Genomic DNA, 42,619 nt, shown 5'->3' on the forward strand with positions numbered 1-42,619 from the left:
AAAGCTGCCTGCGCCTGGTCAGGGCGCTGGCCGTCGAAACCAACGAAAACTGGATGGAGGCCAACCGCTATATCAACATGGATGATCTGCGCGAGCACAAGAAGCTCGCTCTACGCCAAGCCGCATGACCAGTTTCATGATCGCCCATTTTGCAGAACTTGACGCACACAACCAGATTTTGCGCGTCTATTGGCGGTTGACCAAGCCAGGGCGATGGCTATTTCCTCGGCGCGATGGCCGCGGCCCGATCCACCCACAGACCTTAGGGATCGCCTGTCGAGCAGCCTGCGAGTTCCTGGGCGTTGAGAAGCGGGTGACGGTGCACACCCTTCGCCACAGCTTCGCCACCCACCTTTTGGAAGCCGGCACGGACATAAGGATCATTCAGGTGCTGCTGGGCCATCGCAGCCTGGCGACGACGACACTATACGCCCAGGTCTCAACGGCTGTGATCGGCCGGACTGCCAGTCCTTTTGACCAACTCCGCATGGAGATCACGCCGCCCGGCTGAGCCGCGCGCCATGCGCCTGGATCTGGAAGTGGCGGATGTATTCCACCGTCACGGGGCTGATTATCGCCGCGACCATGCCGGCCATCTCGGGCGTGTCGAGCGCCGGGTTATGGCCGAGGTGGAGGCGTGCCGGACCGCGGCCTTGGGCGGTCACGCCGAACACTGCGCCGACTGCGATCTCGTGCGGCAAGCCTATAACTCCTGCCGCAACCGTCACTGCCCCAAGTGCCAGGGCCTAGCCCGCGCCCAGTGGCTGGCCGAGCGGCAGGCTGAGCTGCTGCCGGTCCCATACTTCCACGTGGTCTTCACCGTCCCAGCCCAGATCGCTGAGATCGCCTTCCAGAACAAGGCGGCGGTCTATACGATCCTGTTCAATGCCGCATCCGAAGCCTTGAGGGTGGCGGCGGCCGATCCCAGGCATCTGGGCGCCGAGATCGGCATGGTCGCCGTGCTTCATACTTGGGGTCAAAATCTCCACCATCATCCGCATGTCCACTGCGTCGTGCCGGGCGGCGGCCTGTCGCTCGATCCTGCCACGGAAGGCCGGGGACCAGCGATGGGTCGCCTGCCGGCCGGGATTTTTCCTGCCCGTGCGGGTTCTGTCGCGTCTGTTCAGGCGGCTATTCCTGGGGCGCCTGCAGGACGCCTTCGACGCCGGCCAGCTTCGCTTCTTCAGCGATCTCGCCAGCCTGGCCGACCCTGCCACTTTCTGCGCCCAACTGACTGGACTGAAGCGCATCGAATGGGTCGTCTACGCCAAGCCCCCGTTCGGCGGTCCCGACCAGGTCCTCGCCTATCTGGGCCGCACACCCATCGCGTCGCCATCGCCAACAGCCGCCTCGTGAGCCTGGACCAGGGAAAGGTCAGCTTCCGCTGGAAGGACTATCGCCACCACGACAAGTCCAAACACAAGCTCATGACCTTAAGCGCCGACGAGTTCATCCGGCGCTTCCTGCTGCACGCTCTTCCAGACGGATTCCATCGCATCCGCCATTACGGCCTCCTCGCCAACGGCCACCGCGTCGCCAAGCTCGCCCAGTGCCGTCTTCTTCTGGCGGCGCCCACGCCGACGCCGGACCCGACCGCCGACTATCGCCAGCGTTACCGCTGTCTCACAGGGCACCCCCTGGACATCTGTCCGGGCTGCGGCGGCGCCATGGCCTCGCTGGGCCCGATCCCGCGCAAGGCCCCGACCTGGCCAGACACCTCATGACACGCTGCGCACCGACACGCTCGCACCGTCCATCCCGGCGTCTGCTACAGTCGCCGAAGGGCCTTTGCGCGCCGCTAGTCAAAGTCGCAGCCTGGCTGTCGCCAGCAACGCTACACCTCAGCGTCAACGACCCAATGGCGCCGTCTCTCGCGTCGCAGATGGTCCTGCATCGCGACGACGGGCGACCGCCTAAGAGCGATCGGCGAGCCCGCTCCGGCGCCTCGGACACACTGTCGAGCCCTAAATCCCCATAGCCCCGCCCGCCATCCCGCGGTTCAGTTCAATCAGGCTTCAATGTAGTCGCGACCCGTGCATGCCCGCCCAATCGCGCCCGCGACTACACAGAACCCTCCAGATTCAAGGCTGTCTTTTGGAGACAGGCATGGGTGTTCTCGACCGTCTGATTCTTCGTGGCGACCAGTGGGAGCGCATGTCGGCGCACATCATCGGCGACCAGCGGACGCGCGAGGTTCGTCGGCCGCGACAACCGGATGTTCGTGGAAGCGGTGCTTTGGATCGTTCGCACTGGCTCTCCCTGGCGCGATCTGCCCGATGCATTCGGAGATTGGAACAGCGTCTTCCGCCGGTTCAGCCGGTGGAGCCGCAAAGGTGTCTGGTGGCGCATATTCGCGGCGATGTCGGATGATCCCGACTTTGAGTATCTGATCGTCGATTCCACCATCATCCGCGCCCACCAGCACGCCTTGGGGGGCCAAAAAAGATCCCATGAGGCGACGGGCGGCGGAACTCAGGTAAGTTTTCGGGGTCCGACATCCTAACCCTGGAGACGTCTCATGAATCTCTCATCCGTTGCTCTGCCGCCCGTCGACGAGAAGACTGCCACAATTTTCATGGCGCTGGAATTGAGCAAGTCGACCTGGCTTGTGGCCCTGCACTCGCCGGCGGTCGACAAGATCAGCCTGCATCGCCTGCAAGGAGGTGACACCGAAGGGCTTATGGCTCTCATTGAACACCGGCGCGAACAGGCGCAGGCCGCCTTGACGCGTCCGGTTCGAGTAATGTCGTGCTACGAGGCCGGCTACGACGGTTTCTGGCTGCATCGTTTCCTGTGCGACCGCGGCATCGACAATCAGGTTCTGGACGCGGCCAGCATCCTGGTCGACCGCCGGTCAGGCCGCGCCAAGACGGACCGCCTCGATGCGGCGGCGCTGCTGCGCACGCTGATGGCGATGGAACGTGGCGAGCCGAGGGTCTGCCGGGTTGTGCGAGTGCCGAGCCTCGAGCAGGAGAACGATCGCCGTCGCAGCCGGGAACGGGCTCGGCTCGTCAACGAACGCGGCCAGCATTCGAGCCGCGTCAAGGGGCTTTTGATGACCCAGGGCATCCGCGACTTCAAGCCAGCCAGACGGGACTGGCGTGAGCAGCTCGAAACGCTGCGCACGGCTGACGGGCGGGATCTGCCGCCCTGCCTGAAGAACGAGATCAAGCGCGAGTGCCGCCGCTTGTGGCAAGTAATCGAGATGATCATGGAGGTCGACGCTGAGCAGCGTCAGGCCGCCGAGACCACAGCTCCCGGAATCGCCCAACTGAGTCATCTGCGTGGCATCGGCCTGACTATCGCAAGCGTAATGACGAACGAGGTGTTCTTCTGCGATTTCCAGAACCGGCGTGAGGTCGCCGGTTATCTCGGTCTTGCATCCAGCCCTTGGAGCAGCGGCGCGGTCAGCCGCGACCAAGGCATCCAGAGATCGGGCAATCCGCGAGCGCGACGAACCGCCATTGAACTCGCCTGGCTGTGGCTGCGCTATCAGCCCGATAGCGGTCTCGCGCGCTGGTTTCACGAGCGCGTCGGCACCGGCAAAGGACGCATCCGCCGCAGCATGATCGTCGCCTTGGCGCGCAAGCTGATAATCGCCTTATGGCGGTATCTGACCCAGGGCCTGCTGCCGGAGGGCGCCATGACCAAGGCCTGACGAAAGAGTTCGACGCGAGGGCGGCCAACGTCACTTGCGACGAAGCGGGATGGATGTGGACCGGCGCCCCCCAGCCCCCCAGGGCTGTTAACGCCGTCAAAAAGATGGGTCCCATCCTTCCCGGCCTCGCCAAACTTGCCCGTGCATGCGGGATATGGGTGCAGGCTCCACCAGAGCCGACCGGATATGAGGTGATGTGGACTCGTTCCGCAATTCGCCGCGAGGCCGATCCCGACTACGTTCGAAAGTGACTAAGCCCTCACCACTACCATTGACACGATGTGCCTCATATGAGGGGGGTCTGAAGATCAGGCCCTTGGCCGTTCGCGCGGCGGTCTGAGCACCAAGATCCACATGGCCGTCCGAGGCCTTGGGTGCCCGGTGCGCTTCATTCTGACGGCTGGCCAACGCGGCGACTGCCCGCAGGCCTACACTTTGATCGAGGGATTGCCCGCAAAGGTCGTCATGGCCGACGCGGCCTAAGATGCCGATCCCTTGCGCCAGGAAATCGCAGACAAGGGCGCCATCGCCGTCGTTCCCAACAACCCGTCACGGGCACGCAAATATCCGATCGACAAGCACCTCTATGCCCAGCCTCATCTGATCGAATGTTGCTTCTCCAGGCTCAAGCAGTTCAGACGTGTCGCCACACGATTCGAGAAGACAGCCCGAAACTACCTTGCCATCGTCACCATCGCTGCAACCATCCTCTGGATCAGATAAGTGTCCACACGACCTAGTCCACTCCATTCATTTAGGGTTGCAATCGGTACAGAATCTTCGACCGTCGGCTTTGCGTTGTCATAACCATTTTGCCGTTAAGGCCGTAGTTAAGGAATGTCTTCTGCAAGCCGCTTACCCTTTCTTCGATGCAGGGGCCACGCTCGAAACTCGAATGGTATGCGTCCCTCAACGCGATCTGCACTTGGTTGGATGCCAAATCTCGCTCGATAGGCTCGGCTGAAATGCACCTGACTTCTAAAGCCGCAGGCAATTGCTATTTCGTAAAGCAACATGTCAGTTTGGGTTACAAAGCCCCGCGCGCGATCAAGTCGAACGTCCCGATAGTAAAGCGCAGGAGATTTGCCGACGTCACGTTCGAACAGCCTGTGGAGTTGACGAGGAGATATCCCCACTAGGGAGGAAATTTCAGGTATCGAAATGCAATCCTCTACATGGTTCTCCATAATTGAAATGGCTCGTCGGACCGTCTCTGGCGCCTTTCTCACCACGGCCTCTATATTGCCGGGATTTTGAGAGACTCCCGCCCGCCTAAGTCCCGGATGGAATATGTAATAGGCAGCAGCTTTCGCCAACGGACTTCCATAGGCTGCATCAATTATGTGGAGCGCCATGTCGCAACTGGCTATGCCACCACTGCATGTGAAGCGGTTGCCGTCTCTTACGAAGATGTCCTCACTCACTTCGACATCAGCATTCAGTTCCTGAAATGCGCTTAGGTGTTCGTAGTGGACCGTGGCGCGCTTGCCCACCAGCAGACCTGCTTCAGCAAGTATGAATGCTCCAGTATCGAGGCCAGCCATCAGACTGCCGGCCCTCGCCCATTTTCTGAGGGCCGCCAACAAGTCCGGTGTTGCCACGGTTTCCGGGGTCCAGCTTGATGACACCACGACGATGTCAAAGAACTCTTGCAGCACATTCTTGAGCGGAAGCGTTTCAAAGGAAGCCCCGTTGCTCGCCAGGCAAGCGCCGCCCTTCGACGAAGCGATCTTCCATTGGAACAGAGTTTCGCCCTCCAAATAGTTTGCGGCGCGAAAAGGGTCTACAAATGCCATGGTGGCTGCTAGATTGCAACTCTGCGTAACGACAACCAGTATTGTTAGCGCATCTCGAGATGACGGCATTGATCAACATACCCCTTCAGAGATCAGCTCCCACAGAATTCTGCCAAATTCCGTTGAGTGTCGCGCCATACTAAGCGGACTAACCATGAGCTTCGAATAGCACAGGATGAGAAAGGCGAGCCAACCCACCCCTCTTCTCAGCATGATAAGACATGGCGGCGGCTGATGGCAAATTGGCCTGCTGCCGGTTTCGTGGACAGTGATAGTAGGCGAGTAGACCTGCCCCTAGATTTGTAGACGCCTTCCCTAATTTTGAGGCAAGGAGGCCATGATGGAGGCAGGCAATTTGAGTGACGATTTCAAGCGCGATGCGGGTCGCGCAGATTACCAAGCGGGGTTATCCCTCTGCGGAGGTGTCGAAGCGGCTCGGGATAAGCCAGCACCCGCTCTACGCGTGGAAGAAGAAGTTCTCGAAGCCATATGGTTGGACCGATGGCGCCCAAGCTGCAGAGATACGTCGTCTATGGTAGGAGCTGGCTTCGTCACCGAAAGAGCGCGACATCCTAAAAGGCCACCACACATTTCGCCAAGGACGTAAAGTGAGATAGGCGTTTCGTTGCCGAGCATCGTCAGCAGTTCACTGTTCGGACGATGTGCCGTTGGTTGCGCATCCAACCCAGCAGTTTCTACGCCTGGCTGTGGAACCCTTGAGCAAGCGAGATGCATGTCACCCATTCGGCGATGGGTCTGCCTGCATGATCGAGGCCGCTTGACAGGCAAATCTAGCCCATGTTCGAGGATAATGGCCTCCTGTATGCGATGATCGGGATCCTTCGCCAGGAGATCGCCGGCCTTCACAAAGCCGCCGGGGCAGCGACGACGAGTTCGCCGCACCGGGCCTTCTCCATCACGGGCCGACAGGGAGCGGTGACGCAGCAGATCGAGCTCATATTCGTCCAGACTCCTTTCAATCCCAGCAGCAGCCGGTCATTGCCCTGGTGCGGTGCGTAGACCGTCTCCTGGTCGATCGGCACGTATCGACGACGCGGCAAATCTCGATGAGCTGCTGGCAGTCGCGGCTGTTGCGAGCGAAGCGCGATACCTCCCGTGTCGCAACCGCCCCAACTTTGCCGAGACACACTGCGGCGACCATCCGATCAAAGCCCGCTAGCGCGACACCGCTAGCATCCATGGACGGCGCTCTCCCTCATGCGATTGCGGCGGCCACTCTATGGCACTTCGATGCCGGAGCGGAGATCAGGTCAACAGCGTATGCATGCGATTTAAGATTGCCATGATAATCATTTTCTGCGAACCCCACGCCAGGCGCTTCCGAAAACATACGTTACATGGCAGAATAAGTGCAATGCTCTGCGAGGTTTAAGACCACTCCTTTTGGACACTGTTGGAACTCCAATCAGGTTCCAACGACTATAACGACTGGAGTCGTCTTAGATAGTATCGGATCTATCCAGTCATAAGCGTAGGCAAATGGCACACGCTGCCTTAAGGAGAGAAGGGCAGATTTTATTCAGGACAGATCCTGCCCGTCAGGCTCTCGTACGTCGAACGCGATGCTGAGCAGCGACGGTTCTGCTTGGCCGATGTTCACACACAAGGAATCGTCGACGCCGTGTATTTTCTTAGCTCGAGCCGGTCGCTACACGCGGGGACCAGCATCCGAGTGAATGGCGCCAACCCAGTCTATTGAGGATATCGCATGACTGACAGACTTGCAGGCAAAATCGCAATCGTGACCGGCGGCGGGCGTGGCATCGGAGAAGGTATAACACAGCGCTTTGCGGAAGAGGGGGCGAGAATTGCTATTGTGCAGCGGAACTCGCCGCCCGAGACGATCCTCAACGACCAGGTGATCTACGTCAAAACGGATCTTTCCAACTCTCAAGATATCGTTGCGGCCATCCAGACCGTTATAGAGCAGTTTGGCGGACTGGACATCCTCGTCAACAATGCCGGCATCATGTTCGAGAAGACTATCGAAGAGATGACCGAGACCGACTGGGACGAGATGATGGATATTAACTTAAAAGCTCCATTCCTGCTAACGAAGTCAGCAATCCCTCATCTTCGGAAACGGGGTGGTGGCAGCATTGTCAATATTAGCTCGGTTGAAGGGCTAGCATCAAATCCAAAGCACCCAGCCTATTCCGCTTCGAAAGCGGGCATTCATGGTTTTACCGCAGCGGTCGCCGTGGATCACGGGCACGAGGGTATCCGGTGCAATGCCATCGCGCCGGGCTGGATCAACTCTGATCTTACCAACATTTACCTAGACAGCATGGCCGACAGCGCACGCGTCCGCAGGGAACTGCTTACCATGCATCCGGTAGGACGTTTAGGCGACCCGCGGGATGTCGGCAATCTTGCCGTATGGCTTGGTTCTGACGAGAGCGCCTTCGTGACCGGGCAGGTACATGTCATTGACGGCGGCCGTACAAAGAAGCTTCCGAACCCCAACTTCGGGACCGTGACTGCAGCAGGTTAGAATTGATAGTATATAATCAGGCGTCGGAACCAAGAAGATAAAATTGAGCTGAGTGGTTTCCGGCGCATTTCGTTTGGATTTGATGTTCTTTGTTGTCGACCACATCGGCGACCAGCTGCTGCGCAAGACCTCGTGGTTACTTGAGGTAACCTCGCACTAGAGACGGTCTCGTGCTGCTGGCACGTCTCAGGAGCCTACATTCGCGGTGAACTCGATCGGCTGAAACTGCTACTCGACCTCATATCGTGATCGTTGAGCTTGAGCGTGATGTCTTGGCGGAAAGCGTTGAATGCGAAGCCGGAGCCACGGGCCCACAGCACGCTATGTGCGATCAAAGGCGTTGAGCCGCAGGTAGCTGCAGCTGGACACCTCGAACTACCGGCGTTTCGCGGGCCGGTAGGGCCGCGCCGACGTTCTGCGCGGACTGATGGACGGCGATCGCTTCGGATTTGGTTGTTTGAGATTGATCCGGCTGCCGATTTCGGCATCGCGGCGGCGTTTTGCGCCGCCTTCGCCGTCATGCGGGGCGCAGTTCGCCCCTCGTGCCAGACGAAGCGGGTGAGATTGTAGGCAAGGTTGGCCATGCCTGGCGCGGGCGATGCCGATGGTGCGCACGAACAGGCCCATGCGGGATTTCTGCTGCGCGAAGACGTGTTCGACGAATGCGCGGGTTTTTGATTCCCGCCCATTGGCTCGCGACGTCGCCTCGCTCATCGGCCGACCCTTCGGTTTCTTCTGGTGGATGTCAGAAACGTAGCCGTTCTTCTCCAACCACTCCTCGTTCTTTTTCGAGCGATAAGCCGTGTCGGCCCAGACAGTCGAACCGGTGTTGGCGCGGTTGAGGACATTGCGAAGCTGAGCACCGTCATAGGCTGACGCGCTCGTGACGTTCCAGCCCCTGATGAAGCCGTGCCTGCGATGGATCGAGGCATGGTTCTTGTAGCCGAAGGCGGGAATGGCGATGTCCCGTTGCTGCGCCTTTCCCTCTTCGGCGACCCTGGCTTTCGAGAACTTCACCGTCCAGCGTGCATCGCGGTCCTTCTGGCGCAGCTTCGCGGGCTTGTTCTTCCACTCGTCCGGAACCTTGCCCGCCTTAATGTCAGTCTCCTCGGCGTCGGTGTTGCGCTGCTTGGGCGCCGCCACGATGGTGGCATCGACAATCTGCCTGCCCATCTCCCAGGTAGCCGGCCTTGCCGAGGTGCTTGTCGAAACGGGCGAACAGGTTGTCCACCGCGCCGGCCTGTGTGAGATGCTCCCGGAACAGTCAGATCGTCTTGGCGTCCGGCACCCTGTCTCCGAGACCCAGCCCGAGGAAGCGCATGAAGGATAGTCGGTCCTGGATAGGAACTCAGCCTGGTCGTCAGACAGGTCGTAGAGCGCCTGCAGAACCATGATCCTGAACATCATCACCGGATCGTAAGGCGGCCGACCACCCTTCGCGCCATCGGAGCGCTTCAGCGCCTTGCCGAGCGGCTTGCGGAAAGGCTCCCACGGCACCACCGCATTCAGCTTCTCCAGCGGATCGCTGGCCTCGCTCAGCCGCAGATAGCGCTCGTCGATGTCCCAGAACCCCGCCTGTCCCCGCATTCGCAGCCTCCCGCATCACAATGACAGTGAATCACGAAGCGGTCGAAATGGGGAGGTCTTTCGAGTGTCCAGCTTATGGAACGAACGCTTGCGTCGGCAATTTCACAATCGCCGACAGGTCGAGGGGGGCGCTGCGTACTCCAGCCCGGGTGCAGGCGCCTCGGCAGGATCGAACCGTCTCGATGGATGATTTGCACACTACGTCGACTTGAATGGCAGCCGGCACAAGAAAAGCAAGAATGCTTGCGCTGGGCCAGAAAGCTCTGGCAGGTTTCCCTGACCACGGTCGCCGGGGCGAAGCTCGGGTGCGTAAGACCTGCTCGGCAGAGGCCAGGAATTCGGAACCTTTCATGGGACCGTCCAGCAGCATCGGTGCGGCCATGCCGCAAGCCGTAGGCGGCTGTGATGTGGGCGTCTTCCTGTGCCCGTGAGGAACTGCGAACCGGCGGCGCTCGCCGTGTGCCGCCCGGCCTCGCAAGCGCGCCACCTTCGTGGATGCCCGGTTTGATCGATGAAGATCAAACTCCCGGGGGACGACCAAACTGACCATCGAACTAGGCTCGGCGACCGTCAGAGGCAAACCGGTGGCGGAGCCCCTCGGCAGAAACTGTGCGGCGCCCAAGCAGGCAGCCTCACGGGAGGGCTTATCCCCAGAACACACCATTCGGCGCTGAATGCCGGGCGCACCCGCGTTGTGCTCCGACGCAGTCGTTGCTCGGCATTCCCTAACAAGACAGTGCCTATGAAAGAACTCTGCCCGGAGCGGTGAGAGCGCATCTGTACCGGCACCGAACGGGACATGGCGTCACTTTTTATCTAAAAAGTGGCCGAATCGGTCAAGTTCGGCTCCCCGGACATGTTAGCCTCTCTTTGCTCAGACAGATGACATAGATGTGACAAGCGTGTGCTCTGACGCCAAGCGGACAGTCGAAAAGAACATCGCCGTTTAAGCGTTTTTCCGGGCTCACTTCGTCGCTCCTGCTATGCGTTTGCGCAGTTCGAAGAATGCATTCGGGTGGTTCGTCGCACATACGCACGAGTTTTGTAGTTGGGATTATAAGTTTGGAAACGCGATCGCGCGGACCGGACATTTCTAGCGACCCCACAGACGGCTTGTAACGGAACGCATATGGCCGTTTCGACTGAGCGAATGAATCGTTGAAACAAAAATGTCAATGGGAGAAAGAAATGACCGTCTTCAAAAGTAACGGCGACCGGGTTCCTGAACATATTCTTAGGATGGGCAAACAGGCCAAGGCCGGCAAAGTTGACCGCCGTGAATTTCTGGCCATGGCTAGCGTGTTCGGTGCGTCCACCGCCATGGCGTATGGGCTAGTGGGACTGGCAGACCCGGCCAAGGCCTTCGCGGAAGAAACACCGAAGGCCGGTGGGGTCCTGAAGGTGGCCATGTTCGTCAAGGACGCCCAAGATCCGCGGGCCGCCAGTTCGTCCGAGACCGGAAACGCCGAACGTCAGATGCTGGAGCCACTAATTAAGTATACTCGAGATTATACCTTCCAGCCTTACCTGCTTGAGAGCTGGGCAGTTAACGATAACGCGACCGAGTACACGCTCAATATCCGACCCAACGTCATATGGCATAACGGTGATACTCTAAATGCCGACGACGTCATTTTCAATTTTACGCGCTGGGCTGACAAGTCCGCTGAGGGCAACTCCATGCCAGGCCGTATCGGCGTGCTTATCGACGAGAAAACAGGCAAGCTACGAGAAGGCTCGATCGACAAGATCGACGACATGACCGTCAAGCTCAAGCTTCCGAGACCGGACATCGCTTTGATACCTGGCATCGCGGATTATCCGGCCCTTATCGTTCACCGCTCATTTGAGAAAACGGGAAAGGACTTGATCAAGAATCCGATTGGGACTGGACCTTTTCAACTTGTTTCGTGGGATGTCGGTCAGAAGGTAGTTTATAAGAAGCGCGAGGATGGAAAGTGGTGGAACGGCGACATCTACCTCGACGGTGTCGAATTAATCGACTACGGCGCAGATCCTTCTGCAATGATTTCCGCGTTCGAGGCTGGAGAAGTCCACACCAATTATCAGACCTTTGCTGACTACGTCAAAGTCCTCGAAAAACTTGGTACGGTCACTTCGAAAGTCGTTACCGCCGCTACCATCGTAGCACGCACCAACGTGAAGCAAAAACCTTACGACGACCAGAGGGTGCGTAACGCATTGCAGTTGGCGGTTGATAACGCGACGGTATTGCAACTTGGATACGGCAATGCAGGCACCCCAGCAGAAAATCACCATGTCAGCCCAATCCACCCTGAATACGTTGAAATCCCGAAGATTGCTCGTGACCCGGTTAAAGCCAAGGCTATGATGGCGGAAGCCGGGCAAGCGGATTTCGTGCACGAACTCATTACTGTCGACGAGGACTGGATCAAGACTACCGGTGATGCGATCGCGGCACAGTTGCGAGAGGGCGGCATCAAGGTCAAACGCACGGTTCTGCCGGGTTCAACCTTCTGGAATGATTGGACGAAGTATCCCTTTTCTACGTCTGATTGGAATATGCGTCCGCTCGGTATCCAGGTGATTGCTCTAGCTTACCGCACCGGGGAAGCGTGGAATGAAACCGCATACTCCAACCCCGATCTCGACGCCAAGGTCACCGAAGCGCTCTCGATTCCCGATGCCGACAAACGCAAGGTCGTGATGAAGGACATCGAAACGATCCTGAGGGACTCGGGCATTATCATTCAGCCGTACTGGCGCACCCTTTATAACAATTCGGTACCCGCCGTGAAAAATCACGGGATGCATCCGACGTATGAAGCCGACTACGGCAAAGTCTGGCTCAGCAAAGGCTAGAGGCCACTCTCTACACGGGCGGGTGTAAGCTCGCCCGTCGTCTGAAAGATAGCGAAAGCATCGCGAAGGAACACGTCAAAGGAGTACTTTGTGCAACAGATCGATAATTTGGGCGGGTCCCCGGACCGTGGGGCAATCGAACCCTTTGACGTCGTCATCGTCGGCGCTGGGTTCGCGGGTATGTACATGCTGCACTTGACGCGCGGACTTGGGCTTGCTGCCGTTGTCCTCGAAACAGCTTCCGACGTCGGCGGAACTTGGTTCTGGAACCGGTATCCTGGCGCGCGCTGCGATGTTGAGAGTATGCAGTACTCCTATTCATTTTCCGAGGAACTTCAACAGGAGTGGCATTGGACCGAGCGATACGCGTCGCAAAGCGAGATACTGAGATATGCGAACCACGTAGCTGACAAATTCGATCTGCGCCGCGATATTGTCTTCGACACGAAGGTTGTGAGTGCCGTCTTCCAAGATACCGAATCCGAATGGATAGTCTCCACGGACCAGGGAAAGCGCTACCGTGCCAAGTGGTGCGTGATGGCGACAGGTTGTTTGTCCGCGGCCCAAACGCCTGCCATAACTGGTCTTGATACCTTCTCAGGGAATATTCATCACACAGGCAATTGGCCGCACGAGCAGGTCGACCTGTCTGGACAAAAAGTTGGGGTTATCGGAACCGGCTCTTCCGGAATACAGGTGGTGCCGGAGCTCGCAAAGCAGGCCGAGCACTTATACGTATTCCAGCGCACGCCGAATTTCAGCATTCCGGCACGCAACCAGCCGATGGACAGCCAATACGAGAATCTTTGGAAAGAAAATTATGCCGAACGCCGCGCGAAGGCCCGGACCACGTCTTCTGGCATCTTGTACGATCCTGCTTCGCCGTCAGCTTTGGCCGTTTCTCCAGAGGAGCGCCAAAAAGAGTACGAAAGGCGATGGGCTGCGGGCGGAACGGGCTTTGCGTCCACCTACTCTGATCTTATCAAGAATGAAGAGGCCAATAGTACTGCTGCGGAATTCGTTCGGGGAAAGATACGCGAAGTGGTTGCTGATCCGAAAGTCGCAGACATACTAGCTCCAGTCGATCATCCGATTGGGAGCAAGCGTATCTGTGCTGACGCAATGTATTTTGAGACATTCAATCGATCGAACGTCACTCTGGTAGATCTACGAACGGATCCGATCCAAACAATTTCACCCGAAGGGGTTGTTACTGGTACCGACGTCTACGAGCTCGACACGTTAGTCTTGGCAACAGGGTTCGACGCGATGACCGGAGCCCTAAGCAAGATCGATATCGTCGGGCGACAAGGACTTACGCTGAGGGAGAAGTGGAAGGATGGACCTAATACGTTTTTGGGATTGATGACATCGGGCTTTCCAAACCTGTTCATCGTCACAGGCCCCGGAAGTCCGTCTGTGATGACCAACGTCATTGTCGCGATCGAAGACAATGTCAAATGGATTGCGGATTGCCTGGCTGATATGATCGGTCTGAGCGCGGAGTACATCGAAGCTACGTCGGCAGCCGAAGAGAATTGGATGAACCAAGTTCGTGAGGCAGCAGAGGGCACGCTATATACCAAGGCGAGATCGTGGTACCTCGGCGTCAACATCCCGGGAAAGCCAGCGGTCTTCATGCCATACGTCGGCGGCATTCCCGCATATCAAAGCTTTTGTGATGAGGTTGCCGCCAAGGGATACGAAGGGTTTCAGATCGGCTTAGAGGCTGATCGCCCTGCCATCCGTCAGCTTCGCGCATAATTTAGGGAAGCTGAAGAAACAATCGGTCTAAACGGGCGATCGATTGCTACGGTGGGCGCGTGGGGCAGCTACTATCGGTAAAAAATCGGTAGAACCGACAGATGAGTTTCGATTATTGCTAACACTGCAAGCGTAGTGCCACAGGAGAATTCCTGGTGACTGACAATAGCCTTCAAAATCAGGTGATCATCTTAACCGGTGCTGCTGGCGGGATCGGCAGTGCGATCGCTCGAAAACTACATCGATCCGGCGCGCGTGTGGTTCTTGCTGATTTCAATGTTGAGAGTGCATCAAAACTAGCGTCATCGCTCGACCCACAAGGCGATACGGTACTGGCTATAGGTTATGAGGCGAGTAGTTCATCCGACGCAGATGCAGTAGTATCTGCCTGTATCTCCCGTTTTGGACAGATTGATCACGTCATACCCGCAGCCGCGATTTATGAAGATCAACCACTCGCAACTATGACGGACGAACAATGGCGTCGTACGATAGCCGTTAATCTCGATGGTGTCTTTTTTATCTGCAGACAGTCCATTCCACATTTCCGATTAGGGGGATCGATCGTAACAATCGCGTCTTCCGCAGCGCACGAGGGATCGTCATCCGGGCATGTCCATTACGGAACGTCCAAAGGTGGGATCTTGGGATTCACAAAGTCGCTTGCAAGGGAGTTGGCTCCAAACATTCGCGTCAATGCCGTGTCCCCTGGCACCATTGACACCCCTATGGTTCAAGAACTCCTTCGACAGGAAGGGGACAAGTGGCTTTCCGGAACGCCGCTAGGGCGTTTCGGGTCTGGCGAAGAAGTGGCAAACGTCGTCGCTTTCCTGTGCAGTGACGCATCGAGTTACATCACCGGCTCGGCCCTTCATGTTAATGGGGGGTTGTATATGGGTGGCTAGGTGTGGCCATAGGTCAAGCGATTGGCTTGATAGGAAAAGGGCTCCTCGCAGTGTGAGCCGCGCGATACAACTTTCTGAGCCGATCCTGGCCTTCTCTTATCGCAGAAAAAGTTCACCGCTGCTTCCGGCGAGGGGGTCGGTACGTGAAAGTTGGCATGTCAACTATCGAGGAATATATGCCGCTTCAATCTGGGGGATCCATGCTCAATAAGTTTGACCTGACCGGCAACACTGCTCTTGTAACTGGCGGAGCTCGTGGGATCGGTCTCCAGATCGCTCTTACCTTACAACAGGCCGGCGCAACAATTATTTTGACTGATGCCGACGTAAATCGACTAGCCGAAGCCTCAGAGCACTTCGCTACGAAGCCCGCAATTTATCAGCTAGATGTCACGGACTCTCAGGCAATTCGCGATCTCGCCGGCAAAATTAAATGCCCAGACATTCTCGTCAACAATGCCGGCGTGTCTCGTGCCGCTCCGACCAGCCAAACTTCTGATGAAGATTGGCGGGTGGTGATGTCTGTTAATTTGGATGGTGTGTTCTACTGCTGCCGAGCGTTCGGTTCGCTGATGGCGGAACGTGGTTCGGGTTCGATTGTAAATATCAGTTCCATGTGCGGCGAGGTCACTACCCGACAGCAGTACGTCGTCACCGCCTACAACGCGAGCAAGGCGGGCGTAAATATGGTTACTAAGACACTTGCGTGCGAATGGGCGAGATCCGGCGTTCGGGTAAACGCAGTTGCCCCAGGGTTCGTCTGGTCGGAGATGACCGACCAATACCCAGAGGATGTGATCAAGGCATGGTGTGACCAGACACCCATGGGCCGGCTCGCCCGTCCTGAGGAAATTGCGTCGGCGGTCCATTTCTTGGCGAGCGACGCAGCAAGCTACATGACGGGAACGATATTGCTGGTGGATGGCGGTTACACGTCTTGCTAGCAAAGATGGCTGCCGGCGCAACCCCCTGTGTTGTGGCATTAGGTTCAGTAGCGGAACTCGCACGCGTCTTATGCATGCCAACGCTGGTGAATTCTTGAGGCAAGACCTCGCACGTTTCCCGTTGATCGGGCCTCGCGATAACCTTGCCTGCGCAGCACGGTCGGACGTTCCGACAGCGCTGGCTGATGGATCTCACATTGTTTCCTCCGACATGAGGGTGCCATCAACTCGATTAGTGGCAACTCAAGGCGGAAATTGTTAAATCAAAGGCGACCTTTGTACAGTTTGTCAGCGAGATAAACGCGAAGCTGAGGTTGGCGAGAATCCAGCAATTTTTCTATGCCCGACTTTCGAGCGTATGACGAAACTTAAGGCCCAGCCTAATCGAGGCGATTTAGCTCAACAACTCCAAGAGGCGCCAATAATGTCTAAATCTGTCATTATCACATGTGCGCCAACGGGCGGCATTCATACGCCGACAATGTCAGAGTATCTGCCGATCACTCCCTCTGAAATAGCCCAAGCGAGTATTGAGGCTGCGGAGGCCGGCGCAGCAATCATCCACCTCCACGCCAGAAACCCCGAAAACGGGAAGCCCGATCCCAACCCAGATCTCTTCATGAAGTTCCTGCCGCGCATCAAGCAATCCTGCGATGCGGTCCTGAACGTTTCAACGGGGGGCGGCCTCGGAATGACCCGAGACGAGCGTCTCCGGGCGGCCACGAGGACCAGTCCGGAAATGGCCTCTCTCAATGTTGGCTCGATGAACTTTGGCATCTTCCCCATGATGCAGAAGTACAAAGACTGGAAACACTCTTGGGAACCCGGGTTCCTTGAATCCACCCGGGACTTCATATTTCGGAACACGTTTGCCGACATTGAATATACGATCAAGGAACTCGGGGAGGGTCACGGGACGAAATTCGAGTTTGAGTGCTACGACCTAGGTCACCTCTACAATCTGGCGTGGATCATAGACCAAGGTTGGATCAAACCTCCATTCTTTGTGCAGATGGTCTTTGGCATTCTGGGTGGCGTCGGTCCCGATCTGGACAACCTCGTGCACATGCACACCATCGCCGAGAAGCTTTTCGGGAAAGACTACGAGTGGTCGGTGTTGGCCGCCGGAAGACATCAGATTCCGTTTACAACGCAAGCAGCGCTGCTTGGCGGAAACCTACGGGTCGGCATGGAGGACAGCCTCTACATCGGACCGGGTCAAAAGGCTAAGTCCAGCGCCGAACAGGTACGCAAGATCAGGTCCATTGTCGAGAATCTCGGGAGAACAATCGCAACCCCTGAGGAAGCACGTCAGCGTCTCGGTCTCAAGGGCGGTGACCATGTAGCGTTTTGACACCAAAACCATTCTTCCTCATGATTGGTCCAACGGACCGGACAGTCTTCGTTAGCCCATAGTTGTTCGCACGACTGCCTTCTCTTCCGCCCTAAGCTAGGATCTTCTGATGATTGAATTTAAGAACACCGCCGTCCTAGGGGCTGGAGTCATCGGTGCCAGCTGGACAGCCTTATTCTTGGCGTCCGGCCGAGACGTGGCGATCCATGATATCTCCCCAGACACGGAGAAAAGCGTCCGGGGCTACATCGAGCGGGCGTGGCCAACGCTCGAGGATATCGGGCTGGTCAAAGGTGGTAGTCCCGACCATGTCCGCTTCTGCAAATCCGCAGCGGAAGCGGTCGAAGGGGTATCATTCGTGCAAGAGAATGTTCCCGAAAGGCTTACGATTAAGCACGCTCTATATGGTGAAATCGAAAGACATCTGGCACCCGGTGCCGTGGTCGCCACCTCTGCGTCGGGGCTGACGCTGTCGGAGATGCAGAGAGGCTGGCGCAATCCATCACACTTCGTACTCGGTCATCCCTTCAACCCACCGCATCTCATTCCGCTCGTAGAAGTCATGGGCAATGGCCACACAGCCGCGGGCGTCGTCGAGGACGCGGAACGGTTCTACGCTGCTGTCGGCAAAGTTACCATTCGCGTCAATCGCGAGGTCCCCGGCCATGTCGCTAATCGTCTGCAGGCCGCCGTCTGGCGCGAAGCGATCCACCTCGTCAAAACAGGGGTTGCCTCCGTCGAGGACGTCGACAAGGCTATGTGGGCCGGTCCCGGACTCCGCTGGGCGGCCATGGGTCCAACGATGCTTTTCCACCTCGGTGCGGGTGAGGGCGGCCTCGCAGCATTCTGCGAACGCTACACTGACAGCTTTAACCGCTGGTGGGATGATCTGGGTGTGCTGCACCTGGACCCGGCGCTGGCGGAGACGCTCGTTTCCGGCGTTAGACAGGAGGCAAACGGGCAATCTCCAGCTGACCTGTCCGCGCAGCGCGACGCTCTTATCGCCAGCATTCAGAAAGCGATCGCTCCGCTCCGGGCTAACTGAAACTGAAAGGGCGCCAAGCATGGATGACGGTCGTGTCAATCAAGCTTCTGCACACGCGACGCGGTCAAGTTCGGGCGTTCGAGAGTCCGACGGTGATAAGGTAACCGATCCCGAGAGCCATCAACAAACGCCGATTTATTAGAAAGGAGCGCGCAGCGTCTCGGCTTCTGCGGCGGTCATGGACGTGATCCAGTAGACGAAACATTCGATCCGCGGATCGTGCCGGTTGCGGATGACAACATATTGCCCCTCCCGTAGGATCACGGGGAGATCAATGACCTTGACCAGTTGGCCCTGGCGGATGAACTCATAAGCTGTCCCGATCCACCCACGCGCCACGCCGCGCCCGTTAAGCGCGGCCTGCATGATTAGTAGGTAATTGTCGAAGCTGGGGCCGGGCAGACCGGCACTCGGCAAAAGGCCAAACTGCTCAACCACTGGTTCCAGTCATACCAGGATCGCTCCAGCGACATGGCATGCAATAGGGTGTGGTCAAGCAGGTCGGCGGCTTGGTGCACCGGCGGATTGCGTTCCAGATAATCGGGCGAGGCGACCGGCACAATCCTTTCCCGGAAAAGCAGACGTGACGAGCAATTCGGCCAGTAACCATCGCTGAAGCGCACGGCGATTTCGATGCCGTCATCGAGGGATGCCAAGCCCTGATAGGTCGTCACCAGATGCACCTGCAGCTCCGGATACTCGCGGTGAAACAGCTTCAGCCGGGGCAGCAGCCAGTAGTTTGCATTAGCCAGATTGCAGGAGATCGTCAGATCGTCAGCGTGTTGCGCGTTTTTGACCGGCGCAGCGCGTCGCCCTCGGTGGCCAGATGGTTCAGGCAATTGATCAGCGTGGCCATGTAGATCTTGCCCTCGGTTGTCAGGCTGATCGGGCGCGTCGTGCGGTCTGTGAGCTGCACGCCGAGGAAGGCCTCAGCCGCGGTAACGGCATGGCTGATAGCAGACTGACTGACATTCCAGCTCCTCAGCCGCAGCCGAGAAGCTTGCATGGCGCGAGGTGGCCTCTATCGCCAGCAACGATCTCATCGGCGGAATATGTTTCCAGTACCTTACTATGAATCCTATTCAACTTGCGATGAATTGAAACATGATTGTTTTCGGCCCGTTCAGTGCCAAAATCAAGCGGTTTTGAAGCCTGAAGCCGGCTTAATCGCCGAACTAATATGAGGAAACAGGATGAACGGTACATTGGCGCAGCTTGATGTCAAAATAGATGGGCCGATCCTCGAAGTGGCGATGAACCGACCGCCGGTCAATGCGATCAATCTGTCGCTAAGCCGGGAGATGTATGCGGTCTTCTCCCGGCTGAATGACGATCCCGACCTGCGCGTGGCTATTCTATCCAGTGCCGGTAACGCGAAGAACATCTTCTCCGCGGGCTGGGACCTGAAAGCCTTCGTGGCTGGCGAAAGCGCCCATGCGGAGCAGGGTTTCGATCTTGGGCCTGGCGGGCTGGGCGGGCTGCCGGAATTCTTCGGCCTTTACAAACCGGTGGTCGTCGCCTTGGCCGGTGGGGCGATCGGAGGCGGCTTTGAGCTTGCGCTTGGCGGCGATGTGATCGTCTGTGCAGAGGATGCCTATTTCTGGCTGCCCGAAATGCAGCGCGGCTTCCTGCCGGATGGGGGCGCAATCCAAAAATTGCATCATCGTATTCCATTCAACGTATCGATGGATCTGATTCTGACTGGCCGCAAGATGTTCGCCGATGAAGCCAAGCATTGGGGTCTCGTGCGTGATGTCGTACCCGCCGATAAGTTGATGAATCACGGTCGCGAGATTGCCGCCACCATTGCGCGGGGCGCGCCGTTGGTTGCCACCGCACTCAAGGAATACATGCGCCACTATGCCGATGCCTCGGTCGAGGCATCTCACGCTGCGGTGCGCCGCGCCTGGGTCGGGAAAAGCGACATGCCCCATTATGAACAGATGCTGCGTTCTGATGATTTCCGTGAAGGTTCGCTGGCCTTTGCCGAAAAACGCGATCCGGCATTCAAGGGCTAAGATATGACACATCGACTTTCCCCGATGTTCGAGGCCCGCTCGATGGTTGTGGTCGGTGCCTCAGCCAAAGCCGGGTCCTTCGGCGCACGTCTGGCAACTTCCACGCTTTCGCGGGAATTCGCTGGCCCGATCAGCTTCGTAAATCCGCGCGGGGGTGAAATCATGGGACGCGAGGCGCTGACCTCGATCCGCGATCTTGATTATGCGCCGGATGTGGCCGTGCTTGGTGTCGGCCGCGCCAATCTTGAGCGCGCGTTGATCGAAGCGATCGAAAAGGACGCGCGCTCGGCGGTCATCTTCGATACGTGTCATGGCGAAGCGGCCGACGGCAGCCCGATACTGACGCGGTTGCGCGCTATTGCCGCCGAGGCGGGCATCCCGGTCTGCGGCGGTTCGGGCATGGGATTCATCAATACCCGCAGCGGTGCGGTCGCCAGCTTCTATCCCGCCGGCCATCTGACGCCGGGGGGGATTTCGCTCATCGCGCATTCCGGGAGCGTTTTCACCGTTCTGGGCATGAACGATCCTCGTTACCGCTTTGATCTAATGGTCTCACCTGGTCAAGAGATTGGCGCGACGATCGACGAATACATAGCTTATGCGGCCACCCGCGAAACCACCCGCACCATCGCGGTCTTCATGGAAGCGGCGCGCAATCCTCAGGGGCTAGTCGACAGCCTGCACCTTGCACGATCGCGCGACATTCCGGTTGTCGTTTGCAAGGTGGGACGGACGGAAGAAAGTGCCCGACTTGCCAGATCGCACACAGGGGCGCTGGCTGGGTCGAACGCAGCTTATGAAGCGGTGTTCGAAGAATGTGGAGCGATCATGGTCGATACGATCGATGATCTGATGAATACGGCGCTCCTCTGTTCGACGGGCCGAAAGCCTCGGCCGGGCGGTGTCGGTCTGGTGACCGACAGCGGCGGTCTGCGCGAATTGCAGGTCGATTTGGCGAGTGAGATGCGAACGCCGCTTGCTGTCTTAAGCGAGGCAACCCGCGAGGCGCTGCGCGCTGCGCTGCCGCAGGAACTCGAACCCTCCAATCCGCTTGATTGTGCTACGGATTTGACGGATGACTTCCCGAAGGTTTTCGAGCTTGGCCTCGGCATTCTCGCTGCGGCCCCAGAAGTCTCCATGCTGGGTCTCGAGGCGGATTTCCGTGACGATTATATCTATCAGGAAGGCGTCTTCGCATTAGCCAAGGCGTTACCGAAGCTGACCGTCAAGCCCTGCTTCGTTTATACTAGCTTTGGTCAGGCCAATAACCGTCGTCTTGGGGACGAACTGGCCGATCTTGGGGTTCCCTGCCTAAACGGCGCCGAAGCGACGATGGCTGCGGTGCGCAGGTTCCAAGCTTGGGCTAACCAGCCCGAGGAAACCTCCGCTCCCGCAATGAGGGGGCCTGATGAGGCGATGCTCGCCCGCTGGAGTGCGAAGCTTTCCGGACCGATGGATGAATTTGCGAGTCTGGACTTGCTGCACGCCTTTGGCATCGAGACGGCGCAAAGCGTGATTTGCGAAGACATCGCGGAGCTCCAGGAAGCAGCGGGTCGGCTAGGCTTTCCCCTTGTACTAAAGACTGCCGCGGGTATCGACCATAAGAGCGACGCTGGCGGCGTCGTATTAAACCTACGCCATCTAGAAGCACTCGAAGCAGCCTACGCGGACCTGTCGCGGCGCCTTGGCTCGCGTGTAATTGTGCAAAAGATGACCGAAAAGGGGATCGAACTGGCCTTTGGCTGCGTGATGGACGCGGACTTCGGACCTCTAATCATGGTCTCGCCAGGGGGAACTTTGGTTGAGCTTTTCGACGAACGCCGCTTTGCCCGGGCGCCGTTCGGGCCGGAAAAGGCCGAGGCGATGATCCGTGGCCTCAAAGTGGCGCGGCTGATCGATGGGGTGCGTGGTGATGCGCCGCGCGACATGAGGGCGGCCGCGCATGCTCTCAGCGCCTTTTCAGAGCTTTGCGCCGGCCTCAGCGAGCGGATCGCCGAGATCGATGTCAATCCGGTGATGGTCACCCAATCCGGTGCAATCGCAGTTGATGCGCTGATTGTGCCGGTTGCGGTCTTGTCGAAGAAGGTGGCCTGACATGAAGGTCGCGATCATCGGTTGCGGTGTGATAGGTGCCGGCTGGGCGGCGCGGTTCCTGCTGAACGGTTTCGATGTCTGCGTCTTCGACCCGTCGCCCGAGGCCCCGCGCCGAATGCAGCCGGTGCTGGCCAATGCCCGGGCCAGTCTTCCCGCCCTTTACGATCGTGTGCTGCCCTTGCCGGGAAAGCTGAGCTACGCGAATACTGTCGTCGACGCGGTGACAGGGGCCGACTGGGTTCAGGAAAGCGCTCCGGAGCGGCTGGAACTCAAGCGAGGTCTTTACGCAGCGATCGAGCCGCATCTGAAGGCGGGGGCAGTTTTTGCTTCCTCGACTTCAAGCTTCCGCCCAAGCGAGTTGCAAAAGCTATGCTCGATACCCGGGCGGCTGATCGTCGCGCATCCATTCAACCCGGTTTATCTGCTGCCATTGGTCGAAATTGTCGGGTCCGATACTACACCTGCCCGTACGAAAGCGCGGGCGGCGGAAATCCTGACGTCGGTCGGTATGCATCCGCTGGTGCTTGATCGTGAAATCGACGGCTTTATAGGCAACCGCTTGCAGGAGGCTGTTTGGCGCGAAACGCTGTGGATGGTCAAAGACGGTATCGCGACCACCGCCCAGATCGATGAGGCGATCCTTTATAGCTTCGGCCTTCGCTGGGCGCAGATGGGGCAGTTCGACTCCTTCCGTCTGGGCGGGGGGGAGGCCGGGATACGCCATTTCCTCGCGCAATTCGGGCCGTCACTGGCGGAGCCCTTGACGCATTTGATGGATGTGCCGGAGCTGGACGAGGCGCTGATCGAGCGCATCGCCAGCCAATCCGATGCACAGGCGAACGGGCGTAGCATCAGAGAGATGGAGCAGGCGCGCGATGCCAGCCTGGTCGCGCTAATCAGGGCGCTGAAGGCGGAGCGGGTCGGGGCGGGCGGCACCGTGCGAGCGCATGAGGCAGGGCTGGCCTTTCGCCAGGATGATGAGTTGCTTCTCCTCACAGCACAGCGTGTCATTCCGCCGACCTGGACAGATGCGAATGGCCATATGAACGAAGCGCATTACCTAGAGGTCGCCTCGAATGCTACGGATGCGCTGACCGAAAGCTGTGGTGTCACGGCGGAATATATCGCTGCTGGCCGGAGCCATTTCACGGCAGAAAGCCATATCCGGTATCTCGCCGAACTGCATCAGGGCGACGAGATCACCGTGAGGACGCAGGTGCTTTTTTCCAGCGGCAAGAAAACGCACATTTTCCATCGGTTCCTCGCGCCTGATGGCAGGCTTGCCGCGACGGTGGAGGTCATGATCCTACATGTTGATCTGGCCACCCGCGCGGTGTGTCCGCCTTTGCCGCAGGTGGCGGCGGCGCTGGAGCGGCTGGCTGCGGCCCATGCGGTCCTGCCCCGGCCAGAAGGCGCCGGGAATGCCATTCGCGATCTGCGCCCTAAGGAAGTGGCATAACCGCGGCCCTGCGCCCAATCGCTTGGAATGCGGCTTCGTGACTATAGGAATCCTAGCTGCACGCGTGACGCGGAGCCAGCCAGCCACAGGAACCATACTGAAATGCCTTTGGAAATGAAGCGCGATGTATTTATCACCTGTGCCGTCACCGGCTCGGGCAATACGCAGGACAAATCCCCCCACGTTCCGCGCAGCCCGAAACAGATCGCCGATGATGCCATAGCGGCCGCGCGGATGGGCGCGGCGGTAGTGCATTGCCATGTCCGCGATCCAGAAAACGGCGCGCCTTCTCGCAATGTTGCTCTTTATCGCGAAGTGACCGACCGGATTCGCAGCGCCGATGTCGATGTCGTACTGAATCTGACCTGCGGTATGGGCGGGGATCTGGTGCTGGGTCCAGAGGAACAGCCGCTGCCATTTGATGCTGCAAGCACCGATCTGATCGGCGCGAGCGAGCGTCTGGCTCATATCGTGGAATGCCGCCCGGAAATCTGTACCATTGATTGCGGATCGATGAATTTCGGCGATTCCGGGTTGATCATGCTCAATACCCCGGGGATCCTGCGCGCCATGGGGCGGGTCATCGCAGATTTGGGCGTGCGGCCTGAACTGGAGATATTCGATACCGGCCATTTGTGGTTTGCGAAGCGGATGCTGGCCGACGGGGTGATCCCGTCTCCGGCGCTGATGCAGCTTTGCATGGGGGTGCCGTGGGGTGCTCCCAATGACTTGAACACCCTCATGGCGATGGTGAACGCCATGCCGCCGGATTGCACCTGGTCGGCCTTTTCGCTGGGGCGGGACCAGATGCCTTTTGTCGCCGCGGCAATCCTTGCCGGTGGCAATGTCCGCGTCGGTCTCGAAGACAACCTCTATCTTGGCAAGGGACAGCTGGCGACCAATGCAGAACTGGTTGCGCGCGCCGCCGATCTGATCGGGGCATTGGGCGTCCGCCTTCTCGGCGCGGCCGAGGTTCGAAGCATGCTCGGTCTAAGCCGGCAGAAGCCACTCCCGCCGGACTGAACTCGGACCGGCGTAGGCACTGCAACCACCAGAGAGCAGACAAAAATGAAGAATGAATACGATACGACAACCCTGAACTCCGGCCTTACTCGCCGCTCGGTACCGATCGGAGCAGCGGCAGGTTTTGCGGCTACCGCAGGTGGTCTGGCTGAAAGAGCGCGGGCATCGCAAAGTGGAGGACAAGATGAATAAGGTCTTTTCCAGTGCAGCAAATGCGTTGGAGGGTGTTCTGCATGACGGCATGACGATTGCTGCCGGCGGGTTTGGCCTGTGCGGCATCCCGGAACTTTTGATTAGTGCGATCCGCGAGGCGGGGACCAGAGACCTGACGATCGCCTCGAACAACTGCGGCGTCGACGATTTCGGGCTTGGCGTGCTGCTGAGGACGAAGCAGATCAAAAAGATGATCTCCTCCTATGTCGGTGAGAATGCCGAGTTCATGCGGCAATATCTCAGCGGCGAGCTCGAGCTCGAATTCAATCCGCAGGGCACACTTGCAGAACGTATGCGTGCTGGCGGTGCCGGTATCGCGGGGTTCTATACCAAGACCGGCGTCGGCACGGTCGTGGCCGAAGGTAAGGAGCATAAGGCGTTCAACGGCGAGACCTATGTCCTTGAGACTGGCATCGTTGCTGACCTCGCTATTATTAAAGCCTGGAAAGCGGACACGTCAGGCAACCTCGTCTTTCGCAAGACGGCTCGCAACTTCAATCCGCCGGCAGCAACCTGCGGCAAGATTTGTGTCGCGGAGGTCGAAGAGATTGTGCCAGTCGGCAGTCTCGATCCTGATCAGATCCACCTGCCTGGGATTTACGTGCATCGCCTGATCCAGGGGGGATACGAGAAGCGCATTGAACAACGCACGACGCGCGTAGCAGCGTAAGGGGAGGGAAAACATGGCTTGGGATCGAGACCAGATGGCTGCGCGAGCGGCCCGCGAGCTTGAAGATGGTACCTATGTCAATCTCGGCATCGGCATTCCAACTCTGGTTGCCAACCACATTCCTGAAGGGGTCAACGTGACGCTACAGTCGGAGAACGGCCTTCTCGGTATAGGCCCGTTCCCGACGGAAGACGCCATTGACGCGGATCTGATCAATGCCGGCAAGCAGACGGTGACGGCGCTTCCGCATTCGGCCTTCTTCGACTCCGCGCAAAGCTTCGCGATGATCCGCGGGGGTAAGATTGCTATGGCTATCCTCGGCGCGATGGAGGTGTCGGAGGTGGGTGATCTTGCCAACTGGATGATCCCAGGCAAGCTGGTGAAGGGTATGGGCGGCGCAATGGATCTGGTCGCCGGCGTGAAGCGCGTGGTGGTGGTCATGGACCATACCAACAAGGCCGGCGAATCCAAGGTTCTGAAGGGTTGCACGCTGCCACTGACCGGCAAGCGGGTGGTCGACAGGATCATCACAAATCTGGGTGTACTCGATGTCGTCGATGGCGGATTGCAGCTCGTGGAGCTTGCCGACGGCGTGAGCGAAAGCGAGTTCCGCAATGCCACCGAAGCGACAATAGTCAACTGATACACGGCCATATCGGCCGTGTCGTCATCTAAAATACCGGAAGGAACCATTATGACAGCATCCATCGTCATCGCCAGTGCAGGACGGACCGCAGTTGGTTCGTTCAACGGTTCTTTTGCCAACACGCCGGCACATGAGCTTGGTGCAGCCGTCATCAAGGGTGTGCTCGAGCGCGGCGGCATTGGGGCGGCCGAAGTCGATGAGGTGATCCTCGGCCAGGTCCTTTCCGCCGGCGAGGGCCAGAATCCTGCTCGTCAGGCGGCGATGAAGGCCGGCATCACGCAGGAGGCTACGGCCTGGGGCGTGAACCAGCTCTGCGGCTCGGGCCTGCGCGCGGTGGCTCTCGGCATGCAGCAGATTGCCACGGGTGACGCCAAGATCATCGTCGCCGGAGGCATGGAATCGATGTCGATGGCGCCGCATTGCGCGCACCTGCGCGGTGGCGTGAAGATGGGCGACTTCAAGATGGTCGATACCATGATCACAGATGGCCTGACCGACGCATTTTATGGCTATCACATGGGTACCACGGCCGAAAACATCGCCAAGAAGTGGCAGCTCTCCCGCGACGATCAGGACCAGTTCGCACTCGCGTCGCAGAACAAGGCGGAAGCCGCGCAGAAGGCCGGCCGCTTCGCCGCCGAAATCATTCCTTTCGCTGTCAAGGGCCGCAAGGGCGATGTCTGCGTCGATCAGGACGAATATCTCCGCCATGGCGCGACGCTGGAATCGATTACCAAGCTTCGCCCCGCGTTCGATAAGGAAGGAACGGTCACCGCCGGCAACGCCTCGGGCATCAACGACGGTGCTGCGGCAGCATTGCTTATGACCGAGGAAGAAGCCGGTCGTCGGGGCATCCAGCCGCTGGCCCGCATTGTCTCGTGGGCTACTGCTGGTGTCGATCCGCAGGTCATGGGCACCGGCCCGATCCCGGCATCCCGCAAGGCGTTGGAAAAGGCCAGTTGGGCGATCGGCGATCTGGAACTGGTCGAGGCAAACGAGGCGTTCGCGGCGCAAGCCTGCGCCGTCAACAAGGACCTTGGCTGGGATGCCTCGATCGTCAACGTCAACGGCGGCGCCATCGCCATCGGCCATCCGATCGGCGCGTCCGGCGCGCGCGTGCTCAATACCTTGTTGTTCGAGATGAAGCGCCGCGGCGTTTCAAAGGGTCTGGCGACTTTATGCATCGGCGGCGGCATGGGCGTTGCCATGTGCGTGGAAGGGCTATGAGAGATAACAAATTCGTAGCGATTGTTGTCATCGAGAAGTTGATCAGATCCAGCTTTACCTATCTTAGGCGACCTCCGCAGGTGCTCAGGTAGCCGGCTCCCTCTCAGCCTGCATCGTCGATAATCGCGGTGCGGTCGAACACAGGGCGGCGTCGAGAATCTACTGCCATGCCGACGCAATCGTCCTTTCCTCAATTTCACTCCTCACTCAAAGTGAGCGCGGGCTAATTATGCCGCGTCGCAAAGATAACACGGCGGAGAGTTAAAATGGTCCACCACTGGTCCCAAGACGCATGGGCGTCCGTTCCGGCCATCGAGCCGATTAGTGTGGCCCTCTACTTGGCACCCGGGTTCGAACTTCTCGCCGTGTCGTCGGCACTCGACGTCTTCCGGCTCGCCAACAAAGCGGCTGGACGTGAAGCGTTTCGCTGGCGTACCGTTTCCCACCTGGGCGGAGCCGTAAGGGCAAGCTGTGGTATCGTGTTCGCGGCCGACTCCGACCTCGCCCAGGAGCGCAGGTACCTGATGCAGCCTGAACGCCCGGCCTTGGCTCTGGTCTTCGGTGATGAGCATGATAAAGGGCGCGAAACGAAGGTGCTGAGCGCATGGTTGCGGGAATGTCGCCGGCGTCGCATTGGGACAGGTGCGTTTGGAAGCGGTGTCGCTGCTTTGGCCAAAGCCAGCCTGCTGAACCACCGCAAGTGCGCCGTCCATTGGGAGGCCCTGCCGGGATTCAGGGAGCGGTTCACGCGCGTCGAAGCGGCAGCCACCGTCTACGAGGTCGATGACAACATCTGGAGCTGCGCCGGGGGCACGGCAGCCTTCGATATGATGATCGAGCTGGTGAAACATCATTGCGACGAACCTCTTGCGGTGAGCGTTGCGGAGTTGGCCGTCGCTGGTCGTGTCCGCGCGGGCGATGAGCGTCAGCGGCTGCCGCTGTTGCGTCAACATGGTAGGCTTAACCCGACGGTCGTGAAACTCATCGAATTGATGCAGAGGAATCTGGCCACCCCGCTTAAAATGGCGGACCTCGCGGCCGCTGCAGGGGTGTCGAGGCGGCAGGTGGAACGCCTGTTCCGCAATGATCTTGGTCGCTCACCCTGCCATTACTTCCGGGAATTGCGATTGGAACACGCGAAACTCCTGCTTGCCCATTCGGCGATGCCGGTTCTGGAGATTGCGGTATCCTGCGGCTTTGTGTCCGCCTCCCACTTTTCGAAGTGTTTCCGCGAGGCGCACAAAATGGCGCCTCATGAAGCCCGAAACCTTCCGGCCGGAAGGTTTTTCGGCGTGCCAGCGCCACGACCTAGCGTCGGCGCCACGCCCTCTGACGCCGTTCTGCTTCGAAACGCCGGAGTGGCGTTATGCTGAATGGCGCCATCCAGCGTGTCGCGCCAGCCGCGGAGCTATTAGAGCGACGGGTGTAGGGCGGCGAGGTAGTTGCGCGCGGCCGATCCCGCTCTGCTTCATCGTCTTACCATGCATCACCTCGAACACCTGGACGCCGCGGTTTCGCACATCTATGCTCAACGTAAGGTGGCGCCGCTGGCGTTTCCTGATCCGCTCTTTTCGTACTCTTCCCCGCGCTTCTAACAGCGCAACTCCTGCAATTATTCGATGGTCACGCGCCAACGCCTTGCCGGGCAGCGATCGAACGTGCGCTTTCAAAGCCTGTGGTGGCGGCAAACGGTCTTCCGATCAAGGCCATTGCGGGACCCGATATCGATTTGTGTCAGCCACTAGGACTGTCGAGCCTTTTTCTCGAAATGCCTCATACTATCCAATTGGGCTTGGTGAGCGGACGGTGCCTTTGATGGCAGGTCTGGCGCAGGATAGTTGCTTGCGAACACCCCCGTCGAAGATGAAGACTTCCGATGAATGATGCCGCACTCGACACTTCCGCCACCGCCACGGCGATCTGCATATCAACAGCCGCGACGGCACGATTGTGCTGGAGACGAGCGTGCCGACCGATCCAGACGCGATATTCGGCGTGCTCGAGGCTTATTACCGAGGCTCCATCTGGTCGGGCATGGGGCGACCGGCTGGTCGGCCTGGCTGCATAGCGAACTGGAGGCTCGCGGCATTCCGATGGTGCTTTTAGAAACGCTTCATTTGGCTCGCATTCCGGAGGCGCAGCGCAACAAGACCGACCGAAACGACGCTAGGGGCCTGACGCAACTCGTGCGCTCCGGCTGGCTCAAGCCGGTCCACGCCACGCGGCGAACCGGATAAAGCTTTTGTATCCGTCAACTGACTGCCGGAGATGCGCTGCTTGAAGCGGCGACCGAAAGCATGCTGACATGTCTGGCAAGTGCTGTGGGATGAGTATCGCGAGCTGCACAAGCCTTTTGTTCCAGCTCGTCGGCCGCGAGAAGTTGTGCCGACGCTGGTGCGAGATTCCCGGTGTCGGTCCGATGGCCGCTGTGACGTTCCCCGTCGCGGTGGACGATCCGCGTCGCTTTGCCAGGTTGTGGACGCTCGGCGCACATTTAGTGCATTTGGCCTGACGCCGACAATCAGTCGGGCACCTTGAGCGACCGCGGCGGCCCCGGCTGACGGCGAAACAACGCCACAGACCACATCCGAACCGCCCAACCTGGCCGCGTTCGTAGCAAGCCTATCGAGCGCCTGGCACGCGGGCGAAATCCGTCCGACCTTCTCCATCGAAGTCAAACCGCGTTACCTGCGAAGTCTACAAAAGGTCTCGACACATTCAATGCCCGTAAAGTACTCGTTCTCGCGGAGAAGTTGCAGAAAATTGTGGGAAGGCTCGGCGAGCAGCAGCCACAGCCCGATCGACATCCCTCGGCCCGCCGCCGTAACGCGAGTAAAGAGTTCTTCAGTTGACGGCTCAATTACATCTAATAAAGCCGGCTGCAAAGGTTGCACTCAACCCCCGTTCACATAATGCTCGCGTTCGTGCCGCACTCGATTCTCCAATTCCATTCTTGCCACATCTTTCGTGCGATGACTTTCCGGAAACCGGGACCGAACGGATTAGATCACTCGGCAGCTTTCCTCCGATACGACGGAGGTGATTCGCCTGCCAATATCCGCCAGCGTGAGCAATCGCCTTGTGACCGCGAGTGTACTAGCTCAAGGGTGGATCAGGTCCGCTGCGCGCTCACCGATCATAATACAAGTCGCGTTAGTATTGCCTGCAATGTGCGTTGGAAATATCGATGCATCAGCCACCCATAGCCCCTCCGTCCCCCGTACGCGGAGGTCGGGAGTCACGACGGCGCTGTCATCGATGCCCATTCGGCATGTCCCGACAGGATGGTAGCCTGGTATGGTTGCGCTGCGCACAAATTGTTCGTCTGCCTCAGGTCCCGCTTCCCGGGAAGGAACGTCGAGAAGCTGAAGTATATGACTACTGAAGGGTGGCGTCGAAGCCACCCGTCGAACCCAATCTACGGCTAGCAAAACCCGTTTAAGGTCGTCCGGATGGGCGAGTAAGCGTGGATAAATAGCTATAGGATCTCGGGGATTATTCGATCGCAGCAACAAATGACCCTTGCTTTTTGCATGGTTTACGTTGGCGTAGATACTGACGAGATTTCGTGCTGGGACGTGCCGCCTCCCATTCTTCATAGAGAAGCCGAAGGGCAAAAGGTGGAATTGCAGATCGGGCACCTCTTCATCGGGAGTGGACTTCAGGAACGCTATAACCTGCGCCAGCGACTCAGCCAGGACGCCCTTCCTTGCAAAAGCCCATTCTGCGAACGCCCGCACCCGGCCGACGCCGGACGCATAGGCATTTCCTGTCTTGATATCCACCTCAGCCAACACATAGAGGCATGGATGCTCTAAAAGGTTCTGGCCCACTTCCGGGCTTGCCACCACGGTTTTTATGCCATGCTTCGACAGCTCGGCCGGGTTGCCAATGCCGGACAGCATCAGGATCTGTGGCGAATTGAGAGTACCGGCGGATAGCACGACACCGTGTCGTGCCGTTGCGCGCATAACCTGATCACCGCGCGTGAAAACGACGCCCTTCGCGCGGTTGGTCTCCATTATGACATTGTTGACCAAAGCGTTATCCATGAATACCAAGTTCGGGTTTTTCTGCAGAGGTCCGATATACGCGTCGAATGCTGAATGGCGCATACCGTTCTTTGTGGAGCCCTGATTCCAAGCAACCCCCTCATGCGAGGGTCCATTGAGATCAGGATTATGTGGGACGCCCAAATTCACAAGACTGTCTATGAATTTCTCTGAAACCGGGACGCGCCAACGCAGGGCTGAGACCCGCAATGGCCCCATGCCCCCGCGATATGCATCATTGTCCACATATTTGTCCGCGGTCTCCATCTTACGGAAGTAAGGGAGCACGGAATTCCAGCCCCATCCATTGTTGCCGAGCTCCTCCCAACCGTCATAGTCGGTCTGTGCGCCGCGAATGAAGATCATACCGTTGATGGCCGACGAGCCGCCCGGCACTCGGCCGCGCGGCCATGATTCCCTGAGTCCGTTGCGCGTTGGGTCCGGCTCCGTCGTATAATTCCAGTCATACCGCTTGTTGCCAACGGTATACATTGAGGAAGCCGGAATACGCGTGATGTGGAGTTTCTCGCGCTCGCCAGCTTCGAGCAGCAAAACTCTGGCGCCCTTCCCTAAAAGTCGCGCGGTGACTGGCGATCCGGCACTGCCGGACCCCACGACGATATAGTCAAATTCCGTCATCGGATATTCTCGGTCCCACGTATGCGGACGCGGATGACGTCCAAAAAGAGTTATTCACCAAGGGCAGCACTTGTTGGCCAAGGGCGGACTGGCCAAACTGTTCCAGGTCTCGGTCGATCGGGCACACGGTGTCGGCCATATGATAGCCGGCCTGGCCGACCGCCGAACCGGGGTAGGAGCCGTTGCGGGTGATCGGATGGATATTCGGGACAACTTCTGCCGAGGCGCCTTCGTTGCGCTGCCAGCGCGCGAAAATGTGCTCGAGGAAGTCAAGATATTCGGGTGTGTGCACGGCGGTGATCGGGCCAAGGCTATGATTCTTGGGCCGTTCAAAGGTCAAACCGGCTGATGATGCGCCGGCTAACGATATCTCGACACGGGCCGGCTTTTCAGGATGGGGCCGGGCTGTGCCGCTGGAGAGGTAAGCTTTGGGCTCGTGGCGTTTTTGTTCCTCGGCGTAGAAAGCTTTCATCGTCACTCCTCTGGCACGTCGGCCCTCTGGCACATTGGCAAATGCGAGCAAGGCCTTTGCCGATGATCTTCTGTCCTGCTCGTAACTTGACCAGCCGATGCCGAGCTTTTCATAAAAGCCTTGGCCGAAGCGCGGATTCTGGCTGCTCATCAAATCTGCGGCTCAACCGTCGACCTGAACCTAGAGAACTCAGATGTCCGTTGCGCAGCAAAGCGTTATCCCATCCGGGGTGGTAATCTGCCGCAGCGTTCAGCACTTCTCGTCAACTCGCACATCTCCGTTGGCGCCGAAAACCCCGACCGCTCTTGATCGCGGTCCACAATGCGGAGGATATACGGACACGGCCTGCCAATTGCGAAGTTCTTATAAATGTTCGTTGCGCAATGCTCATCGGATTCGTTAGATGCTTCATTTCCTGCCAGTGCATGAATTCCGTACAGCAACAATATTACGCGTGTTTAGTAAAATGTAACAAATAGTTCAAAAATGTTGTCATATATATATTGTTGACGAGATAGCTCACGGGAGAGCATAGTGTGCTCCACGTCATGTTTAGGTACGACCGCATCTTCGGGCAGCCATGTTCCGCAGTATTGCAAGGTGCAGCTTACAAATTCCACCGCGGCTGGTCCGACGTCGATGGCGACTGTACCGCGTCCCATATGTCCATATACGGAGGAACTGTCATGAGCATTCCCGATCAAACGAGCGCCGCAGAGCAAGCTGCACGACATCGCATCGAGGCTTGCTATGAGCTCGACGGCGACGCCGGCCGCTTGGCCCAGTATTATGGCGCCTGGGCCAGTGCCTACGATTTGGATGTAAGCCGCGAGGGGTATTGTGGGCCGAAGATCGTCGCGGAACTGGCGGGCGCTATGCAGACTGCCTATTTGGGCAGGGAGCGAGCAGCCATCTCAATCCTGGACGCCGGTTGCGGAACGGGCCTCGTGGGTGTGCAGCTGGAGCGCCTCGGCTTTCGGTTGATCGACGGGTTTGATCTCTCCGAGACGATGGCGGAAAAGGCCCGGCAGACCTGCGTTTATCGACATGTCCGAGGCGATGTCAATCTAAACGGGCCGCTCTCTGACTACCCCAATGCAAGCTATGACATCACAGCAAGCTGCGGCGTCTTCACGCAAGGGCACGTCCGGCCAGATGGGCTGCGCGAATTGGCCCGCGTCACGCGTCCGAGCGGGTTCGTCATCGCAAGCACCCGCAAGATCTATGCAGAGGCAACTGCCTTTGAAGACGAGGTGCGGCATCTGCAGGATGCGGGCGTTTTTGCGCTGGAACACTGTCTCAAAGACGGCATGCTCATCAAGGAGGACCGGGCTCACTACTGGATTTTCCGCATGACCCATAGTCGGCCCTGAATAACGGCGAAGGCGTTGATATTCCGAACCCGAGAAGACGGGTGGATGCATCCGATTTCGCCGTTTTCGGCTGGAGTGCTTGCAGGCACCAGGCAAGCAAAAGAGCGAGAACCGTGAGGATCAGGCGCAGATTTTGGCCTGCGGCGACGAGCAGTGCATTGATCGCATCGCCAGCATGGCCGAGGAGGAAGTTGCGGTCCAGTCGGCCGTCGGTCTTCATGTGACCGATGGTGGCCTCGATGGCCGATCGTCGTTTCAGTTCCCGACGCATGGTTGCCGTCAGGCCACGCTTGCGGCCGGCGATCATCACCGATCCCGAGCCGGCATAGTCGTGACCGCGATATACCTTGTCGACGTAGATGCGGTCCGGATCGACGCCGCCGACCTCCACCGCCTGATCGACCGTTGCTACGAGCGTGTGGCCATCATACGGATTACCCTCGAACGCCTTGGCCGCCAGCACGAGGCCCTCGCGGTTGGTTGCAGCGATCCCGAGCTGGCAGCCGAATTTGTAAGGGTTGCGGGCTTTGCCCTTCGCGATGCAGACCACCTCGGGCGCGTGCAGGGAGTAGATATTGTTCCTGTCGGTCGGGTTCTGCGCCAAGAGCCGCCCGAGCAACCGGGCAAATCTGGCCTCGAGTTCGGCATTGCCGGCGATCTTGCGGCCGACGTCGCGCAACACCCGGCCGAGACAGGTGCGAAGGCGCTTGAGTTCGCGACGCATCCGGCAGAACTGTCGGGCATGCGCATAGCGAACTACGTGGGATAAGGGAACCGAAATGGTTCAGCACGAACATCTCAAGATCGACGCGGGTGTCCAAGTTTACTCTGCGATCCGCAAATCCCCTGGCAGCGTAGCACCAACGGGAACACCAACGGGCTACTAGGTCAGTACTTCCCGAAAGGCACCGATCGGAGCATTCACAGCGCCGACGAGTTCGCCGCCGTCGCCGCGGCCCTCAATGGCAGAGCCGGAAAGGCCTGGCTGGAAAACGCCGGAAGGCGCTTGACGAATTGCTACTGTGAGTGGACACAATCGATGTTGCGACGACCCGCTTGAATCCGCCCTTGGGAGTGGCTTCTCTATTGCGGCGGTTACCGGAAGAGCCGAGATCATGGACGCGCCAATCCTGGTGGACTCGGCGGGACCTACGGCGGCAACCGATCGCGGGAATCCGTCGAGAGCTCGCCGCCGGACCTGGGGAGCCTACAACGACGGCGGCATCCCTATTGATCACGTCGCTTATTAAAGCTCGGTTGCAGGCTTTGATCCTTTAGGTCACGTAAGTTGGCATCTCGCGAAGCAAGCATCCACGTGGCGAAAGTCTTGGCCGCGGCCGACAGCGGAACGTTCTTGCGCCAGACCAGATAGATCCCGCCGTCGGCTTGAATCTTGTCATCGAACAGCTCAAAAAGTTGGCCGGCCCGAACAAACTCGGTTGCAGTGCCAATCCATCCAAGCGCGATGCCTTCGCCTGCGAGTGCGGCCTGCATCATGGTCAAATGATTGTCAAAATGCGGCCCAGGCAGCTGGTGGGTCTTGATGCCATAGTGGGCAAACCATTGCTCCCAGTCGAACCATGCCTTGTCGTCCGCTCTTGCGTGCAACAAACGGTGGTGAGTGAGATCGCGGGGAGTCTCGATGGTGGCCGAGCGTGCCAGATAGACCGGGCTTGCGACCGGAGTGATCAGCTCCAGCAACAGCAATTCGGCATCGCAATCGGGCCAGTTTCCCCTCCCGAACCGGACTGAAATGTCGATCCTTTCAGAGAGTTCGGGCAAGCCCTGATACGCCGTCACCATGTTCACCGTGATCTCAGGGTGGCTCTCGTAGAATTCCTTCAGGCGAGGCAGCAGCCAGAAGTTCGCGTTGGCGAGGTTACATGAGACCGTAAGACTATCAGCATTATGGCCTCGCTGAAGCGTCTCGCCCTCGAGGGAGATGATATCAAGACCGGCTACAAGGGCATTTACATAGCGCCTCCCCTCAATCGTGACGCGTACGGGCCTGCTTTGTCTATCAAACAACCTGACTGACAAAAATTCTTCCGCCTGCGTAATGAGGTGGCTAATGGCTGACTGGGTAACGTTGAGCTCATTTGCCGCCTTGGAGAGGCTCTCCAGACGGGCCGTCGCCTCTATGGCGAGCATCACGCGCAACGGGGGGACATGTCGCCAATATTTCATGAGCTGCTCTCATGTGCCATGAATGGAATGCGCATATCGCTCCGCCTCAATAGCGCATATTTGAGGCCTGACTTCACCACGGTAAGTTCATAACATGAAGGCCCGCTATACTAGGTGTCAAGGTCGTCGCATGTCGCCATGTCCACTCGTCCAGAAGTCAAATCTGATCCGGCATCATGGGGTCATTACCCTGAACAGCCCTGCCGCGACGCCGATCGACACGGAGCGTGAGCAGTCCTGCGCGCGAACCTAGCTCAAGCCCCAAGCGAGACTTGAATGTCAGAGACTTACGACGCGATCGTCATTGGAGCCGGGCACAACGGACTGGTCTGCGGCGCCTACCTGGCTCGTAACGGCCTGAAGGTCAAAGTCCTCGAGCGACGCTCGGTGGTGGGCGGAGCAGCCGTAACCGAGGAATTCCATCCAGGTTATCGGGCCTCGACTTTCTCCTACCTGATGAGCCTGTTGCACCCGAGGATCATTCGCGACCTCGAACTCGCCAGTCATGGGCTCCAAGTGCTGCCCTGCTCGGATATGTACTCGCCGCTGGACGATGACTACATCGTCTTCTCCGACAACGTGAAGAAGACGCAGGAACAGTTCGGTCGCTTCAACCGCCACGACGCTGAGATCTATCCGGAATTCGACCGCTACATAAGCGAAGCCGCCAACGTGGTGCGCAAGCTTCTGTTCGACGTTCCGCCAGACCCGTCGCGGACCGACTTCAAGTCGCTTAAAAGCCTGGCCTCGTTCGCCTGGAAGTACCGCAAGATCGGCGATCGCTTCTATCGCCTCGTCGACCTGCTCACTATGAGCGCGGACGACTTCCTGCGGCAATGGTTCGACGACAGCCGCATCCGGGCGGTTCTCGCGTACTACGCCTCGATCGGGACGTTCGTCAGCCCGCGTACGCCCGGGTCTGCCTACGTGATCATCCACCACATCATGGGCGAGCACGAAGGCGCTGGCGGGTGGGGATTCATCAAGGGGGGGATGGGTGCGATTACCCAGTCCATCGCTTCCTATGGCCGTACGAAGGGTCTCCAGATCGAGACTGAGGCCGATGTAGAACGGATCATCGTCGAGAACGGCAGAAGCGTCGGCGTTGCCCTGCGCAACGGTCGTGAATACCGCTCGAAGATTGTCGTCTCGAATGCCGCGGCCCCGATCACGTTCCTGAAGCTGGTGGACTCAAAGGAGCTGCCGTCGGAATTCGTGCGCGACATACGCAATTATCGGACGCGCTCCTCCGCTTTCAAAATCAACATCGCGTGCGAACGCCTCCCGCAGTATCGGGCGCTCGACAAGGCGATCGCGGACGGGGCTCTCGGCAGCTTCACCTACCCGACATACGTGCACATCGCGCCCGACGTCGAATATTTGGACCGCTCGTATACAGATGCCAAGGACGGCTGGTATTCCACAGAGCCGTTCCTGACGCCTGTTGCCCCTACGGCGGTCGACGACACCCTTGCTCCTGCAGGCAAGCACGTTCTCAACGTCTTCGGCGGGCACGCCGCATGCGACCTGAAGTCGTCCAACTGGGAAGCTGAGAGGCCGAACCTCGTCAAGAACGTGATGGCCACCATGGACCGCTTTGCGCCAGGCTTTTCGGGCGACGTCATTGCCATGGATGTGCTCACGCCCGACGAGATCGAACGCCGGGTCAACCTACCCTCCGGCCACATCTTCCATGGCGAACTCGCACCTGACCAACTCTTCTTCAAGCGGCCGGCTGCTCACTACTCCGACTACAGGTCGCCGATCCGAGGACTCTATCAGTGCGGCTCGAGCACTCATCCAGGAGGCGGCGTATCCGGCATTCCTGGCCACAACGCAGCGCGGGAAATTCTTAAGGACCAAGGGAAGCGGATGCGATGAGCGCGCGCCACCATCAACATTTAGAAGGACAGACCAGATGGCGATGATCCGCCGCACGCCCTATTATCACAAGCACGCGGCCCTTGGCGCGGAGTTCGTGGACCGCATCGGCTTCGCAGCCGCCTTGCACTTCGGGTCCATTGAAGCAGAGCACATAGCCGCTCGAGAAAACGTCGGTCTCTTCGACGTCTACTCGCAGTACTTCCTGGAAGTGACCGGACCGGACGCACTCAACGTGATGCAGAAGCTGTGCGTCAACGACATCGGGCGCGTCCGACCGTCAGGCGTTGTCTACACCTCGCTCTGCAACGCCGAGGGCGGGATGATCGACGACCTGTTGGTTTACCGTATGGCAGACGACACATTCAGGGTTTGTCCCACACCGTCGCGGTTCGTGTCGGTCGAAGCTTGGATACGCGAGGTGGCTGGCGAACTTCGGGTCCAGGTCATCAATTATGGCGCTCGCTTTGCTTACATGTCGGTGCAGGGCCCGAAATCCCGAGCACTTCTTTCAAGGCTCACCGATGCCGATCTCTCAGCGTCCAAGCTGAAGTACTTCAGGTTCGTCATGGGCGACCTGGCGGGTGTCCCCGACGCGATGATCTCCCGCACCGGCTACTCGGGCGAGCTCGGCTATGAGTTGTTCTATCCCTCTGAGTACGCCGAGCACGTCTGGGACCGCCTTATCGAGGCCGGAGCCGACCTGGGCGTGAAGGCTTGCGGACTGGGCTCGCTCGCTACCCTAAGGATGGAGAAGAAGTTTCCCCTGTATGGTCTTGATCTTTCGACGGGCAATACCCCTGTCGAAGCGGGCCTCGAATGGACTGTCCGCCTTGACAAACCCGATTTCATCGGCCGCGACGTCATCGCGCGCCAGATGGAGCAGGGGCCGTCAAGGCGCCTCATGCTGGTCGAGACCGCCGACCTTGATGTGCCGCTGGAGCTCGGCGCCGACATCACGGTCGATGGCAGAAAAGCCGGCACCGTCACATCGGTCGCCAAAGGCTTCACCGTCAGGAAGGCCCTGGCGCAAGGATACGTCATTTCGGAACTGGCCAATGACGGACAGCAGGTGGTTGTCGAAGCCAAGGCGGGTGTCAGCAAAGCTGTCCTTCGCAGCGAGGCGCTCTACGACCCGAATAGGACGCGAGCCAGATCCTAAGAAGCCAGCGAGGCGACAACCTCGCCTCACGGAGCATGCGTTTTGGACCGTGAATGGGAACAAGAACAGGAGGAGAGCATGAAAAACTTCAAGTCGAATGGCGGACGCGTTCCTGCGTCCGTCGACGAAATGGCCAAGGACGCTCGCGAGGGCCGGATGGACCGGCGCGAGTTCCTTGCAATCGCGAGCGTGTTCGGCGCATCGGCCACCATGGCCTACGGCATGGCGGGCCTTGCTTTGCCGCAGCCGGCCTTCGCTGAAGAGCCGAAGAAGGGCGGAACGCTGCGCGTGGCTATGTCCGTCAAGGGTCAGAAGGACCCGCGCACATACGATGGGGAGAAATGGCAAATGTTTCTCGCTGCTGGCTTGAGCCTTTGGTGCGATACACGCACGAGTTCACATTCGAACCGGTTCTGCTCGAGAGCTGGGACGTCAACGATGACGCCACCGAATACGTTCTGCACGCGCGCAAGGGCGTGACGTGGAACAACGGCGACGGCTTTGATGCTGACGATGTCGTCTTCAACATTACCCGGTGGTGTGAAAAGGGTGTTGCCGGTAACTCCATGGCAGCGCGCATGGGTTCTCTGATCGACGACAAGACCGGCAAGGCGAAGGATGGCGCGATCACAAAGGTCGATGATTACACCGTGAAGCTGAAGCTGAACGGGCCGACATATCAATCATCCCTGGCTTCACGGACTACCCGGCTCTCGTCGTGCATCGCAACTTCGACAAGGACGCCGCCGATCCGGTCAAGAAGCCGATCGGTACGGGACCATTCGAACCTACGATGTCGGCCAGAAAGCGGTCGTCAAGCGCCGCGAGAATGGCAAATGGTGGGTGGAGAAGCGCCGCTCGACGGCGTACAGTTCATCGACTACGGCCAGGATTTCACCGCTACGATCTCGGCGTTCGACTCCGGCGAAATCGATTTGGATTACGAGACCCCGTCCGACTATATCGATGCACTCGGCAAGATCGCTTGGTCAAGTCCGAGGTGGCGACGGCGACCACTGTTGTTGCGCGCACTAACGTCGCGCACAAACCGTATGACGACCAAAGGGTGCGCAACCGTCTGCAGATGACGGTTGACAATAACGCCGTGCTGCAGCTCGGCTACAACGGTCGCGGCACGGTCGGAGAGAATCACCACGTCAGTCCAATTCAGCCCGAGTATTTCCCGCTTCCAAAAAAGGCACGTGACGCCGCCGGCGCCAAGAAGCTGATGGCGGAAGCCGGACAGGCCGATTACGAGCACGAACTGATCACCATCGAAGACGACTGGCAGAAGGCCACAGGGGATGCGATTGCCGGTCAGCTACGGGAAACCGGTATCAAGGTGAAGCGAACGGTATTGCCTGGCTCGACGTTCTGGAACGACTGGACGAAATATCCTTATTCGCTCACCATTTGGTATATGCGTCCGCTGGCAGTCCAGACGCTCGCTCTGGCTTATCGCTCGGGCGAAGCCTGGGGTACGCCAATCCCGAGTTCGACGCCAAGTTGAAAGAAGCTCTTTCGATCAGCGACCCCGGCAAGCGTAAGGAGGTCATGAAGGACGTCGAGCAGATCCTGCAGGATTCCGGTATCATCATCCAGCCGTACTGACAGAAGCTTTACTGTCATATGAGCAAGAAGCTGAAGAACTACGGCATGCACCAGACCTACGAGATCGATCTTCAAAACGTCTGGCTGGACGCATAGGCAAGCTCATACGACAGCCGATCCCTTCTGGCATTGGCATAGCGTTCGGAGCGGGCATACTGCGGCTTTCGCAATTGTCGCGTCTTGGAAGCGACAACTAGAGGGGGTTCCTGGGGGATTCGACATCCTCCAGGTTCGATACAAGCAGGCATTCACCAAGATTGTCGTGCGCAAGGCCAGCCCGTCCGCCGGATCACCTCCCAAGGCTGCACCGCAAGCCTAGTCGGTACCCGCCACGTGGCGGGTACCGACCTTTCGTCAAGTTGAGAGGCACGATCCCATCATGTCCGGCGAAAACGTCATCCTGTCTAAGCTTCCACAAACTTGTGCAGCAGATGCGCGACAACGTTTATAACGGGCTGAACACATCCTTATCGAGCGCGGCTGGCAGCCCGACACGGTGATGGCCGAAGCGCTGGTCGAAGGCATGCGCATTGTCGGCGAGGGTTTCGGCGAGGGCATTCTCTTTGTGGCGGAAGTGCTGCTGTCGGCCAAGGCCATGAAGGCCGGCATGTTCATCCTACGGCCGCTGCTTATCGCCGACGGCGCGCCGAGGCAGGACAAGATGGTGAGATCGGCACCGTCAAGGGCGACATCCACGACATCGGCAAGAACCTGGTCGGCATGATGATTGAAAGCGCTGGCTTCGACGTCATCGATCTCGGCATCGACCATGCAGTCGAAAAATACCTCGACGCCATCGAAAGCACCAGCCTGACATCATCGGCATGTCTGCTGCTGACCACGACTATGCCCTACATGAAGGTCGTCATCGACACGATGAAGGAAAAGGGCATCCGCGACGACTATGTCGTGCTGGTTGGCGGCGCGCCGCTCAATGAGGAATTCGGCAAGGCCGTCGGCCCAGACGCCCGTTGCCGCGATGCGGCGGTGGCGGTCGAGAGCGCCAAGGACTTCATGAAGCGCAAGCACGACACTACCAACCGACGGCCGCGTGGCCAGTCTCGTATGTCCGCCAGCGCATGTCGACGACCCATTAGGGAAGATATGACCGAATGAATGCACCATTTTTGGCGGTGAATCGAGCTTGCGACGTTCGTCGGGACTTTAGGCGGCTGCCAAAAGGGGCGATGTGGAGGCGTATCGAGTGGTCATCCTGGCGCTTCCCGGATTCTCGCAACTCACCCTTTCATCTTTTGTAGATCCCCTCCGGCTTACGAACTCAGTCTCCGGCCGCGCCTCCTTCGAGTGGGCAATCGCGAGCCTGGATGGTAATCCAGTCGAGTGCGCCAGTGGCCTCTGGCTGTCGGCCAGCACGGACTTCGCGAGCACGGGGCAAAGCCTGCAGACTGTGATTTTTCATGGAATGAGGACCCTGTTTGAGGGGTGATTTTCGTCCAAACGGGACCCCTTAACGAAGGGG

The 42,619-nt window shown here is 58.6% G+C and carries 28 protein-coding genes and 10 pseudogenes; 29 read left to right on the top strand and 9 right to left on the bottom strand.

Annotated elements, in window-relative coordinates; all coding sequences use genetic code 11:
- The 6 genes and pseudogenes from NKI61_RS21410 to NKI61_RS21435 all read left to right on the top strand — a co-directional run.
- Positions 1-128, top strand: a pseudogene (locus NKI61_RS21410) (IS256 family transposase); the annotation flags it as partial.
- Entirely contained in the window at positions 125-511 is a 387-nt protein-coding gene (locus NKI61_RS21415) for a tyrosine-type recombinase/integrase (RefSeq protein WP_502899912.1), read from the top strand. The pseudogene NKI61_RS21410 and the gene NKI61_RS21415, both read left to right, overlap by 4 nt.
- Positions 512-521: 10 nt before the next feature.
- Positions 522-1,724: pseudogene (locus NKI61_RS21420) on the top strand (IS91 family transposase).
- 382 nt (positions 1,725-2,106) lie between these two features.
- Positions 2,107-2,467: pseudogene (locus NKI61_RS21425) on the top strand (IS5 family transposase); the annotation flags it as partial.
- 51 nt (positions 2,468-2,518) lie between these two features.
- Positions 2,519-3,658, top strand: a complete 1,140-nt coding sequence (locus NKI61_RS21430) for an IS110 family RNA-guided transposase (protein WP_352840694.1) — start codon at positions 2,519-2,521, stop codon at positions 3,656-3,658.
- Between the two features lie 297 nt (positions 3,659-3,955).
- Positions 3,956-4,381 (top strand): annotated as a pseudogene (locus NKI61_RS21435) (IS5 family transposase); the annotation flags it as partial.
- Between the two features lie 107 nt (positions 4,382-4,488).
- On the opposite strand, the gene NKI61_RS21440 reads toward NKI61_RS21435, so the two are convergent.
- Positions 4,489-5,454: a GlxA family transcriptional regulator gene (locus tag NKI61_RS21440; protein ID WP_352840696.1), complete on the bottom strand. Its 966-nt coding sequence runs from the start codon at positions 5,452-5,454 to the stop codon at positions 4,489-4,491.
- A gap of 337 nt (positions 5,455-5,791) precedes the next feature.
- Between NKI61_RS21440 and NKI61_RS21445 the strand changes: the two are divergent.
- Positions 5,792-6,171, top strand: a pseudogene (locus NKI61_RS21445) (transposase); the annotation flags it as partial.
- 1,012 nt (positions 6,172-7,183) lie between these two features.
- Positions 7,184-7,969, top strand: coding sequence for an SDR family NAD(P)-dependent oxidoreductase (locus tag NKI61_RS21450; protein WP_352840697.1), 786 nt, complete (start codon positions 7,184-7,186; stop codon positions 7,967-7,969).
- A 548-nt stretch (positions 7,970-8,517) separates the two neighbouring features.
- Here NKI61_RS21450 and NKI61_RS21455 read toward each other — a convergent pair.
- A pseudogene (locus tag NKI61_RS21455) lies at positions 8,518-9,556 on the bottom strand (IS5 family transposase); the annotation flags it as partial.
- Between the two features lie 1,188 nt (positions 9,557-10,744).
- On the opposite strand from NKI61_RS21455, the gene NKI61_RS21465 reads away from it, so the two are divergent.
- From NKI61_RS21465 to NKI61_RS21490, 6 genes are all read left to right on the top strand, one after another.
- Positions 10,745-12,400, top strand: coding sequence for an ABC transporter substrate-binding protein (locus NKI61_RS21465; protein ID WP_352840698.1), 1,656 nt, complete (start codon positions 10,745-10,747; stop codon positions 12,398-12,400).
- A gap of 90 nt (positions 12,401-12,490) precedes the next feature.
- A complete protein-coding gene (locus NKI61_RS21470) occupies positions 12,491-14,164 on the top strand; it encodes a flavin-containing monooxygenase (protein WP_352840700.1) in 1,674 nt (557 codons plus the stop codon).
- Between the two features lie 155 nt (positions 14,165-14,319).
- Positions 14,320-15,069: an SDR family NAD(P)-dependent oxidoreductase gene (locus NKI61_RS21475; RefSeq protein WP_352840701.1), complete on the top strand. Its 750-nt coding sequence runs from the start codon at positions 14,320-14,322 to the stop codon at positions 15,067-15,069.
- Positions 15,070-15,224: 155 nt separating this feature from the next.
- Positions 15,225-16,013, top strand: coding sequence for an SDR family NAD(P)-dependent oxidoreductase (locus NKI61_RS21480; RefSeq protein ID WP_352840703.1), 789 nt, complete (start codon positions 15,225-15,227; stop codon positions 16,011-16,013).
- Between the two features lie 424 nt (positions 16,014-16,437).
- Positions 16,438-17,367, top strand: coding sequence for a 3,5-dioxohexanoate:acetyl-CoA acetone transferase (gene kce, locus NKI61_RS21485; protein ID WP_352840704.1), 930 nt, complete (start codon positions 16,438-16,440; stop codon positions 17,365-17,367).
- A gap of 109 nt (positions 17,368-17,476) precedes the next feature.
- Positions 17,477-18,412 carry a 3-hydroxyacyl-CoA dehydrogenase NAD-binding domain-containing protein gene (locus tag NKI61_RS21490; RefSeq protein WP_352840706.1) on the top strand — a complete coding sequence of 312 codons (936 nt, stop codon included), beginning with the start codon at positions 17,477-17,479 and terminating at the stop codon, positions 18,410-18,412.
- Positions 18,413-18,550: 138 nt separating this feature from the next.
- On the opposite strand, the gene NKI61_RS21495 is transcribed toward NKI61_RS21490, so the two are convergent.
- Genes NKI61_RS21495 through NKI61_RS21505 form a run of 3 tightly spaced genes read right to left on the bottom strand, consistent with a single transcriptional unit; the run spans position 18,551 to position 19,418 of the window.
- On the bottom strand, positions 18,551-18,778 hold the full coding sequence (locus NKI61_RS21495) for a LysR family transcriptional regulator (protein ID WP_352840708.1): 228 nt from the start codon (positions 18,776-18,778) through the stop codon (positions 18,551-18,553).
- Positions 18,779-18,780: 2 nt separating this feature from the next.
- Positions 18,781-19,251: a LysR substrate-binding domain-containing protein gene (locus tag NKI61_RS21500; RefSeq protein ID WP_352840711.1), complete on the bottom strand. Its 471-nt coding sequence runs from the start codon at positions 19,249-19,251 to the stop codon at positions 18,781-18,783.
- On the bottom strand, positions 19,179-19,418 hold the full coding sequence (locus NKI61_RS21505) for a LysR family transcriptional regulator (protein ID WP_352840714.1): 240 nt from the start codon (positions 19,416-19,418) through the stop codon (positions 19,179-19,181). Before NKI61_RS21505 ends, NKI61_RS21500 begins: the two co-directional genes overlap by 73 nt.
- 187 nt (positions 19,419-19,605) lie before the next feature.
- On the opposite strand from NKI61_RS21505, the gene NKI61_RS21510 reads away from it, so the two are divergent.
- From NKI61_RS21510 to NKI61_RS21545, 8 genes are all read left to right on the top strand, one after another.
- The gene (locus tag NKI61_RS21510) at positions 19,606-20,430 is read left to right on the top strand and encodes an enoyl-CoA hydratase-related protein (RefSeq protein ID WP_352840716.1); all 825 of its coding nucleotides are present in this window, start codon (positions 19,606-19,608) and stop codon (positions 20,428-20,430) included.
- Positions 20,431-20,454: 24 nt separating this feature from the next.
- A complete protein-coding gene (locus NKI61_RS21515) occupies positions 20,455-22,524 on the top strand; it encodes an acetate--CoA ligase family protein (protein ID WP_352840718.1) in 2,070 nt (689 codons plus the stop codon).
- A gap of 1 nt (position 22,525) precedes the next feature.
- A complete protein-coding gene (locus NKI61_RS21520) occupies positions 22,526-23,983 on the top strand; it encodes a carnitine 3-dehydrogenase (RefSeq protein WP_352840719.1) in 1,458 nt (485 codons plus the stop codon).
- Positions 23,984-24,085: 102 nt separating this feature from the next.
- On the top strand, positions 24,086-25,006 hold the full coding sequence (locus NKI61_RS21525) for a beta-keto acid cleavage family enzyme (RefSeq protein WP_352840722.1): 921 nt from the start codon (positions 24,086-24,088) through the stop codon (positions 25,004-25,006).
- A gap of 184 nt (positions 25,007-25,190) precedes the next feature.
- Positions 25,191-25,889, top strand: coding sequence for a CoA transferase subunit A (locus NKI61_RS21530; protein WP_352840744.1), 699 nt, complete (start codon positions 25,191-25,193; stop codon positions 25,887-25,889).
- Positions 25,890-25,902: 13 nt separating this feature from the next.
- On the top strand, positions 25,903-26,532 hold the full coding sequence (locus NKI61_RS21535) for a 3-oxoacid CoA-transferase subunit B (RefSeq protein WP_352840723.1): 630 nt from the start codon (positions 25,903-25,905) through the stop codon (positions 26,530-26,532).
- Positions 26,533-26,580: 48 nt separating this feature from the next.
- Positions 26,581-27,762, top strand: a complete 1,182-nt coding sequence (locus NKI61_RS21540) for an acetyl-CoA C-acetyltransferase (protein WP_352840747.1) — start codon at positions 26,581-26,583, stop codon at positions 27,760-27,762.
- A gap of 266 nt (positions 27,763-28,028) precedes the next feature.
- Positions 28,029-29,135: a GlxA family transcriptional regulator gene (locus NKI61_RS21545; RefSeq protein WP_352840726.1), complete on the top strand. Its 1,107-nt coding sequence runs from the start codon at positions 28,029-28,031 to the stop codon at positions 29,133-29,135.
- 1,728 nt (positions 29,136-30,863) lie between these two features.
- On the opposite strand, the gene NKI61_RS21550 is transcribed toward NKI61_RS21545, so the two are convergent.
- Complete coding sequence (locus tag NKI61_RS21550; protein ID WP_352840728.1) at positions 30,864-32,453, bottom strand: GMC family oxidoreductase; 1,590 nt, start codon at positions 32,451-32,453, stop codon at positions 30,864-30,866.
- 96 nt (positions 32,454-32,549) lie between these two features.
- Positions 32,550-32,925 (bottom strand): annotated as a pseudogene (locus NKI61_RS21555) (histone deacetylase family protein); the annotation flags it as partial.
- A gap of 686 nt (positions 32,926-33,611) precedes the next feature.
- Here NKI61_RS21555 and NKI61_RS21560 point away from each other — a divergent pair.
- Positions 33,612-34,298: a class I SAM-dependent DNA methyltransferase gene (locus NKI61_RS21560; protein ID WP_352840731.1), complete on the top strand. Its 687-nt coding sequence runs from the start codon at positions 33,612-33,614 to the stop codon at positions 34,296-34,298.
- A 43-nt stretch (positions 34,299-34,341) separates the two neighbouring features.
- Here the strand turns inward: NKI61_RS21560 and NKI61_RS21565 are convergent.
- A pseudogene (locus tag NKI61_RS21565) lies at positions 34,342-35,052 on the bottom strand (transposase); the annotation flags it as partial.
- Positions 35,053-35,056: 4 nt separating this feature from the next.
- Here NKI61_RS21565 and NKI61_RS21570 point away from each other — a divergent pair.
- Positions 35,057-35,308: pseudogene (locus tag NKI61_RS21570) on the top strand (transposase); the annotation flags it as partial.
- A 217-nt stretch (positions 35,309-35,525) separates the two neighbouring features.
- Here the strand turns inward: NKI61_RS21570 and NKI61_RS21575 are convergent.
- The gene (locus NKI61_RS21575; RefSeq protein WP_352840733.1) at positions 35,526-36,485 is read right to left on the bottom strand and encodes a LysR substrate-binding domain-containing protein; all 960 of its coding nucleotides are present in this window, start codon (positions 36,483-36,485) and stop codon (positions 35,526-35,528) included.
- Between the two features lie 276 nt (positions 36,486-36,761).
- Between NKI61_RS21575 and NKI61_RS21580 the strand changes: the two genes are divergently transcribed.
- From NKI61_RS21580 to NKI61_RS21600, 5 genes and pseudogenes are all read left to right on the top strand, one after another.
- Positions 36,762-38,366 carry a phytoene desaturase family protein gene (locus NKI61_RS21580; protein ID WP_352840735.1) on the top strand — a complete coding sequence of 535 codons (1,605 nt, stop codon included), beginning with the start codon at positions 36,762-36,764 and terminating at the stop codon, positions 38,364-38,366.
- A 37-nt stretch (positions 38,367-38,403) separates the two neighbouring features.
- Entirely contained in the window at positions 38,404-39,528 is a 1,125-nt protein-coding gene (gcvT, locus tag NKI61_RS21585) for a glycine cleavage system aminomethyltransferase GcvT (protein ID WP_352840738.1), read from the top strand.
- A gap of 78 nt (positions 39,529-39,606) precedes the next feature.
- Positions 39,607-41,235: pseudogene (locus tag NKI61_RS21590) on the top strand (ABC transporter substrate-binding protein).
- 403 nt (positions 41,236-41,638) lie between these two features.
- Positions 41,639-41,863 (top strand): B12-binding domain-containing protein, encoded by a 225-nt coding sequence (locus tag NKI61_RS21595; RefSeq protein ID WP_352840740.1) that lies wholly within the window; start codon positions 41,639-41,641, stop codon positions 41,861-41,863.
- The gene (locus NKI61_RS21600; RefSeq protein ID WP_352840742.1) at positions 41,860-42,255 is read left to right on the top strand and encodes a cobalamin-dependent protein; all 396 of its coding nucleotides are present in this window, start codon (positions 41,860-41,862) and stop codon (positions 42,253-42,255) included. The genes NKI61_RS21595 and NKI61_RS21600 overlap by 4 nt, the downstream gene beginning before the upstream one ends.
- Positions 42,256-42,619 lie beyond the last annotated feature (364 nt).

The sequence above is a fragment of the Mesorhizobium sp. M0514 genome, assembly GCF_040321145.1.
Lineage (GTDB): Bacteria > Pseudomonadota > Alphaproteobacteria > Rhizobiales > Rhizobiaceae > Mesorhizobium.

Coding starts and splice junctions, on each gene's coding strand:
- NKI61_RS21415 (WP_502899912.1), top strand. CDS start 125: ATGACCAGTTTCATGATCGCCCATTTTGCAGAACTTGACGCACACAAC.
- NKI61_RS21430 (WP_352840694.1), top strand. CDS start 2,519: ATGAATCTCTCATCCGTTGCTCTGCCGCCCGTCGACGAGAAGACTGCC.
- NKI61_RS21440 (WP_352840696.1), bottom strand. CDS start 5,454: ATGGCATTTGTAGACCCTTTTCGCGCCGCAAACTATTTGGAGGGCGAA.
- NKI61_RS21450 (WP_352840697.1), top strand. CDS start 7,184: ATGACTGACAGACTTGCAGGCAAAATCGCAATCGTGACCGGCGGCGGG.
- NKI61_RS21465 (WP_352840698.1), top strand. CDS start 10,745: ATGACCGTCTTCAAAAGTAACGGCGACCGGGTTCCTGAACATATTCTT.
- NKI61_RS21480 (WP_352840703.1), top strand. CDS start 15,225: ATGTCAACTATCGAGGAATATATGCCGCTTCAATCTGGGGGATCCATG.
- kce (WP_352840704.1), top strand. CDS start 16,438: ATGTCTAAATCTGTCATTATCACATGTGCGCCAACGGGCGGCATTCAT.
- NKI61_RS21490 (WP_352840706.1), top strand. CDS start 17,477: ATGATTGAATTTAAGAACACCGCCGTCCTAGGGGCTGGAGTCATCGGT.
- NKI61_RS21495 (WP_352840708.1), bottom strand. CDS start 18,778: ATGCAGGCCGCGCTTAACGGGCGCGGCGTGGCGCGTGGGTGGATCGGG.
- NKI61_RS21505 (WP_352840714.1), bottom strand. CDS start 19,418: ATGCAAGCTTCTCGGCTGCGGCTGAGGAGCTGGAATGTCAGTCAGTCT.
- NKI61_RS21510 (WP_352840716.1), top strand. CDS start 19,606: ATGAACGGTACATTGGCGCAGCTTGATGTCAAAATAGATGGGCCGATC.
- NKI61_RS21515 (WP_352840718.1), top strand. CDS start 20,455: ATGTTCGAGGCCCGCTCGATGGTTGTGGTCGGTGCCTCAGCCAAAGCC.
- NKI61_RS21520 (WP_352840719.1), top strand. CDS start 22,526: ATGAAGGTCGCGATCATCGGTTGCGGTGTGATAGGTGCCGGCTGGGCG.
- NKI61_RS21525 (WP_352840722.1), top strand. CDS start 24,086: ATGCCTTTGGAAATGAAGCGCGATGTATTTATCACCTGTGCCGTCACC.
- NKI61_RS21530 (WP_352840744.1), top strand. CDS start 25,191: ATGAATAAGGTCTTTTCCAGTGCAGCAAATGCGTTGGAGGGTGTTCTG.
- NKI61_RS21535 (WP_352840723.1), top strand. CDS start 25,903: ATGGCTTGGGATCGAGACCAGATGGCTGCGCGAGCGGCCCGCGAGCTT.
- NKI61_RS21545 (WP_352840726.1), top strand. CDS start 28,029: ATGGTCCACCACTGGTCCCAAGACGCATGGGCGTCCGTTCCGGCCATC.
- NKI61_RS21550 (WP_352840728.1), bottom strand. CDS start 32,453: ATGACGGAATTTGACTATATCGTCGTGGGGTCCGGCAGTGCCGGATCG.
- NKI61_RS21560 (WP_352840731.1), top strand. CDS start 33,612: ATGAGCATTCCCGATCAAACGAGCGCCGCAGAGCAAGCTGCACGACAT.
- NKI61_RS21575 (WP_352840733.1), bottom strand. CDS start 36,485: ATGAAATATTGGCGACATGTCCCCCCGTTGCGCGTGATGCTCGCCATA.
- NKI61_RS21580 (WP_352840735.1), top strand. CDS start 36,762: ATGTCAGAGACTTACGACGCGATCGTCATTGGAGCCGGGCACAACGGA.
- gcvT (WP_352840738.1), top strand. CDS start 38,404: ATGGCGATGATCCGCCGCACGCCCTATTATCACAAGCACGCGGCCCTT.
- NKI61_RS21595 (WP_352840740.1), top strand. CDS start 41,639: ATGGCCGAAGCGCTGGTCGAAGGCATGCGCATTGTCGGCGAGGGTTTC.
- NKI61_RS21600 (WP_352840742.1), top strand. CDS start 41,860: ATGATGATTGAAAGCGCTGGCTTCGACGTCATCGATCTCGGCATCGAC.